Below are 56,762 nucleotides of genomic sequence, written 5' to 3'. Positions count from 1 at the left end.
CGGCGCCATCGTCATGGCGATCTTTCTCGCCGCCTATCCGCTGAAGCACCGTGCTGGCCTCTATATGTTTATCGGCGTTGCGCTGTTCGGCGTCGGAACCATCATCTTCGGCGCCTCGACCAATACCGAAGTCTCGATCGCCGCGCTGGCGCTGATGGGGGCAGCCGACATGGTGTCGGTCTATGTGCGCGAAAGCCTGATTGCGCTCTGGACGCCGGATCAGCTGCGCGGCCGGGTCAATGCGGTCAACATGGTCTTTGTCGGCGCTTCGAACGAACTCGGGGAATTCCGGGCGGGCACGATGGCATCGGTTTTCGGCGCCGTGCCGGCTGTTATCATCGGCGGGGTCGGAACGCTTGCGGTCGCGGCGATCTGGGCTTCGAGTTTCCCGAAGCTGCGCAGCATCGATACGCTCGACGCGCCGGCGACATAGCCTGATCCGGCATTCGCGCGATTCTACGCAGGAAGCGTGATAGGGTGCGCCGCTTTCAGGCTCCTGCCCTCGAAGACGATATCGAGGAATTCGGTCAGCCAGGCTTTCAGCGGCGCATCGAACAGCATGCGGCCTTCCAGGTGCTCGCGGCCTTGCTGGGCATTCGGCAGAATGAAGCGATGCGCGCCGTGCACCACCCAGCGATGCATCATCACCCGGGTGAGCTCGGCATGGAACTGCAGGCCCCAGGCGTTGCCATCGTAGTGGAAGGCCTGGTTCGGATAGGCATCGCCTTCGGCCAGGAGATCGGCGCCGTGTGGCAGCTCGAAGCCTTCGCGGTGGAAATGATAGACCATCTTCGGCCAGTGCATCAGCAGGCGGCCCCGCTCTGTCGGTCTCAACGGATACCAGCCGATCTCCGTCGAGCCGTCGACATTCGGCTGCACCTTGCCGCCGAGATGACGTACCAGCATCTGGGCGCCGAGGCAGATGCCGAGAAAAGGGCGTTTTTCCCGCAGTGGAACCTCGATCCAGTCGATCTCCTTCTTGATGAAGTCATCGGGATCGTTGGCGCTCATCGGCCCGCCGAAGACGACGGCGCCGGCATGATCTTCGAGTGTTCCGGGAAGAGGCTCACCGAGAACCGGGCGACGGATATCGAGGCGGTAGCCTTTTTCGACCAGTAGCTGGCCGACACGACCGGGGCTCGACCGTTCCTGATGCAGGACGATGAGGATCGGGCGCCTGTCGCGGTTCGGATTTTGCTCAATCGGAATCATCTTGTGCAACCTGGACATCGGTGACCCTAGCGGCGGCCTCCTGCCGTTTCTGGATGCGTTCGCGCGCGGAAACCCCGAGCAGATCGGCAATACGCCAGATGACATGGTCTTCCATCTCGCTGCGTTCGCCATCGGCATAGACGATGTCCCAGAGGACGCCGATCAGCTCCAGCCGTTGCTCGGTATTGAGATGGCGCTTTAGGTCGGAGGTGAAGCGGTAATAATCGACCGCCGAGCTTTCAGCTTCCAGCCCGGCGGCCATCAGGGCGTCAAGCTGTTTACCGTCGAGTGCATACTGCTCTTTCAACAGCTTGCGCAGCCGCTTCTTCTCGCTGGCCTTGATCTGCCCGTCGGCCTCCATGACCTGCATGCAGAGCGCCGCCACCGCGATGCGTGGATCATCCGGAGCGAAACCATTCCTGGAGTGATCGGTGGTGAGCTTCTGGAAGAATGCCTGAAAGCGTTCGAACATGCGGGTTTCGTTCCATTTCAGAAAAGGCGGAGCCGTGTCTTGGGTTCCGGTTCCACCTTGGGATCGCGAACGCCGGGATCATCCGGCAGCCCGCCGAAGAACGGCTTTGCTTCATTCGGTGCTGCCGCCTTATCGCTGACGGAGGGCTCCACGGTTTTTGGTTTCGCCGGCGTTCGTGTCGGCGCCGGGGCAGGGCGCACAGCTTCGGCAATCGTTGCCGCGCGTTCAAGTTCGATAATGCGATGGTCGTTGACCGGGCTTTCCGGCCTGACGTCACGTAGCGGCGGCAAGGTCTTCAAGGCGGTTTCGATCGCAGCCGGCGCCGAACCGTCTTCGAGCGGTCCCTCGATCTGGCCGAAAGGCGCCTTCCATTCGAAGGCGTCGAGACGGCCGGTAACGGGCGACACCGGCAGCCATTTGTCGGAGACGAAACCGTCGGCCACCCAGGCGGGATCGCGCGGCGCCTTCAGCGCCTGGGCCAACCAGTGGCGCACGCGGCCCTGGTCGCCGGTCTCGGCTTCCTCGATGTCGGCCAGAAGCAGGAAGGCGGCTTCACGCGGCTCGATGCGTGCCGCCGCTTCCGCCTTGGCGCGCGCCTTGGCGAATTCCTGCGCGTCGAGCGCCGCCTGGGCAACGACCAGAAGGGATTCGACATTGTTCGGCCGCATCGCTTCCAGCCGCTCGGCGCGCTTCAGCCGGTCGAGCGTGGAATCGCCGCTGCGGGCTCTGACATAGGCCTGGCCGATCTCGGGATGAGGTCCGGATTTCCATGCCTGTTCGAGGATGGAAGCCGCCTTGCGCAGGCCGCCTTCGCGGAACAATGCCTTCGCGGCAACGAGGGTGGCCGGAATGAAATCGGCGGCAAGCTTCAGTGCCTGCAGGGCATCGTCGCGGGCGCCGGCCGGATTGCTTTCCAACTTCTCGGCGGCGCGCGCCGTCAGGAGCACGGCGTGCAGGCGGTTGGCCTCGGCCTTTTCGACGACGCGAGCGGCCTTCTGCTGTTCGAGCAGACGGATTGCATCGTCCCAGCGGCCGGCCTGGCTGCGATATTCGAGCGTCGCCTGTGCGGCCCACGGCAGGTAGGGCGCGTTGTCGGCAGCCTTCTCGGCATATTGGCGGGCGGCCTCGTTGGCGCCAAGGCGGCGGGCTTCCAGATAGAGGCCGCGCAAGCCGAGCTCACGCGTCTCGGGATCGTTGGCCATGGCTTCGAACTTGGCGCGCGCCTCGTCATGCCGGCCTTCGATCAGGGCAGCCTGGGCCTCGAGCAGGTTGATCAGCGGCTCCTGATCGGCGCGGATGAGGCCGCGCGAGCGGGCCGCCATCTTGCGCGCGAGCAACGCATTGCCGGCGCCGGCGGCAATCAGGCCGGTCGACAGCGCCTGATAGCCGCGGTCGCGCTTGCGGGCGCGGAAATAGCGGGTCACCGAATGCGGCGAGGTCCAGACCAGCCGGACGAACCACCAGGCGATCATGACGGCGGCGATGAGGGCGATGATCGCGCTCACGGCAACGATCAGCTTCGTCTGATAGATCTGGCCTTCCCAGACCAAGGAGAGATCGCCGGGACGATCGGCGAACCAGGAGAAGCCGTAGGCGAGAAGCAACACGAGAACGGCGAAGACGACAAGCCTGATCATGGTCTCACCCTTCCTTGCCGGTGCCGGTGACTGCCTTCGACAATGCCCCGCCGACCAACTCTTCGACGCGGATGCGCGCCTCCAGCGACTGCTTGAAGGCGGCGGAGACCTGCTTGCCGGGAGCGGGCAGGTTGTTCCATTCGGAGGAAGCACCGGGCAGATCGCCGTTCTTCACCTTGTCCTCCATGCGGGCGGCGATCGCTTCGATGTTTTCGCCTTCGATGTTGCCGACGGGGCGGACGGTGACCAGCGATTTCGCGCTCGCCATCAGCCGGTCCGACCAGCTCTGGTTCGGGTCCGGCTGGTTGACGGCTTCGACGATGGCGGTCGCAACGTCGGGAACCTGACGGATCAGCTCGGCACGGGAGGGAACGCCGGTCTCGGCAAAAGCGCGCAGGTCGGCAACGGCGGGATCGTCGGGTGCGACGCCGGCGAAAGTGTCGAGCTCGGCCAGGAACGGACCGCCGCGATCGATCGCCGCCTTGAGGGCAGCAGCCGCGATCGCGCGGGCAACGGCGACATCTTCGCGCGGCTCGTTCAGCTTCCTCTCGGCCTCGTCGAGGCGCTTGGCGATATCGGCGCCACTGGTCGTCTGCTGCTCGGAAGACTGAGCGAGCGTCGCGCGCAGCTGGTCGAGCTGGCTGCTCAGCTCCGCAATCTTCTGGTTGAGTGCCTCGACGTTTGCCGAATCGCCCGGCGCGCCGGCTGCCGGCGCCGCTGTTTCCAGCGCGGCGATGCGCTTTTCAAGCGCGGCGTCGTCGCCGCTCGCCGGGCTGGCGGCAAGATTGGCGACGGTCTGTTTCAGGCCGTCGATCTCGCCGGAAAGGTCGGCGATCTCGGGCGAGGACGTTTGTTGCGAGGAGGAACCCGGGAGGTAACCGGCATATTGAATGGCGCCTGCGCCAAGCAGGGCGACGAGGCCGCCGAAGATGCCGGCCGCGATAAGGCTTGAGGTAGCGGCGCCTCTTGGCGCTGCCTGTTCGGGGGCAGGCGTAAAGGCAGGCTCAGGCGACCGTTCTTCCCGGGCCTCGGCCACCGGATCGTCTTCCTGTTCGGAGGGCGGCGCAATATCCGTTTCAGGCGGCGTGCCGCCATCGTCGGCGATGCCGGGATCATTCTCCGCTGGCTTTTCGGTATAGGCTGCAGAAGCGAATTCCTGTGAATTGAGGTCGATCGTGACCGGCTCGTCGGCGCTCTTGGAATGGCGTGGCGGATTTCCCGATACCATGAGATCCTCTTTATTCTGCATTGCAACGAAACTAGACAGTGATGCCAGTTAAGGGAAGAGGTTAGATCAAATTTGGGCCGCTAAAGCCTTCAAAGCAGCGACAAAAGACTTTTCTCATCCGGCATCGACGAAATCGCGACGTTTTTTCTCAGGGCCGCCGGAATCGCCTGCGCCACTGCCTCGCTGAGGCAGAGAAGGCGGATTGCGTCCTGCTTCCGCAGGGTTGCTCGCAACTGCGGCAGGCGAAAGAAATCGTCGGCTGTCTGCCTGGAATAGAAGAGAATGACGTCCGGTTGGCCGCCCAAAAAAATCGCCGCGATCTCGGCCGGGCCGGGCGCTGCCGGCTGCATACGATAACACTCGGCGACAGAAAAGCGGATGCCGCTTTCGCGCAGCCCTTGCTCGAAAGTCTCGGCGCGCGGCATGCCGGTAAGATAGAGCAAACCGTCCGCACCTTGTGCTGCGACAAGATCGGCAAGATCACGTCCATTGCCGGAAGATACGAAAACCGATTGGAAGCCGAGGCTTTCCGCTTCTTTCGCCGTCGTTTCCCCGACCGCAAAAAGCGGGCGGTCAAGATGCGGGCGAAGGTTCTCGCCAAGTCCTGAAACGACCCGGAGAGCTTCAGCGCTGGTCACCGCGATCGCGCCGCCGGTGGCGGCAAGCGCCTTTGCGGCAGCGGCGGCGTCATGCAGCGGCTGTCGCAGCGGCAGCAGCAGCGGCTCATGACCCATTTCGCGCAGACGTTGTGCGGTTCGCTCGGCTGAATGCGCGGGGCGGGTGACGAGCACGCGCATGTCGGCTTCAGCGCCAGTCGTCGAAGAAAGCGCTGCCGGCTCTGGCGCGCACGTCCTGGCCGGCGCGGGTCCCGAGGGCCGCGGCATCGCGGCGGTGGCCGTCGGTCGTCACCGCATGCTGGCTGCGGCCATCGGGCGTGATGATGAGGCCGGAGAAACGGATCAGGTCGCCTTCACAGACGGCATAACCGCCGATCGGCGTGCGGCAGGAGCCATCAAGAGCCGCGAGAAAGGCGCGTTCGCAGGAGACCGTGTCGAAGGTCGAAGCATCGTTGACGGCCGCCAGCAGATCGTCGACCCTCACATCGCCGATGCGGCTTTCAATACAGATCGCACCCTGGGCCGGCGCCGGCGGGAAGGTGTCGGGTTCGAGAATATCGGTGATCACCTCGACCTTGCCAAGGCGCTTGAGGCCGGCAAGCGCCAGCAGGGTGGCGTCGGCCTGGCCCTCTTCCAGCTTGCGTAGGCGCGTCTCGACCAGGCCGCGGAAGGTGATGACATTGATGTCCGGCCGCATGCGGCGGATAAGCGCCTGCCGGCGGAGCGATGAAGAGCCGACGGTCGCGCCATGCGGCAGGTCGATCAGTTTGCGGGCGGTGCGGCCGACGACGGCGTCGCGGATATCCTCGCGCGGCAGATAGGCGGAGAGATGAAGGCCGTCCGGCAGGTGCGTCGGCATGTCCTTGGCGGAATGCACGGCGAAATCCAGCTCGCCCGCGGCAAGCTTCTGTTCGAGTTCCTCGGTGAAGAGGCCCTTGCCGCCGATCTCGGCCAGCGAGCGGTCGGTGATGCGATCGCCCTTGGTCGTCAGCACGACGATCTCGAACATCTCTTCAGGCAGATTGTGCGCCGCCATCAGCCTGTCACGGGCCTCATGCGCCTGGGCAAGCGCCAGCGGGCTGCCTCGCGTGCCGATCCGGAAAGGTTTTGTTTGCATCCGCTCTGTTCCGTTGTTACCGGAGTTCTCGTAAACGGGTTTCCGTTCTATCGCAATCAACGAACAGGCTCATGGTTCCCTATCTGCGTATCCTTGGCATTGAAACGAGCTGCGACGAGACCGCCGCCGCCGTTGTCGAGCGCGATGCAAAAGGGCATTCCAATGTTCTCTCCGATGTCGTGCTTTCCCAGCTCGACGAGCATAGCGCCTATGGCGGCGTGGTGCCGGAGATTGCCGCACGCGCCCATGTCGAGGCGCTGGACGAGCTCATCGAGGAGGCGCTGAAGCGCGCCAATGTGTCGCTGGCCGATATCGACGCCGTCGCCGCCACTTCGGGGCCGGGGCTGATCGGCGGACTGCTTGTGGGGCTGATGACCGGCAAGGCAATCGCCAGGGCCGCCGGCAAACCGCTTTACGCGGTCAACCATCTCGAGGGCCACGCGCTGACGGCACGGCTGACGGACGGGCTTTCATTTCCCTATCTGATGCTGCTCGTCTCCGGCGGCCATACCCAGCTCATCCTGGTGCGCGGCGTCGGAGAATATGAGCGCTGGGGCACGACGATCGACGATGCGCTCGGCGAAGCCTTCGACAAGACGGCGAAGCTGCTTGGGCTTCCCTATCCCGGCGGGCCGGCCGTCGAGCGGATGGCGCGGGATGGGAATGCCGATCGTTTCGATTTTCCGCGCCCGCTCGTCGGCGAGGCACGGCTCGACTTTTCCTTCTCCGGCCTGAAGACGGCGGTGCGGCAAGCCGCACAAGAGATCGCGCCGCTCAGCGATCAGGACGTTGCTGATATCTGCGCCTCGTTCCAGAAGGCGATTTCGCGCACGCTGAAGGACCGCATCGGTCGTGGCCTGCGGCGGTTCAAGACGGAATTTGCGGCGACGTTCCCGGCTGCCGGCGAGAAACCGGCGCTCGTCGTTGCCGGCGGTGTCGCCGCCAATCTCGAACTGCGCGGCACATTGCAGGCACTTTGCGACAAGAATGGCTTCCGTTTCATTGCACCGCCGCTGCATCTCTGCACCGACAATGCCGTGATGATCGCCTGGGCGGGACTGGAGCGCATGGCCACAGGTGCTCAGCCCGACGCGCTCGACGTGCAGCCGCGTTCGCGCTGGCCGCTCGATTCCAAGGCGGAAACGCTGATCGGTTTTGGAAAACGAGGGGCCAAGGCATGAGCGAAACGATCGCCGTCGTCGGATCGGGTGCTTTCGGCACGGCGCTTGCCACCGTCATCGCCCTTGCCGGCCGCAGTGCGGTAACGCTCGTCGGGCGCGATCCATCGTTGATCGCCGACCTGAAGAGCGAACGGTTGCATGATGCGGTGCTGCCCGGCATTACCCTGCCCGACACCCTGGAATTTTCCGCCGAGGCTGAGGCGGTCGCCAGCGCCTCGATCGTGCTTTTTGCGATGCCGTCGCAGGCCCAGGCCGATGCGGCGCGGCAATACGGCCCCTATCTTGCGAAGGATGCCATCCTCGTCACCTGCGCCAAGGGCATCGAACGGGCGACCGGAAATCTTTTGACCGACATGCTGGAGCGGGAACTGCCGGGCCACAGCATCGCCGTGCTCTCCGGTCCGGGCTTTGCCGCCGACATCGCCAAAGGCCTGCCGACGGCAATGGCGATCGCAGCGGCGGATATGGAGACCGCGGAGCGGCTCGCGCAGGCGATATCAGGCCGGACCTTCCGGCTCTACGCCTCCGACGATCGGATCGGCGTGCAGCTCGGCGGCGCGCTGAAGAACGTGCTGGCGATCGCCTGCGGCATTGTCGAAGGCCGGGGCATCGGTGATTCCGCACGCGCGGCGCTGATTGCGCGCGGGCTTGCGGAAATGTCGCGTTTCGTGGTGGCCAAGGGCGGGAAGGCGGATACGGTGCGCGGGCTTTCCGGTCTCGGCGATCTGGTGCTGACGGCAACGAGCCATCAATCGCGTAACCTGCGCTTCGGCATTGCGCTCGGACGCGGCGAAAAAGCCGATCCCTTGCAAGGCCCGTTGGTCGAAGGCGCGCTCGCCGCCTCGATCGCTTCCCGGCTTGCGGCGGAATTGGCGATCAGCATGCCGATAACCGACGCCGTCTCTGCCATCATCGACGGCAGGCTCGAGATATCAGACGCCATCGAGCAGTTGATGACGCGTCCCATCACCACCGAATAGGAGAACAGACTTGCTTTTCGCCCTTCTCTGCAAAGACAAGCCGGGACATCTGAACATCCGCCTGGAGACGCGGCCGACGCATCTCGACTATCTCAACAAGCTCAATGCCGAAGGCAAGCTCGCCATGGCCGGTCCCTTCCTCGACGACGAAGGCAAGGCCTGCGGCAGCCTGGTCATGGTGACGGCTGAGACGGCGGAAGAAGCTAAGGCGCTCGGCGATGCCGACCCCTACGCCAAGGCAGGGTTGTTTGAAAGCGTCGAGGTCAAACCCTTCAACTGGGTCTTCAACAAACCGGAGGCATAAGCATGGCGCACTGGCTCTATAAATCCGAGCCGGCCTCCTGGTCGTGGGAGCAGCAGAAGGCTGCCGGCGACAAGGGCACGGAATGGACGGGCGTGCGCAATTATCTGGCGCGCAACAATATGCGGGCGATGCAGATCGGCGACAAGGGCTTCTTCTACCATTCCAATGACGGGCTGGAGATCGTTGGCATTGTCGAGGTCTGCGCGCTGTCACATCCCGATTCCACCGCCAAAGGCGATCCGAAGTGGGATTGCGTCGATATTCGCGCCGTCATGGACATGCCGAAGCCGGTGACACTGAAGGACGTGAAGGCGAGCGACAAGCTCGCCAAGATGTCGCTCGTCACCTCAATGCGGCTTTCGGTGCAGCCGGTGACCGAGGACGAATATCTCGAAATCTGCCGCATGGGCGGGCTGGACAACCCGCCGCGTTGAAAACCGATCCGGAAGCCTTCATCCGTGCCAATACCAGCGTGATGGCGCCGCCGCACGTACCGGAGATTTCGCTGCATCTCGCAAGCGAGGCGCATGAACTCTGGCTGAAGACGGAGGAGGAGCTGGAGGCGATCGGCCTGCCGCCGCCCTTCTGGGCTTTCGCCTGGGCGGGCGGGCAGGGGCTGGCGCGCTATGTTCTCGATCATCCGGAGACGGTGCGCGGGAAGCGCGTGCTGGATTTCGCCAGCGGTTCCGGCCTCGTTGGCATTGCGGCGGTCATTGCTGGCGCCCTCGAGGTTACCGCCAGCGATATCGATCCCTGGGCGGAAACGGCGATCCGGCTGAATGCGGCGGTCAATAGGGTTTCACTCGGATTTGCCGGCGCCGATCTCATCGGACAGGCAGTCGATGCGGATATCGTGCTTGCCGGCGATGTTTTCTACGAGCGGGCTTTTGCCGATGCGCTCGTGCCTTGGTTTGACCGGCTGGTCGCCGAAGGCAAGCCGGTGCTCGTCGGCGATCCCGGGCGCAGCTACCTGCCTCGGGATCGATTGGAGTTTTGCGCGGTCTATCAGGTTCCGGTGACGCGGGCGCTGGAGGACAGCGAAATCAAGAAGACGACCGTTTGGCGCTTTGCCTCAAATATTTAAGGCCGGATGACGCAGACATTGGCCTCATAGGCGCAAGGATCGTCCTGGACGGCGACGTCGATGACTTTCGCCTTCGGCGCCAGCGGCTCAGGCCGGACGGGGGAGGAGAAGCCGTAGCCATAACCGCCGACATAGGTGCCGCCGTCGACCTGATAGGCATAGGAAGAGCCGGAATAGGTGTCGCCGCTGTCGGCCGGCGCCTGGGGCACGACGACAATGAGATTGCTGCGGACCACGCGATTTGTCGCTGCTGACGAATAGCGGGTCAGCATCGGCATCCGGTTTCGGCCGTGGCGATGCGCATAGAAATCGTTGAAGCGGATGCCGCGATTGCGCCAGCTCACCTGTTTGCCGAGAAGCAATCCGCCGTGGAAAGCGTGGCGATGCCCGAAAAATCGATCATCATGACGACGTTCGCCCGCTGTGGCGGGAAGTGCGGCAAGTGCTGCGAGCGCGAGCAGGGTGACTGCGGACAGACTACGAGACATGGCGCCGGTCTCCGGAAATCCAATCGTTAACAAATCTTTAACGCGAGATTGCGCCAAAACCGGCAGCTTGTCCATTATCGCCGGAAGAGCGGCAGGAATATTGAGTGCAAAAGACGAGTTTGAATGAGCCGCAGACTTCGCGGTAACCCGAATCGATTAAATTAAATGCAGACAGCGATTGTGCTTGTCGTCCGGCTTTTCCGTGAGTAAACGTCGCAATTGATGCAACGCACACAGAAAATTTCGTCATTCGTGTGGTTGACTGAGCATGCTCCGGAAAACGGGAGCGCAGAGAAGCCGCCGCGAGGTTCTGATGGCGAACGTGACAAATAACCGGCCCCTGTCGCCGCATTTGCAAGTCTACAAGCTTATTCCCACCATGGTCATGTCCATCGTCCACCGCATCACCGGTGGTGCGCTTTACGTTGGCACGCTGCTCGTCGCCTGGTGGCTGATCGCGGCCGCAAGCGGCCAGGGCTCTTACGACTGGGCCAACTGGGTGCTCGGCAGTCTTCTCGGCAAGCTCGTGCTTCTCGGTTATACCTGGGCATTGCTGCACCACATGCTCGGCGGGTTCCGCCATCTCATGTGGGACCTCGGCTACGGTTTCGAGAAGGAAGTCTCGACCAAGCTTGCCATCGCCAACATTGTCGGGTCGCTCTGTCTGACCGTTCTGGTCTGGGTGATCGGTTTCCTCATTCGCTTCTGAAGGTCCTCTCATGGATATGCGCACCCCCCTCGGCAAAGTTCGCGGGCTCGGCTCCGCCAAGGAAGGCACGAGCCATTTCTGGCGTCAGCGGCTGACGGCCGTCTCCAATATTCCGCTCATCCTCTTCTTCGTCATCTTCATGATCGCCTATGCCGGCGCGCCCTATGCGGACGTGGTTCGCGCGCTGTCCAACCCCTTTGTCGCCGTCGTCATGGGATTGATGGTGATCTCCGGCGTCGTCCATATGAAGCTCGGCATGCAGGTGATCATTGAGGATTACGTGCACGGCGAATTCGGCAAGATCGCCCTTTTGATGCTGAACACGTTCTTTGCGATCGTGATCGCCGGCCTCTGTCTCTTCGCCATTCTGAAAATCGCATTCGTAGGATAAGCTCGACATGGCACCGACTTCACCCGCCCAGAACGGCAAGGCCTACAAATATGTCGATCACTCCTACGACGTGATCGTCGTCGGCGCCGGCGGCGCGGGCTTGCGCGCCACGCTCGGCATGGCCGAGCAGGGTTTCCGCACCGCCTGCATCACCAAGGTGTTCCCGACCCGCTCGCACACGGTTGCAGCCCAGGGCGGCATCGCCGCTTCGCTGCGCAACATGACGCCCGACAGCTGGCAGTGGCACCTTTACGACACCGTCAAGGGTTCCGACTGGCTCGGCGACGTCGACGCCATGCAGTATCTCACTATGGAAGCGCCGAAGGCGGTCTATGAGCTCGAGCATTATGGCGTGCCGTTCTCGCGCAACGAAGAAGGCAAGATCTACCAGCGCCCGTTCGGCGGCCACATGCAGAATTACGGCGAGGGCCCGCCGGTGCAGCGCACCTGCGCCGTCGCCGACCGCACCGGCCACGCCATCCTGCACACGCTTTACGGCCAGTCGCTGCGCCACAACGCAGAATTCTTCATCGAGTATTTCGCGCTCGATCTGATCATGTCGGAAGACGGCAGCCGCTGCACCGGCGTCGTCGCCTGGTGCCTCGATGACGGCACAATTCATCGCTTCGCCGCCAAGATGGTGGTGCTGGCGACCGGCGGCTACGGCCGCGCCTATTTTTCGGCGACATCAGCCCATACCTGCACCGGAGACGGCGGCGGCATGGTGGCGCGCGCCGGCCTGCCGCTGCAGGACATGGAATTCGTGCAGTTCCATCCGACCGGCATCTATGGTTCGGGCTGTCTGATTACCGAGGGAGCCCGCGGCGAAGGCGGCTACCTCGTCAATTCCGAGGGCGAACGCTTCATGGAGCGTTACGCGCCGTCGGCCAAGGACCTTGCGTCGCGCGACGTCGTCTCGCGCTGCATGACGCTCGAGATCCGCGAAGGCCGCGGCGTCGGCAAAAACAAGGATCACATCTTCCTGCATCTCGACCATCTCGATCCGGCCGTGCTGCATGAGCGGCTGCCGGGCATTTCCGAGAGCGCCAAGATTTTTGCCGGCGTCGACGTCACGCGAGAGCCGATCCCGGTTCTGCCGACCGTTCATTACAATATGGGTGGCATTCCGACCAACTATTGGGGCGAAGTGCTGAATGCCGACGGCGCCAATCCGGAACGGATCATCCCCGGCCTGATGGCCGTCGGCGAAGCAGGCTGCGCCTCGGTGCACGGCGCCAACCGCCTCGGTTCCAACTCGCTGATCGACCTCGTGGTCTTCGGCCGTGCCGCCGCAATCCGCGCCGGCGAGGTCATCGACCGCGCAGCCCCGGTTCCCCATCTCAATGTCGCGGCCTGCGACAAGATCATGGACCGCTTCGACGGCCTGCGTCACGCCAGCGGCGGCACGCCGACGGCTGCGCTTCGCGAGAAGATGCAGCGCGCCATGCAGGAAGACGCCGCGGTGTTCCGCACCCAGGAATCGCTGGAATCCGGTTGCCGGCGCATTTCGGCGATCTGGCAGGAAATGGCCGATCTCAAGGTCACCGACCGTTCGATGGTCTGGAACTCCGACCTCGTGGAAACGCTCGAACTGCAGAACCTGATGGCCAACGCCATCACGACGATCTACGGCGCCGAAGCCCGCAAGGAAAGCCGCGGTTCGCATGCCCGCGAGGACTATACCGAGGGGGCATTCTCCGGCCGTGACGACGTCAACTGGCGCAAGCATACGCTTGCCTGGGTGAACGAGGCGGGCGATGTGAAGCTCGATTACCGGCCGGTCCACACCGAACTGATCGCCGACGGCATCGATCCGCACAAGATCGAGCCGAAAGCGCGCGTCTACTGATTTCAAGAGGAACCTGGCATGGTTGAACTCGCTCTCCCCAAGAATTCTCAGATGCGCGAAGGCAAGGTCTGGCCGAAGCCGGCGGGTGCGACGAACACCCGCGAGTTCCGCGTCTACCGCTGGAGCCCGGATGACGGTCAGAACCCGTCGATCGACACCTTCTATATCGATGTCGACGATTGCGGCCCGATGGTGCTCGACGGCCTGCTCTACGTCAAGAACAAGATCGACCCGACGCTGACGCTGCGCCGCTCCTGTCGCGAGGGCATCTGCGGCTCCTGCGCGATGAATATCGACGGCACGAACACGCTTGCCTGCACCAAGGGCCTCGACGACATCAAGGGCGCTGTGAAGGTCTATCCGCTGCCGCATATGCCCGTCGTCAAGGACCTGGTTCCCGACCTCACCAACTTCTATGCCCAGCATCGTTCGATCGAGCCCTGGCTGAAAACCGTGTCGCCGGCGCCGGCCACGGAATGGAAGCAGAGCCACGAGGACCGACAAAAGCTCGACGGTCTCTACGAATGCATCCTCTGCGCCTGCTGCTCGACTTCCTGTCCGAGCTACTGGTGGAACGGCGACCGCTACCTCGGCCCGGCCGTTCTGCTGCAGGCCTATCGCTGGCTTATCGATTCCAGAGACGAGGCGACCGGCGAGCGTCTGGACAATCTCGAGGATCCGTTCCGACTCTACCGCTGCCACACGATCATGAACTGTGCGCAGACCTGCCCGAAGGGCCTCAACCCGGCCAAGGCGATCGCCGAAATCAAGAAGATGATGGTCGAGCGCCGGGTTTAGTCGGCGTTGTAGCCGATGACGGAATAGATGGCTTCGATCCCGAAGCCGTCGCGGGTTGAGGTCGAGGCGCTGGCGGGGCGGTCGGCCCGGGATCCTGTCAGAGATGAACGGGCGCAACACCTTGCTGACAAATTCTACGTGCAGGAAGTTTTGCAGCGGGGCAGTTGAACCGTATCGTTTTTCGGTTAGTTGTTGTCACGGGCAATTTATGCAGCCCGACTTGATTAACCAAAGCGAATTACGATAATCGGATCTTGTCTCACGTCCGTTTCTCTGCGGTGACAGCCGAATTTCAGGAGTATGATGATGCAGTTGCGATATGCGATGACAGGTCTGGGGGTGGCTCTCGCGCTAGCCGGTTGTCAGCGTACGGCATATGATTACAGCTCCAACTCTCCTAGCGCCGCACCGGCGCCGTTGACGGCGCAGCCGGTTCCCTCAGTGCAGGGCGGGCAGCTTCCGCCGCCAACGGGCGGCTCGCAGTTTCCGGCGGCGCCGACAGCGACGGCGCCGATGCCGGGTGCGCAAGCCGGCGCGGTTGCCGCGAATGCGCTCGATGTCACCAAGGAATCGATGGTCGGAAACTGGCGCGTCAATGGCAGCTGCGACATGTTCCTGACGCTCACCAATCTCGGCAGTGGGTCGCGTGGCGGCACGCGCGGCTGCGTCGGTGAGTTGACGGCGATGGGCTCCTGGGAAGTCGCGGGCAAGCAGGTGCTGCTCAAGGACCGTTCGGGCAACCAGATCGGCAGCGTCTACAAGACGGCCGACAATCGCTTCCAAGGCCAGACGAGTACGGGTCAGCAGATCAGCCTCAGCCGGTAAACCAACGGCGCGGGAAACGATCCGGCGGTTTCCGCCGATGACTGACAGGCGGACATGCCCTCATGCAGCCAATACCAGATTATGCGCTCAGCGTTTGCGAACAGCTTAAATCGCTGACGCTTTCCGGTGCGCTGCAGGTCGATTCCGCCCAGATGAGCGTGGCGAAAAACCTCGATAGGGTGCTTGCCGGGCTGAAGCAGCGGCGGCCGGCGGCAAAATCGAGCGCGCTTGGCTGGCTGTTCGCCGGCAAGAAGAAGCCTGCTGACGGTATCAAGGGGCTCTATATTCACGGCAGCGTCGGACGCGGCAAGACCATGCTGATGGATATGTTCTTCTCGATGGCGCCCTGCCGGAAGAAGCGGCGGGCGCATTTCCACGAATTCATGGCGGATGTGCACAACCGCATTGCGGCGCACCGGCTGAAGCTCAAGAACGGCGAGACGAAGCAGGCCGACCCGATGCCGCCGGTCGCCGCTGCCCTCTACGAGGAAGCGGAGCTCCTCTGCTTCGACGAATTCACGGTCACAGACATTGCCGACGCGATGATCCTGTCGCGGCTGTTCTCCGAGCTCTTCGCGCGGGGATGCGTGCTCGTCGCCACCTCGAATGTCGAGCCTGACAATCTCTATAAGGACGGCCTTAACCGCGGTCTCTTTCTGCCTTTCGTCGCCCTGCTCAAGCAGCATGTCGATGTCGTCACCCTGGATTCGCCGACCGACTATCGGATGGAGAAGCTGAACAGCCAGCCGGTCTATCTGGTGCCGATCAACGAGCACAACGATATGGCGATGGAGGCGTCCTGGACGCAGGCGCTGCATGGGCGCAAGGCGCAGCCCCTCGATATTCCCATGAAAGGGCGCTCCATCCATGTGCCGCTTGCCGTCGACCGCATGGCGCGGTTTTCTTTCGCCGATCTCTGCGACAAGCCACTCGGGGCAACTGATTTTCTTGCCATTGCCGAACGCTTCGACACGGTCTTCATCGAGCGCATTCCTCTGCTCGGCCCGGAAAAGCGGAACCAGATCAAGCGGTTCATCATTCTGGTCGATGCGCTCTATGATCACGCCGTGCGGCTTTACATTTCCGCCGCGGCCATGCCCGAGGAACTGCTCGTGGAACGGCGCGGCACCGAGGGCTTCGAATTCGACCGCACGACATCACGACTTTTCGAAATGAGGAGCGCTGAATATCTTGCGCTGCACCATGAAAAGCGGGCCGCAGAGTAACAATCTGGTGACAAAATATCTTACGTTTACGTAAGAATTTTCCTATCTAAACGATTGAAAATGCTGCATCAAAATTAATGGATTGCCATTTTTAGCCTTTGGGTCTATGCGATTGCGTCATTGAGCGGTGCCTTGCAGCCTCGTTCGACGAATTTGATCGCAAAGGAAACAGCGAAATGGCGCGTAACAAGATCGCACTCATTGGTTCTGGCATGATTGGTGGCACGCTGGCGCATCTCGCCGGCCTGAAGGAGCTGGGCGACATCGTCCTCTTCGACATCGCGGACGGCATTCCCCAGGGCAAGGGCCTAGACATCGCGCAGTCCTCGCCCGTCGAAGGCTTCGACGCCAACCTGACCGGCGCCAGCGACTATTCGGCGATCGAAGGCGCTGATGTCTGCATCGTCACCGCCGGCGTTCCGCGCAAGCCGGGCATGAGCCGCGACGATCTTCTCGGCATCAACCTCAAGGTCATGGAGCAGGTCGGCGCCGGCATCAAGAAGTACGCGCCCAACGCCTTCGTGATCTGCATCACCAACCCGCTCGACGCCATGGTCTGGGCGCTGCAGAAGTTTTCCGGCCTTCCGGCCAACAAGGTCGTCGGCATGGCCGGCGTTCTCGACTCCTCGCGCTTCCGCCTCTTCCTCGCCAAGGAATTCAACGTTTCCGTCCAGGACGTAACGGCCTTCGTTCTCGGCGGCCATGGCGACACGATGGTGCCGCTCGCCCGCTACTCGACCGTCGGCGGCATTCCGCTCACCGACCTCGTTACCATGGGCTGGGTCACCAAGGAGCGCCTCGAAGAAATCATCCAGCGCACCCGTGACGGCGGCGCCGAAATCGTCGGCCTGCTGAAGACGGGCTCGGCCTACTATGCACCGGCTGCCTCGGCGATTGAAATGGCTGAATCCTACCTCAAGGACAAGAAGCGCGTACTGCCCTGCGCTGCCCACCTGACCGGTCAGTACGGCGTCAAGGACATGTATGTCGGCGTTCCCACGGTCATCGGCGCCGGCGGCGTCGAGCGCGTCATCGAGATCGATCTCAACAAGACCGAGAAGGAGGCCTTCGACAAGTCGGTGGCTGCCGTCGCCGGTCTCTGCGAAGCCTGCATCAACATCGCGCCTGCCCTCAAGTAATTGGCGCTGAAGTAATCGAAACAGGGATAGACCCATGAACATTCATGAATATCAGGCCAAGGCTCTGCTGAAGGGCTATGGCGCTCCGGTTGCCGAGGGCGTGGCAATTCTCAAGGTCGAAGAGGCCGAGGCTGCCGCCAAGTCGCTTCCCGGTCCGCTTTACGTGGTCAAGAGCCAGATCCATGCCGGCGGTCGCGGCAAGGGCAAGTTCAAGGAACTGTCGCCGGAAGCCAAGGGCGGCGTGCGTCTCGCCAGGTCGATCGAGGACGTGGTCGCCAACGCCAAGGAAATGCTCGGCAACACGCTGGTGACCGCGCAGACCGGCGAAGCCGGCAAGCAGGTCAACCGCCTCTACATCGAGGACGGCGCCGACATCGAACGCGAACTCTATTGCTCGCTGCTGGTCGACCGCTCGGTCGGCAAGGTCGCCTTCGTTGTCTCCACCGAAGGCGGCATGGACATCGAGGCTGTCGCCCACGACACGCCTGAGAAGATCCAGACGATCGCCATCGACCCGGAAGCCGGCGTAACGGCCGCCGACGTGGCCAAGATCTCCGCCGCGCTCAAGCTCGAAGGTGCTGCCGCGGAAGACGCCAAGTCGCTCTTCCCGCTGCTTTACAGGGCGTTCAACGAGAAGGACATGTCGCTTCTCGAAATCAATCCGCTGATCGTCATGAAGAATGGCCATCTGCGCGTTCTCGACGCGAAGATGTCCTTCGACGGCAACGCGCTCTTCCGTCACGACGACGTCAGGACGCTGCGCGACGAAACCGAAGAGGACGCCAAGGAAATCGAGGCTTCCAAGTGGGACCTCGCCTATGTCGCGCTCGACGGCAATATCGGCTGCATGGTCAACGGCGCGGGCCTTGCCATGGCGACGATGGACATCATCAAGCTCTACGGCAAGGAGCCGGCCAATTTCTGCGACGTCGGCGGTGGCGCCGGCAAGGAGAAGGTCGCTGCGGCCTTCAAGATCATCACCGCCGACCCCAAGGTCGAAGGCATTCTCGTCAACATCTTCGGCGGCATCATGAAGTGCGACGTTATCGCCGAGGGCGTCATTGCCGCAGTCAAGGAAGTCGGCCTGAAGGTTCCGCTCGTCGTGCGCCTTGAAGGCACCAATGTCGAGCTTGGCAAGAAGATCCTGAACGAGTCGGGTCTCGCGATCACGGCGGCCGACGACTTGGACGATGCCGCCAAGAAGATCGTCGCGGCGATCAACGGCTAATTTGAGGGATCGAAAGAATGTCTATTCTCGTCAACAAAGACACCAAGGTCCTCGTTCAGGGTCTGACCGGCAAGACCGGCACGTTCCACACCGAACAGGCGCTCGCCTATTACGGCACCCAGATGGTCGGCGGTATCCACCCGAAGAAGGGCGGCGAAACCTGGACCGGCGCCAAGGGCGAAAGCCTGCCGATCTTTGCGACCGTGGCCGAAGGCAAGGAAAAGACCGGCGCCGACGCGACCGTCATCTACGTTCCGCCGGCAGGCGCCGCCGACGCCATCATCGAGGCGATCGACGCCGAGATCCCGTTCATCACCTGCATCACCGAAGGCATCCCGGTCATGGACATGGTGCGCGTCAAGGCTCGCCTCGACCGCTCCAGCTCGCGTCTGCTCGGGCCCAACTGCCCGGGCATCCTGACGCCGGAAGAATGCAAGATCGGCATCATGCCGGGCTCGATCTTCCGCAAGGGTTCGGTCGGTATCGTTTCCCGCTCGGGCACGCTGACCTACGAAGCCGTCTTCCAGACCTCCAATGAAGGGCTCGGCCAGACGACGGCCGTCGGCATCGGCGGCGACCCGGTCAAGGGCACCGAGTTCATCGACGTGCTCGAGATGTTCCTGGCCGACGAAGCCACGCAGTCGATCATCATGATCGGCGAAATCGGCGGCTCGGCTGAAGAAGATGCGGCTCAGTTCCTCAAGGACGAAGCCAAGAAGGGCCGCAAGAAGCCGATGGCCGGCTTCATCGCCGGCCGTACCGCACCGAAGGGCCGCACCATGGGCCATGCCGGCGCTGTCGTCTCCGGCGGCAAGGGCGACGCGGAATCGAAGATCGCGGCGATGGAATCGGCAGGCATCAAGGTGTCGCCGTCGCCGGCCCGCCTCGGCAAGACGCTGGTTGAAGTCCTCAAGGGCTGAAGCCACTTTACAGGCCGGGCGGAGGAACGGCATCTGCGCCTTCCGCCCGGTTCGAAAACATCAGACCAGCAGATGCGCCGCGGACAGGCGGCGAACGGAATGCGGCAGCCGGCGATCAATCCGGCAAAATCATCACAGTCAGGAGGCGGACGGAAGCGTTCGCATATCACCATGGCACGGCAAGAAGCCAACGAGCAGTTTCAGATCACCTCGTTTCTGGATGGCGCCAACGCGGCCTATATCGAGCAGCTCTATGCGCGCTACGAAGAGGATCCGGCGTCGGTGGATGATCAGTGGCGCACTTTCTTCAAGGCGCTGGAAGACGATCCTGCCGATGTGAAGAAGGCGGCCAAGGGTGCTTCCTGGCGCAAGAAGAACTGGCCGCTGCAGGCCGGCGGCGATCTGGTGTCGGCGCTCGACGGTGACTGGGGCATCGTCGAGAAGGTGATCGAGACCAAGGTGAAGGCGAAGGCCGCCGCCGAGGGCAAGCCCGCCGATGGCACCGACGTGCTGCAGGCGACGCGCGATTCCGTTCGCGCCATCATGATGATCCGCGCCTACCGCATGCGCGGCCATCTGCATGCCAAGCTCGATCCGCTCGGCATCGCCGCGGCCGTCGACGACTATCGCGAGCTTTCGCCGGAAAATTACGGCTTCACATCAGCCGATTACGATCGCAAAATCTTCATCGACAACGTGCTCGGCCTGGAATACGCGACCCTCAGGGAAATGATCGAGATCCTCGAGCGCACCTACTGTTCGACGCTCGGCGTTGAATTCATGCACATCTCCAATCCTGAGGAGAAGGCCTGGATCCAGGAGCGCATTGAAGGCCCTGACAAGGGCGTGGCGTTCTCCGCTGAAGGTAAGAAGGCGATCCTTGCGAAGCTCGTCGAAGCCGAAGGTTACGAGCAGTTCCTCGACGTCAAGTTCAAGGGCACCAAGCGCTTCGGCCTCGATGGCGGTGAATCGCTGATCCCGGCGCTCGAACAGATCCTGAAGCGCGGCGGCCATCTCGGCCTCAAGGAAGCCGTGTTCGGCATGGCCCATCGCGGCCGCCTGAACGTGCTCTCCCAGGTCATGGGCAAGCCGCACCGCGCCATCTTCCACGAATTCAAGGGCGGCTCCTACGCACCCGATGAAGTCGAAGGCTCCGGCGACGTCAAGTACCATCTCGGTGCATCCTCCGACCGTGAATTCGATGGCAACAAGGTGCACGTTTCGCTGACCGCGAACCCCTCGCATCTCGAAATCGTCGATCCCGTCGTCATGGGCAAGGCCCGCGCCAAGCAGGATATGAGCGCCACCGTCTGGGACGGCGACATCATTCCGCTCTCCGAACGCGCAAAGGTTCTGCCGCTCCTGATCCACGGCGACGCGGCCTTTGCCGGCCAGGGCGTCATTGCTGAAATACTCGGCCTGTCCGGTCTGCGCGGCCACCGTGTTGCCGGCACCATGCACGTCATCATCAACAACCAGATCGGCTTTACGACGAACCCTGCCTTTTCGCGCTCGTCGCCCTATCCGTCCGACGTCGCCAAGATGATCGAAGCCCCGATCCTGCACGTCAACGGCGACGATCCGGAAGCCGTGGTTTATGCGGCCAAGATCGCCACCGAATTCCGCATGAAGTTCCACAAGCCTGTGGTGCTCGACATGTTCTGCTATCGCCGCTACGGCCACAATGAAGGCGACGAGCCGTCCTTCACGCAGCCGAAGATGTACAAGGTCATTCGCGGCCACAAGACGGTGCTGCAGCTCTATGCCGAGCGCCTCGTTGCCGAAGGCCTGCTCACCGACGGCGAAGTCGAGAAGATGAAGGCCGATTGGCGCGCGCATCTCGAGCAGGAGTTCGATGCGGGCCAGCACTACAAGCCGAACAAGGCCGACTGGCTTGATGGTGAATGGTCGGGCCTGCGCACCGCCGACAATGCCGACGAGCAGCGCCGCGGCAAGACCGCTATGCCGATGAAGACGCTGAAGGAGATCGGCCGCAAACTCTCGGAGATCCCGGCTGGCTTCAATGCGCACCGCACGATCCAGCGTTTCATGGAAAACCGCGCCAACATGATCGCCAGCGGCGAGGGCATCGACTGGGCGATGGCCGAAGCGCTGGCTTTCGGTTCGCTCGTCGTCGAAGGCCACAAGATCCGCCTGTCCGGTCAGGACTGCGAACGCGGCACCTTCTCGCAGCGTCATTCGGTCCTCTACGATCAGGAAACCGAAGAGCGCTACATTCCGCTCGCCAATCTTGCGCCGACGCAGGCCCGTTACGAAGTCATCAACTCGATGCTTTCGGAAGAAGCCGTTCTCGGCTTCGAATACGGCTATTCGCTGGCCCGCCCGAACGCGCTGACGCTCTGGGAGGCGCAGTTCGGCGATTTCGCCAACGGCGCGCAGGTGGTGTTCGACCAGTTCATCTCGTCGGGCGAACGCAAGTGGCTGCGCATGTCCGGCCTCGTCTGCCTGCTGCCGCACGGTTATGAGGGTCAGGGGCCGGAGCACTCCTCGGCTCGCCTGGAACGTTTCCTGCAGCTCTGTGCGGAAGACAACATGCAGGTCGCCAACGTCACGACGCCGGCGAACTACTTCCACATCCTGCGCCGGCAGCTGAAGCGCGACTTCCGCAAGCCGCTGATCCTGATGACGCCGAAGTCGCTGCTGCGCCACAAGCGGGCCGTCTCCACGCTTGCCGAACTGGCCGGCGAATCGGCTTTCCATCGCCTGCTGTGGGACGATGCCGAGGTGATCAAGGACGGCCCGATCAAGCTGCAGAAGGACAACAAGATCCGCCGCGTCGTCATGTGCTCCGGCAAGGTCTATTACGATCTTCTCGAAGAGCGCGAAAAGCGCGGTATCGACGACATCTATCTCCTGCGCGTCGAACAGCTCTATCCGTTCCCGGCAAAGGCGCTCATCAACGAGCTGTCGCGATTCCGCAATGCCGAGATGGTCTGGTGCCAGGAAGAGCCGAAGAACATGGGCGCATGGTCGTTCATCGACCCGTTCCTCGAATGGGTGCTTGCCCATATCGATGCGAAATACCAGCGCGTCCGTTACACCGGCCGCCCGGCTGCCGCTTCGCCGGCGACGGGCCTGATGTCGAAACATCTGTCGCAGCTCGCCGCGTTCCTCGAGGATGCACTGGGCGGTTAAGGCAAGGGGGGCGCAATGGCTTATTTCTTTCTGAGACTGCTGCCGCCGCGCCCAACTTTTCCGCATGACGGAACGGGGGAGGAAATGGCGGCGATGAAACGCCATGTCGAATACTGGCATCGGCACGCCCTTGCGGGATCGGCAATCATCGTCGGCCCCGTATTCGAGGGTGAAGGCGCCTTCGGCATGGCAGTCGTCGAGGTCGAGGATCGGGCGGCGGCGCAGGCTCTTGCCGACGGCGATCCGATCGTCACTTCCGGCTTCGGTTTCCGCTTCGATGTCTTGCCGATGCCCTCGATCATTTTGCGGCCGCCCGCCGTCTGAAACGCATAAACGAAAACACACGAAATCAGGATTTGAATAATGGCCACAGAAATCCGCGTTCCAACTCTCGGTGAATCCGTCAGCGAGGCAACCGTCGGCACCTGGTTCAAGAAGGTCGGCGACGCCATCAAGGCCGATGAGCCAATTCTGGAGCTCGAAACCGACAAGGTGACCATCGAAGTTCCCGCCCCCACCTCCGGCACGCTCTCGGAAATCGTCGCTGCCGCCGGTGAAACAGTCGGCCTCGGCGCATTGCTCGGCCAGATCGCCGAAGGTGCAGCCGCCGCCGCCGCTCCGGCTGCCGCTGCACCGGCCGCCGCTCCCGCCCAGCCGGCTCCGGCCGCTGCCGCCCAGCCGGCTGCCGTCGCTGCTGCGTCGTCGAGCGCCTCCGTCTCCACTATGCCGCCGGCCCCGGCGGCCTCGAAGATGCTTGCCGAAAACAACCTTTCCGCCGATCAGGTCGACGGCAGCGGCAAGCGCGGGCAGGTGCTGAAGGGCGATGTCATTGCCGCCGTCGCCAGGGGTATTTCCGCTCCGGCAGCCGCACCCGCTGCAGCGCCTGTGGCTGCACGCGGCCCGTCGACGGTCGAGGACGCCTCCCGCGAAGAGCGCGTGAAGATGACGCGCCTGCGCCAGACGATTGCCAAGCGCCTCAAGGACGCGCAGAACACTGCCGCCATGCTGACCACCTATAACGAGGTGGACATGAAGGCGGTCATGGACCTGCGCAACAAGTACAAGGACGTTTTCGAGAAGAAGCACGGCGTCAAGCTCGGCTTCATGGGCTTCTTCACCAAGGCCGTGACGCATGCCCTCAAGGAACTTCCGGCTGTTAATGCCGAGATCGACGGCACCGACATCATCTACAAGAACTACTGCCATATCGGCGTCGCCGTCGGTACCGACAAGGGCCTGGTGGTTCCGATCGTGCGTGACGCCGACCAGATGTCGATCGCCGAGATCGAAAAGGAAATCGGCCGCCTCGGCAAGGCAGCCCGCGACGGCCAGCTTTCGATGGCCGACATGCAGGGCGGCACCTTCACCATCTCGAATGGCGGCGTCTACGGCTCGCTGATGTCGTCGCCCATCCTCAACGCCCCGCAGTCCGGCATCCTCGGCATGCACAAGATCCAGGAGCGGCCGGTCGCGATCGGCGGCCAGGTGGTCATCCGCCCGATGATGTATCTGGCACTGTCCTACGATCACCGCATCGTCGACGGCAAGGAAGCGGTCACCTTCCTCGTGCGCGTCAAGGAGAGCCTCGAGGATCCGGAACGTCTGGTTCTCGATCTCTAAGGGAGCTTTCGATGCGGAACCGGATCATGCAAGCGGCGCGCCTCCTTCTTTGCGCTGCCGCAGCGCATGCCCCGGTCTCCGTCGCGGCCGCCGGCTGGGATGTCAGCAAAGCGAGCAGTAATTTCGAGCTGGTCGCGCTCGGCGACACCGAGCTCTCGGGACGGTCGATCGGCGTGATCCACATGGGCAAGGTGGAACTGACCTCGGGTCGCATCGTCGCGGCCGATCCGCTCGCCCAGCCGGATCGTCCGGCCCTCGCAAAGACGGTCGCACCGGGGGAATACCCGGTCACGCTCTACCAGGCCTTCGGGCGCATTGCCGCCGCCGGCATGCGCTTTGCCGAGGGTAAGCCGGATCACTGGGAGCTTGCCGTCCTGCCCGGCCAGGATCCGGCGACGCTGAAGGACGGCGAGATCTTCGGCTATCCCGTCGATGCCGGCGTCGGCTGCTACATGGATGCCGATACGCTGGCGCGGATCGACGAGCGTCAAGCGCAGGTCCAGGCGCAGAAACCGGATGCCGACATCAATTATTACGACGACGTGCTGGCTTCGGACCTCGATGCCAACAAGGGCCACTATGCGCTGCACCGGCCGGTCGCCGGCAAGAAGGGCAATGTTGCGGTGTTCTGGAGCGGCTGGGGCGATGGGTTCTATCCGGTCTTCTGGGGGCTCGACAAGGATGGCAGGCCGCTGGTGCTGCTGACGGATTTCGGCGTGGTCAAGAATGCCGACGGGCGGAGAGAGCCGACGGGACAATGAGCACAGGAATCGGCATCGTGACAGGACGGAAGGGCGTGGCCGCAATCGCAATCGCGACGTTTTTCGCCATGCCTGCTGTCACCTTCGGCGCCGAGTGCAAGCAGGAACGGGCCGTCTACGTCGACCGCGACGGCGCCTACGAACTGCGCTTCGCGCCGCTGAATTCTCCCTCGGCTGCCGCCAGCAACCAGTTCAAGATCAGCGCGCTCAAGACATCCGTCATCATGGAAGGTTATGTCATGCCATCGGAAGATCCGGTGCGCGCGATCGGCATCCTGATGTTCAACTGCCCCGAGGGCGACGCGACCGGTGCCGATCTCGACGCCTGCACGGTGTGGCAGGGCGCCGTCTATGGCATGAATGCCAAAGGCGAGATCGACAATCTGCAGCCGGAAGGCGCAGAGGCCGCCGAAAAGCTCATGCTTCCCGGCCTCGGTCCCGCCATTCGCGAATCGAGCGCCTGGGGCAATGGCAAGGCTTCCGTGGCGCCCTGGGATGTGTTGACCTTGAAGGAGTGCGCGACATGAGTGATGCACCTGTTCTTCTCGTGACCGGCGGAAGCCGGGGCATCGGCGCCGCCGTCGCGCGGCTCGCCGCGCGCCAGGGCTGGCGCGTCGCGGTAAATTACGCTTCGAGCCGAAAGGCGGCGGAGGCCGTCGTCACGGCGATCACCGAGGCCGGCGGCGAAGCGGTGGCGATCGAGGGAGACGTCGGCAAGGCTTCCGATATCATCTCGATGTTTGCTGCCGTCGATCGCCATTTCGGCCGGCTGGACGGGCTCGTCAACAACGCTGGTGTCGTCGACTTTCCGCAGCGGGTCGACGAGATGTCGGCGGAGCGGATCGAACGAATGCTGCGCATCAATGTGACCGGCTCTATCCTTTGTGCGGGAGAAGCCGTGCGTCGCATGTCGAGCCGACATGGCGGGCGGGGCGGGGCGATCGTCAATGTCTCTTCGATGGCGGCGGTTCTGGGTTCAGCGGCGCAGTATGTCGACTATGCCGCCTCGAAGGCGGCCATCGATACGCTGACGATCGGACTTGCGCGCGAGGTCGCTGCCGAGGGCATCCGCGTCAATGCCATCCGCCCCGGCATCATCGAAACCGACCTGCATGCCTCGGGCGGGCTGCCGGACCGGGCGCGCGAGATGGCATCATCGATCCCGATGCAGCGCGCGGGGACTGCCGAGGAGGTGGCGGACGCGATCCTCTATCTCCTGTCTTCTTCCGCCTCTTATGTCACGGGAACAATCCTCAACGTGAGCGGCGGCCGCTAGAGCGACAGGACGAAACACAGCAATGTCTTACATGTTCGAATTTCTCGGCCTGATGGCCGTCTTCTCGATCTTCATTGTCGCGCCGGGCGCCGATTTTGCTGTCATTCTGCGCCAGAGCATCGTTCATGGGCGCCGTGCCGCCATTATGCCCGGGCTCGGCATGGGCATCTCGCTGCTCTTCCATGTCAGCTATACGATCCTCGGCCTCGGACTCATCGTGTCGCAATCACTGATGCTGTTTGCGACGATCAAATGGGCGGGCGTCGCCTATCTCGTTTATCTCGGCATCAACTCGTTCCGCGAGCCGGGCTTCAAAGTGCGCGAGATCGAGGTGGCGGCCGAAAGGCGCCAGCCGGTCTCGGTGCTGAAATGCCTTGGCATGGGCTTCATCACCAATGCGCTGAACCCGAAGCCGGTGCTGTTCTTCCTGTCCCTGTTTTCGACGCTGGTGCATCACGACACCCCGGCGCTGATCCAATTCTCCTACGGCATCGGCATGGCGACGGCGCTCGTCGCCTGGTTTGCCGGCGTCTCCTATTTCTTCACGGTCAAGGCGATCCGTGACCGCTTCATCGCCAGCGGCAAATGGTTCAACCGCATCACCGGCGCCGCACTTGTTGGCTTCGGCTTCCGCCTCGCGCTCGCACGCGCGGCCGATTAAACGAAAATCCAAAGGGAAAAAAGCAATGTCTTACGATGTGATCATTATCGGAACCGGCCCGGGCGGCTACGTTTGCGCCGTCAAGGCGGCCCAGCTCGGCCTCAAGGTCGCCGTCGTCGAAAAGCGGGCGACCTATGGCGGCACCTGCCTCAACGTCGGCTGCATTCCGTCGAAGGCGCTGCTGCATGCTTCCGAAATGTTCCATCAGGCCGGTCACGGACTGGGCGCGCTCGGGATCGATGTTCCGGCCCCGACGCTCAACCTTGGCAATATGATGGCGCACAAGGATGCGACGGTGAAGGCAAATGTCGACGGCGTCGCCTTCCTCTTCAAGAAGAACAAGATCGATGCCATCAAGGGCACCGGCAAGATCGTCTCGGCCGGCAAGGTTTCCGTCACTGCCGAGGACGGCACAGTGCAGGAGATCGAGGGCAAGAATATCGTGATCGCCACCGGTTCCGACGTCGCCGGCATTCCCGGTGTGCACGTCGAGATCGATGAGAAAACCATCATTTCCTCCACCGGCGGCATTGCGCTGGAGAAGGTGCCGGAAACGCTGATCGTCGTCGGCGGCGGCGTCATCGGCCTCGAACTCGGCTCGGTCTGGTCGCGCCTCGGCGCCAAGGTCACCGTCGTCGAATATCTCGACACCATCCTCGGCGGCATGGACGGCGAAGTCTCCAAGCAGTTCCAGCGCATGCTCGCCAAGCAGGGCATCGATTTCAATCTCAGCGCCAAGGTGACCGGCGTCGAAAAGGGCGACAAGGGCGCCAAGGTCACCTTCGAGCCGGTCAAGGGCGGCGAGAAGATGACGCTCGAGGCCGAAGTCGTGCTGATCGCCACCGGCCGCAAGCCCTACACATCGGGCCTCGGGCTAGAAGAAGCCGGTGTGGCGCTCGACAATCGCGGCCGCGTCGAGATCGACGACCACTTCAAGACCAATGTCGCCGGCATCTATGCGATCGGCGACGTGGTCAAGGGCCCGATGCTGGCGCACAAGGCGGAAGACGAGGGTGTGGCGCTCGCTGAAATCCTCGCCGGCCAGCATGGCCATGTGAACTACGAGGTCGTTCCGAGCGTCGTTTACACACAGCCGGAAATCGCTTCGGTCGGCAAGACCGAGGAAGAGCTGAAGGCGGCAGGCGTCGCCTACAAGGTCGGAAAGTTTCCATTCACCGCAAACGGCCGCGCTCGTGCGATGCTCGCGACCGACGGCTTCGTCAAGATCCTCGCCGATAAGGAGACCGACCGGGTGCTCGGCGGCCATATCGTCGGCTTCGGCGCCGGCGAGATGATCCACGAGATCGCCGTGCTGATGGAATTCGGCGGCTCTTCCGAAGATCTCGGCCGCACCTGCCACGCCCATCCGACGATGTCGGAAGCCGTAAAGGAGGCCGCGCTCGCGACCTTCTTCAAGCCGATCCATATGTAAAACTTGCATTTTTCGTAATGAAGCGCGCAGCCGCTTGCCGGAAGGCAAGCGGCTGTTCTACTTGGTATCGCCGAGTCCGGGATGCCACGGAGATCAGGAATTCAGCAGCCGTCCGTCATGCGTTACAGTCTCAGTCTGTTGGAAAAGCGATGTGTTGCGCCGCATGTCGCTTGGCTGATTGCCGACAGGTTCAGTTCACCGCGTTGACGGTAAAGCCCTGCTTGCGCAGCAGTTCGATAACGCCGTCCTTACCGGGCAGATGCAGGGCGCCGACGGCCATGAAGACGTTGCCGCCGTCGAGAATGGGCGCCGCGCGCTCGGCCATCAGCTTGTTGCGGTCGAGGATGACACGTTGTTCGAAGGCGGCGTAGTCGCTGGTTTCGCCTTCGCCTTCCGGCGTTAGGGTCTTCAGCATCGGCATGGTCATGGCGATATCGCCGGAGAGATAGAGATCGGTCATCGTTTCGACGACGTCGTTCATCTTGTCGCCGAGTTCCAGCGTTTCGATCAGCGACTTTAGATGGAATTCGATCGGCAGGTCGGCCATGGCCTGGATTTGCTCGGCAAGGGTTTCCAGTCCCTTGACTGTTTTGCCTTCGGCAGCAGCATCGGCCGCGATCTTCTGGTCGAGGAATTTCACGCCTTTCGCCTTGCGGGCGATCTCGCAAGCCGGGAGGGCAACGGCGCTCGAGATCATCCAGGGCCGCATGCGGGAGACGGCGCCGAGCGGAATGCCGCGCTGCTTGAGGCCGGCTTCGAGGCGCTTGTAATCCTCGGGCGAGAGCAGCTTGTCGATCGTCGTGCCGTCGGTGAACATCGTCAGTTCGGGCCTTGCGAGCAGGGCGGCGGTGGCTTTGCGCTCATCGAGGATCTCGTCGGATTCGATGATGATCGTATCGGCGCCGTCGTGGGCGGCCTGGGCGCGCGGCGGCAGGGCCAGCACGCGTGGATCGGTGACATGCATGCTGCCGAGCAGCCAGGAGGGGGCAAGTCCCGACTTTTCGATCTTCCAGAAAATGCCCTGGCCGTTCGGCGTCGCCTCGGCTTCCTTGACCGCCGCGGCATAGCGGGTTGGGTCGTTCTGCTGCAGCTCGACCACCAGGTTGCGGCCGGTGCAGGACTCGTCGGCGGCCATTGCCGGTCGAGCAGTCAAAAGGGCGGCAAACAGGGCCGCGAGAAGCAGCATGTGAAAGGCTGCGATCAGCCAGAGCAGCAGATTGCCCGGCGCCATGAGATGAAACGTCCGGCGGCCGATTGATATCGTCATGATGCGTGTTCCCATCACAGGCCTTGTAAGCTTCATGCTCTACCCCCGGCTTGCGCATATTCGCTTAAGAGAATGCGTTAACGAAAGATTGAAGCTGTCGTACCGCTTGTCGTCGCCTCAAAACCGTTGCGCACCTTTGGGCGAGATGCATTACGCGCGCGGATGCGCCCTATCATACACCTCAAGCAAGCGCGACGCATCGACGCCGGTATAGACCTGCGTTGTGGAAAGGCTGGCATGGCCGAGCAATTCCTGAATCGTCCGCAGATCGCCACCGCCGGCAAGCAGGTGCGTGGCGAAGGAGTGGCGCAATGCATGTGGCGTTGCCGTCTCCGGCAGGCCGAGGGCGCTCCGCATCTTCTGCATGCTGCGCTGGATGATCGCCGGCTGCAGCTTGCCGCCGCGGGCGCCGCGAAACAGCGGCTCGCTGCTTTCAAGATCGTAGGGGCAGAGCGCGCGGTATTTTTCGACCGCGTCGAGAACCACTGAGAGCAGCGGCACCAACCGTGTCTTGTTGCCCTTGCCGGTGATGCGCAGCGTCGTCGCGCCGTTCGGCAGGTCGGAAGGAATGAGATCGAGGGCTTCGGAGATGCGTAGGCCACAGCCGTAGAGCAGCGTCAAGACCGCAGCATCGCGCGCGGCGATCCACGGTTCGTCATGGAGCTGAGCCTCGTTGCTGACGACGGTGATCGCCTGCGTGTCCGACAGCGGCTTGGGCAGCGATTTCGGCTGCTTCGGCGAGCGTATGGCGCCGGCGCCGGCGGCATTGACCAGGCCCTTCTTTTCAAGATGACGCAGCAGCGAGCGCAGGCCCGCAAGATTGCGGCCGAGCGAGCGGGCGCCGGAGCCCTGTTTGCGCCGGGCCGCGAGAAAGGCGCGGAAATCGGCAGGGCGCAATTCCCGGATATCGCCGAGCGTCGCGGGCCCGGCGAGGTGGCCGGTGAGGAAGGTCAGGAACTGGCGGGTGTCACGCTCATAGGCATCGAGCGTGTGCTCGGAAAGGCGACGCTCGCGAGCGAGGTTTTCGAGCCACGCGGCGCGTTCCGCCATCAGGCGCGGATCGGCGATAACCAATAGTTCGTTCACGTCACGGCCTTGAATTTGCCCCTAAGGTCGCCAATCTTGAAACGGGAACGGTTATGGAATTGCTAATGCCGGCCAAGGCTTTGTCATCCTTCGATCATATTGTACTGCGATAGCTTCTAGCCCATAGACAGGATCTTTCATGGCACGGCGCGACTCCATGACGGCTTTCGGACAGCTCGCGGAAGCGATCGCTCTCGTTTCACAGGGAAAGCCAGGTCATATCGTCGATACGCTGATTGCCGAACGCGGCCGGAGGATCGTCAAGAATCCGCTTTGGCCGGTCATGCGACCTTTCCTCTATACGCTTTTGCGCTACAACAAGGCGATCGAATTCGCCAACGCGGTTGCCAATATGCCGGGCTTCCAATCGTTCGAATATCTGAGTGACGTGCTCAAACTCGACATCGGCATAACCCATGGCGAACGCATTCCCGATACAGGCGGCTTCATCCTCGTCAGCAACCACCCGACCGGCATTGCCGACGGTGTTGCCGTCTTCGATCTCCTGAAAGCGCGCCGGCCGGATATGATGTTCTTTGCCAATCGCGATGCGATCCGTGTCAATCCGCGCTTTGCGGAGATGATCATTCCTGTCGAATGGCGGGAGGAGCACAAGAGCAAGCTCAAGGCGCGCGAGACGCTGCAACTGACAAATCATGCGGTGAGGGAAGGCAAGGCGACGGTGCTTTTTCCCTCGGGCCGCATCGCCTATTGGGCGAACGGCCGGCTGAACGAACGCCCCTGGAAGACCTCGGCCGTCGGGCTGGCGCGCAAATATAATCTGCCGATCCTGCCCGTGCATATGACGGCGCGCAATTCCGGCCTGTTCTATTGGCTGGCGAAATGGTCGACGGAGCTTCGCGACATGACCGTGTTTCACGAGCTCTTGAACAAACGCGGCGACCGCTTCGATTTCGTCATCGGCAATCTCATCCCCGCCGAACATCTGGACGGCGACCTAAACGAGGTGACGAAGGCGCTGGAGAAACATACGGTGCACGACATGGCAGCCGATGGCGACGCGACCTTCGTGCCGGCCGGTCTACCGGCTGCGGTCGTGCGTCCCGAGATTCCGGTTGTCGCCGTTTAGACATCTTCGTCAGCTTGACCGGTGATCTGCGGCGATCATGCTCGCGGCCTTCGATCCGATCGCCATGGCCGGGGCGTTGGTGTTGCCCGACGGAATGAAAGGGATGATCGAGCAATCGATCACCCTCAGCCCATCCACGCCGCGCACGCGCAACCTGCCGTCGACGACCGACATCGGATCACTCTGCGGCCCCATCCTCAAGCTGCCGGAAGGATGGTAGTTGGTCTTGACCGTCTGCCCGGCGAATTTCGCCAGCGACTGCTCATCCTGAAGCGACCGTCCCGGCAGAATCTCCTCGGCGATCTTGCCCTTGAAGGGTTCGGTTTCCAGAAGCCGGCGCGCCGTCTTCAACGAGGCGAGGGTCAGGCGCAGATCCTCGGGATCGCCGAAGAAATTGCAATCGACCAGTGGCTGGTCGGCCGGATTGGCCGAGCGTAGCCTGACACTGCCGCGCGCCTTCGGCCTCAGCAGGCAGGAGGTGAACGTCACCCCGTACGTCGGCTTTGCCGATGAGACGTCGCGGTCGAGATAGACGATCGGCGCGCAATAGAGCTGGATCGTCGGACGCTCGCCGCCATCGGGGTCGTAGAACAGGCAGGCTTCGATGCCGGTCGTGGTGACAGGGCCGGAATTGAACAGCAGATATTGCAGGCCGTTGCGGATCATCGGCCAGCCACGGTCCTCGCCGAAATAGCCGGATTTCGACTTCGTCGAGGCGATGACCGGCACCTCGTGATGGTCCTGGAGATTGGCGCCGACGCCGGGAAGATCGGCGACAACGGCAATGCCGTGCTCGCGAAGATGGTCGGCCGCGCCGATGCCTGAAAGCATCATCAGCTTGGCGCTGTTGTAAGTGCCGGCCGCGACAAGCACCTCGCGGTTGGCCGACGCCCTCTGGCTCTCGCCATTGCTGGTGTAGGCGACGCCGACGGCGCGGCCGTTTTCGACAAGAATACGATCGACCCGCGCCTGCGTGACGATCGTAAGCCTGGTGTCGCCCGCGAGCGGATCGAGAAACGCCTTCTTGGCGTCCGATCGCGCGATCCGCCTGCCCCACTGCGCGAAAGTATGCTGCATAATGCCGACGCCGTTCTGCCGGACGCCGTTGAAGTCAGGATTGTAGGGATGGCCGAGCCCTTGCGCCGCCAGGATGAAATCCTCGGTCGTATCGGAGATATGGCGCGGCTCGGAAACTCTGAGATCGCCGGAAATGCCGTGATACCGGTCGTTGAAACGGCTGTTGGCTTCAATATCCTTGAAGTGTGGGAGCATGTCCCCGTAGGACCATTCCCTTTCGTTGCCGAGATAGGCGGCCCAGCCGTCGTAATCCTCTTTCTGGCCGCGCATATAGACCATGGCGTTGACGGCGCTGCCACCACCAAGTGCTTTTGCGACGGGGACGATGGGGCCGCGTCCTCCGAGCAGGGGCTGCGGTGCCGTATGGTGCATTTCGAGAAAATCGTCGCGGGCGAGATATTTCATGTAGCCGGCGGGAAAGGACATCAGCCGCGCGGTATCACGCGGTCCGCGCTCGATGATCAGCACCGAAAAACCGAAATCGCGCACCAGGCGCATGGCCGCAACGCATGCGGCGGATCCACCGCCGGCGATGATGAAATCGTAACTCTTGCCGGCCGTCATGCGCCGATCTCCTTGAGGCGGATGGCCTGGCGCGCCAGCAGCCGCTCGACATCGCCAATATCGAGCGTGGAAAGTTTGGCGCCCGGCTTGCGCAGCGCGGCGGATTTGATCACGCCGCGTTTGGCAAGGACATATTTGCGGCAGGCGAGGCCGATGCCCTGCTGCTGTTCATAGCGGGCGAGCGGCAGGTATGCGTCGAAGATCTCATGGGCGCGATCTGGATTGCCGGCAGCATGGGCCTCGACGACGTCGACCATCATCTCCGGATAGCAGAAGCCGGTCATGGCGCCGTCTGCGCCGCGCCCCATCTCTTCGGGCAGGAAGAGTCCGCCATTGCCGCAGAGGATCGAGATGCGCCGCATGGCGCCCTTGTCGCTGGCGGCGCGAAGCGCTGTGATTTTTGCAAGACCAGGCCAATCCTCGTGCTTCAGCATGACGCAATTGGGAACAGCGTTGACGATGCGCTCGATGACACCAAGCGCGATCGTCACATTGGTGGTGAGCGGATAGTCCTGCAGCACGAAGGGGGTGTCATCAAGCGCCTCGCCGACCGTCTGGTAGAAGGCGAAGGCCTGGTCATCGGTCCTGACGGTCCAGGGCGGCGCGACCATGACGCCGGCGGCCCCCGCGCCCATGACGGCTTCGGCGAGTTCGCGCATCGGCGCAAGCCCCGGCGCCGATACGCCGACGACAACCGGAAGGCGCCCGTCGAGGCGCTTCAGCACGCGCTCGACCACCAGGCGCGATTCCTCGGCGGTCAGTTTCGGCGCTTCGCCGAGCTGGCCGAGCACCGTCAGGCCGGTGACGCCGGCGCCCTCGTAGAAATCGACCATGCTGTCGATGCTGGCAAGATCGAGCGCACCGTCGTCGGTAAAGGGTGTTACGGCAATCACATAGACGCCCTTGGCATCTTCGGTTAGTCGGGCCATTTCGTATCTCTCCGATCCAGCGATCGATTAAATCGTCCGGCAATCTATGCGCTCGACCGCTCGCCCAGCAACCCTTTCGTCAGCGTGCGGCCAATCTTGGCAAACCTTCGTCATCCACGTCCGCCGCCAGGCGCGCATCTGCGTGTTTGCGGTTCCAATTCCAATGATTTGCGGGCATGGTCTGCCGCGATGAGCACAGATTCGTCCGATCTTTTTGGCGCGCTTTTCGAGGCGCCGCCCGCGAACCGAACGGTTCCGGTGCTGGTGCCGATGCCGGCGCCGAAGCCTTATTCTTATTCCGTGCCGGAGGGTATGGCGGTCGCGCCGGGCTCGGTCGTGCAGGTGCCGCTCGGGCCGCGGCAGGTGATCGGCGTCGTCTGGGACGGCGGCGAGGATGGCGTCGATCCGAAGAAGCTCAGGCCGATCAGCCATGTGTTCGACTGCCCACCGCTTACCAAGGAAATGCGGGATTTCATCGACTGGGTGGCGGCCTATACGCTCTCGCCGCCCGGCCTCGTCGCCCGCATGGCACTGAGGGCGCCGAACGCTTTCGAGCCGGAGCCGATGGTGGAAGGGCTGAAACTCGTCGGCGGCCGACCGGAGCGGATGACGCCGGCGCGCGCCCGGGTGCTCGATGCCGCCTCCAACGGCTTGTCCTGGACGCGCAGCGGTCTGGCGCATGCGGCAGGGGTGTCGACGAGCGTCGTCGACGGGCTGATCACGCTCGGTATCTTCGAGACGGTGTTCCTGCCGCCTCCGCCGGTCGTGGCGCTGCCGGATCCCGAATTTGCCGCTGCCCGTCTCGAAGGGCCGCAGAAAGACGCTGCCGAAGAGATTCTCGGCGACGTGCGCAAGGGCGAATTCTCGGTGTCGCTGATCGACGGGGTGACCGGATCTGGCAAGACGGAGGTGTATTTCGAGGCGATCGCCGAGACGCTGAGGCGCGGCAGGCAGGTGCTTATCCTGCTGCCGGAGATTGCGCTGACGGCAAGTTTCCTGGATCGCTTTCAGGATCGCTTCGGCGCGAAGCCGGCCGAATGGCATTCCGACCTCGCGCCGCGCATGCGCGAGAAAGTCTGGCGCCAGGCGGTGACCGGCGAGGTGCGCGTCGTGGCGGGTGCGCGCTCGGCGCTCTTCCTGCCCTTCGAGGATCTCGGCCTCATCATCGTCGACGAGGAGCACGATCCTGCCTACAAACAGGAGGACCGCGTCTTCTACAATGCCCGTGACATGGCAGTGGTGCGCGGCCGCATCGGCGATTTTCCCGTCATCCTGGTTTCGGCGACGCCATCGGTCGAAAGCCAGGTCAATGGACAGAGCGGACGCTACACTACGGTGCATCTGCCGACGCGGTTCGGTGACGCCGCGCTGCCGGACCTGCATCTCGTCGATATGCGCAGGCACGCGCCGGAGCGGGGCGGCTTCCTGTCGCCGGTCTTGATCAGGGCGGTTGGCAAGACGGTGGAAAGGCGCGAACAGGCGCTGCTCTTTCTCAACCGGCGTGGTTATGCGCCGCTGACGCTCTGCCGGGTGTGCGGCCACCGTTTCCAGTGCCCGCAATGTTCGAGCTGGCTGGTGGAGCACCGCTTCCGCAAGCAGCTGCAATGCCACCAATGCGGCCATGCCGAACGCACCCCGGAGGCCTGCCCGGAATGCGGCACGCTCGACCATCTCGTCGCCTGCGGACCGGGTGTCGAACGCATCGCCGAAGAGGTGGAACGGCATTTCCCCGAGGCGCGGACCATCGTTCTCTCTTCGGATATCATGGGCGGGGTGAAACGGCTGCGGCTGGAACTGGAAGCGATCGCCAAGGGCGAGGCGGATATCGTCATCGGCACCCAGCTCGTCGCCAAGGGGCACAATTTTCCGCTGATGACGCTGGTCGGCATCGTCGACGCCGACCTCGGCCTTGCCAATGGCGATCCGCGCGCGGCGGAGCGCACCTTCCAGCTTCTGTCGCAGGTGACCGGCCGCGCCGGACGCACCGGCCTCAAGAGCCACGGGCTGCTGCAGACATACCAGCCGCAGCATCCCGTCATGCAAGCCATCGTATCAGGCGATTCCGACGCCTTCTACGAGCGCGAGATTACTGAACGCGAACGCGCGGCACTTCCCCCCTTCGGCAGACTCGCCTCGATCATCGTTTCGGCCGAAACCCGCCATGACGCTGAAAACCATGCGCGCGGCATGCGCAATGCCGCGCCGCAGGTGTCAGGCATCTCCGTGCTCGGCCCAGCGGAAGCGCCGCTCGCACTGGTGCGCGGCCGCCACCGCTTCCGCCTTCTGGTGCACGGGCGGCGGAACTCGGACATGCAGGGTTTCCTGCGGGCGATGCTGTCGCAATCGCCGAAGGAGCGCGGATCGGTGCAGGTGCAGCTCGACATCGATCCGCAGAGTTTTCTCTAGCTACCAGCCGGCTATGGATTGCCAGCGGCCCGCTTTTCTGGCCACTCCGCCATTTCCTCCCTTTTCGACCCGTGCCATAAAACAGCGATTCACGAGTGATTTGGGGGCGGTGCATGGAGTTCTATTTTCCGACCGAGTTTGGCGAGCAGCTGGCGTTCTGCTCTGCAGCCTTCACGGCGCTGGCGGGCTTCCTCATGATGTTCGCACCGGGCCACGCCCTGCGCCTTCTCGGCCTGCAGGCGCGGGAGGGACGGCCGGAAGGTTTTGGAGAAGCGCGCTCGATGGGCGGTTTCTATCTCGGCTTCGGCGCTTCGGCCATCATGCTCGCCCAGAACTGGATCTACATGGCGCTCGGCGCTTCCTTTGTCATGGCCGCCTTTGCTCGTGTCATCTCGATCCTGTCCGATAAGGGGAGTAACATCGTCAACTATTTACTCCTGGTTGTGCACATCGCCCTGGCGGCATTGCCGCTGCTATATGTTTTCGGCTTCTTCCAGGCGTGAATTTCGCTGCCGGCGGGCGGCCTCTCCGGCCTGCTTCCAAGTCATTGCGCAATTTTGCGGACAGAAATTCATGTGAAAGGCGTATTCGGGCATTACGCGTGTTGCGAGTCCGAACATCCTATGTTAGACGGACCCCGAATTTCGGAAGAAGCAAGAGGCTTCTCTTGTGATTTCTGGGGGAAATCAAAACGAATTCAAGGTCATAGGTTCGGCGCCCGCCGAGAGCCGGATTTTGGATTGAAATCAGGGAAATTTGTGCCAGTGGCAGACACGTCCCAGCTTACTTCTGGTGTTGCAGAGCGCTATGCCTCGTCGCTTTTCGAGCTGGCGCTCGAAGAGGGTGCCGTCGCTACCGTAACTGCAGACCTTGACCGTTTCCAGGCGATGCTGGATGAGAGCGATGATTTGAAGCGTTTCATCCTGAGCCCCGTTTTCTCTGCCGAGGACCAGCTGAAGGCGATCGTCGCCATCAGTGAAAAGGCCGGTATCTCGGGCTTCTTCGCCAACTTCCTGAAGGTCGTGGCGCGCAACCGCCGCCTCTTCGCCCTGCCGGGCATGATCAAGGCCTTCCGCCTGATCGCCGCCAATCATCGCGGCGAAATTTCTGCCGAGGTCACCTCGGCCCATGCTCTCTCCGCAGAGCAGGAAAATGAATTGAAGGCGGCGCTGAAGGGCGTCACCGGCAAAGACGTGGCAATTGCTGTCACGGTTGATCCGTCAATTCTTGGTGGTCTGATCGTCAAGGTCGGGTCCCGTCAGATTGATACGTCTCTTCGTACCAAACTCTCTACCCTTAAGCTTGCATTGAAAGAGGTCGGCTGATGGATATCCGCGCCGCGGAAATTTCCGCAATTCTCAAAGACCAGATCAAAAATTTCGGCAAAGAGGCAGAAGTCTCGGAAGTCGGCCAGGTTCTCTCCGTCGGTGACGGTATCGCTCGCGTTTACGGTCTGGACAATGTTCAGGCTGGTGAAATGGTCGAGTTCCCCGGCGGCATCCGCGGCATGGCCCTGAACCTTGAATCTGACAACGTTGGTGTCGTTATTTTCGGCTCCGACCGCGACATCAAGGAAGGTGACACCGTCAAGCGCACCGGCGCCATCGTCGACGTGCCGGTCGGTCCGGAGCTGCTTGGCCGCGTCGTCGACGCTCTCGGCAACCCGATCGACGGCAAGGGCCCGATCAACGCGACCCGCCGTGCGCGCGTCGACGTCAAGGCCCCGGGCATCATTCCGCGCAAGTCGGTTCATGAGCCGATGTCGACCGGCCTCAAGGCCATCGACGCCCTGATCCCGGTCGGTCGCGGCCAGCGCGAGCTCGTTATCGGCGACCGCCAGACTGGCAAGACCGCGATCCTGCTCGACACCTTCCTGAACCAGAAGCCGATTCATGACAACGGTCCCGACAACGATAAGCTCTACTGCGTTTACGTCGCCGTCGGCCAGAAGCGTTCCACGGTTGCCCAGTTCGTCAAGGTTCTCGAAGAGCGCGGCGCCCTGAAGTACTCGATCATCGTCGCCGCTACGGCCTCCGATCCGGCTCCGATGCAGTTCCTCGCTCCGTTCGCAGGCTGCGCAATGGGCGAATATTTCCGCGACAACGCTCAGCATGCCCTGATCGGCTATGACGACCTGTCCAAGCAGGCTGTCGCCTATCGTCAGATGTCGCTGCTGCTGCGCCGCCCGCCGGGCCGCGAAGCCTATCCGGGCGACGTTTTCTACCTGCACTCGCGTCTCCTCGAGCGCGCTGCAAAGATGAACGACGACAAGGGCGCCGGTTCGCTGACCGCTCTGCCGGTTATCGAAACGCAGGGCAACGACGTTTCGGCCTTCATTCCGACTAACGTGATCTCGATCACCGACGGCCAGATCTTCCTTGAAACCGACCTGTTCTATCAGGGTATCCGCCCGGCTGTTAACGTCGGTCTGTCGGTTTCCCGCGTCGGCTCCTCGGCCCAGATCAAGGCCATGAAGCAGGTTGCCGGTTCGATCAAGGGTGAGCTTGCCCAGTATCGTGAAATGGCCGCCTTCGCCCAGTTCGGTTCGGACCTCGACGCTGCGACGCAGCGCCTCTTGAACCGCGGCGCACGCCTGACTGAGCTCCTGAAGCAGCCGCAGTTCTCGCCGCTGAAGACGGAAGAGCAGGTCGCTGTGATCTTCGCTGGCGTCAACGGCTATCTCGACAAGCTTCCGGTCGCTCAGGTCGGCAAGTTCGAGCAGGGCCTGTTGTCCTATCTGCGTTCGGAAGGCTCTGCCATCCTCGACGCGATCCGCACGGAAAAGGCTATCAGCGACGATACCAGGGGCAAGCTCACCGCTGCTCTCGATAGCTTCGCCAAGTCTTTCCAGTAATCGGGCCTAGTTAGGACGGATAACGGATGCCTTCACTTAAGGATCTGAAAAACCGGATCGCCTCCGTCAAGGCGACGCAGAAGATCACCAAGGCGATGAAGATGGTCGCCGCGGCGAAGCTTCGGCGTGCGCAGGAGGCGGCCGAGGCTGCCCGGCCCTATTCGCAGCGCATGGGTGCGGTTCTGGCGAACATCGCCAAGGCCGTCACCGATGCGGATGGCGCGCCGGCGCTGATGACCGGCACCGGCAAGGACCAGGTCCATCTGCTGGTGGTCTGCACGGCCGAACGCGGTCTTTGCGGCGGCTTCAACTCGCAGATTGCGCGCTTTGCGCGTGACCATGTCCGGAAGCTGCTTGCCGAGGGCAAGACGGTGAAGATCTTCACCGTCGGCAAGAAGGGCTACGACATCCTGCGGCGTGAATACGCGTCGCTGATCATCGAGCGCAAGGAACTGCGCGAAGTCAAGAAGATCGGTTTCGAGAATGCCGACCAGATCGGCAAGCGCGTCATCGAGATGTTCGCTGCCGGCGAGTTCGACGTCTGCACGCTGTTCTACTCCGAATTCAAGTCTGTGATCAGCCAGGTTCCGACCGCGCAGCAGCTCATTCCGGCCAAGGCTCCGGAAGCTGTGGCCGAGGATGCGGAACATGCAGGCGCCGTCTACGAATACGAGCCGGATCCGGCGTCGATCCTCGATGACCTGATCCCGCGCAATATCTCCGTCCAGATCTTCCGCGCTCTCCTGGAGAACGTCGCGGGCGAGATGGGCGCCAAGATGAGCGCGATGGACAATGCGACGCGCAATGCCGGTGAGATGATCAACAAGCTGACGCTGAGCTACAACCGTCAGCGTCAGGCTCAGATCACCAAGGAACTGATTGAAATCATTTCGGGCGCGGAAGCGCTCTGAGTTAGGGAAAGAGGGTAAGAAAATGGCTGAGGCAGCTACCCGCTCTGTCGGCAAAGTCACCCAGGTTATCGGCGCTGTCGTCGACGTTGCTTTCGAAGGCGAACTGCCGGCGATTTTGAACGCGCTTGAAACCGACAACAACGGCAACCGTCTGGTTCTCGAAGTCGCTCAACATCTGGGCGAAAACGAAGTCCGCACGATCGCGATGGACTCGAGCGAAGGTCTCGTTCGCGGCCAGCAGGTCGTCGATACCGGCGCTCCGATCTCGGTTCCGGTCGGCGATGAAACGCTCGGCCGCATCATGAACGTCATCGGCGAGCCGGTCGACGAAGCAGGCCCGCTGAATACCACCCACAAGCGCGCCATCCACCAGGACGCTCCGGCCTATGTCGAGCAGTCCACGGAAGCACAGATCCTCGTCACCGGCATCAAGGTCGTCGACCTTCTCGCTCCCTACGCAAAGGGCGGCAAGATCGGCCTGTTCGGCGGCGCCGGCGTCGGCAAGACCGTTCTCATCATGGAACTGATCAACAACGTCGCCAAGGCGCACGGTGGTTACTCGGTCTTCGCAGGCGTGGGCGAGCGTACCCGCGAAGGCAACGACCTCTATCACGAAATGATCGAATCGGGCGTCAACAAGCATGGCGGCGGCGAAGGCTCCAAAGCAGCGCTCGTTTACGGCCAGATGAACGAACCGCCGGGCGCACGCGCTCGCGTCGCTCTGACCGGTCTGACGGTTGCTGAACACTTCCGCGACCAGGGCCAGGACGTTCTGTTCTTCGTCGACAACATCTTCCGCTTCACCCAGGCAGGTTCGGAAGTGTCGGCTCTGCTCGGCCGTATTCCTTCGGCCGTGGGTTATCAGCCGACGCTCGCAACCGACATGGGTTCGATGCAGGAGCGTATCACCACGACGACGACCGGCTCGATCACCTCGGTCCAGGCCATTTACGTTCCGGCCGACGACTTGACCGACCCGGCGCCGGCAACCTCGTTCGCCCACCTGGACGCAACGACCGTTCTGTCGCGCTCGATCGCCGAAAAGGGCATCTACCCGGCGGTCGACCCGCTCGACTCCACTTCGCGCATGCTCGACCCGATGGTCGTCGGCGAAGAGCACTACGAAGTTGCTCGTAAGGTTCAGTCGACGCTGCAGCGCTACAAGGCCCTGCAGGACATCATCGCCATCCTGGGCATGGACGAACTGTCCGAAGAGGACAAGCTCGCTGTCGCCCGCGCCCGTAAGATCGAGCGCTTCCTGTCGCAGCCGTTCTTTGTTGCCGAGGTCTTCACCGGTTCGCCCGGCAAGCTAGTTGCGCTCGAAGACACGATCAAGGGCTTCAAGGGCCTCGTCAACGGCGAATATGACAACCTGCCGGAAGCTGCCTTCTACATGGTCGGCTCCATCGATGAAGCCATCGAAAAGGCCAAGAAGCTCGCTGCCGCTTGATGGGCGACGCTCAGGACGAGATATTCTGCTGCGCCTCCCTGAAGGGGGTCGTGGCGGAACTTCCGGAGCCGGCCGCGCCGACTGTCTACCGTGCCGATAATGGCGTGATCATGATGGTTGTGGGGCTGGTTCAGACCGAGGAAGGGCTCGGATATCTCGATCAGGCGATACTGCACTGCCCGTTCTGCGGGACCAAATTGCAAGATGCAAAAGCCATAGCCGAGAAGGTAAGTCACTGATGGCTGACAATTTCAACTTTGAGCTCGTTTCGCCGGAGCGCCTGCTCCTGTCGGAGATGGTGACTGAGGTCGTTATTCCCGCGACTGAGGGCGAGATGACCGTCATGGCACATCATGCGCCGACAATGACGACGATCAAGCCCGGCGTCGTGAGCGTGCGGTCGGCTTCCGGCAAGAAGCAGGACTATGTCGTCTTCGGCGGTTTTGCCGATATCCTGCCGACGGGCTGCACGTTGCTGGCCGAGTCTGCCGTACCGGTCGAGGAACTCCATAAGGACGAGCTGACCCGCCGCATTGAGGCTGCTCGCAAGGAACTCGAACATGCCGAGTTGCACGAGCACAAGTCGAAGCTCGAGTATTTCATCATGGAACTGACGCATCTTCGCGGCATCGTCCAGCAGGATTGACCGCGACGAAATGTGATAATGAAGGCGGCCTCGTTAGCCGCCTTTTTTATTTCCGCTGAGTGTTTGAGAAGAGATTAGCGGCTGCAATGGGTCGCGTCGTTGGGTCTCTTGGAGCAGCCGTCTCAGAAACCCGTGCCGCCGCGCAGTTCGATGACGAGTGTCTTGAACAAGATCCGCAGGTCGAGCAATAGGTTGAAATTCTTTACATAATGTATATCGCAGGCAATGCGGGCCCGCGCCTGCAGCGGTCGCGTCGTCGGGCCGCGCCAGCCGCGTATTTGCGCGAGGCCGGTGATGCCTGGCCGCATGATGTGGCGATGATGGTAATCCGGCACGAGCTCTTCATACAGCCTGCCGGCCGCGCGCATATTGATGGCGTGGCAGCGCGGGCCGACCAATGACATGTCGCCCTTGAGGACATTGAAAAGCTGCGGCAGTTCATCGATATTGGTCTTGCGGAGCACGGCGCCGATTGCCGTCATCCGGCTGTCGCCCTTGACGGTCTGTTGGATGCCGCTGGGATCGCAGGCTTCCGCCCGCATCGACCGAAACTTGAAGACGGTAATTTTGCGGCCGTTCAGTCCCCACCGAAGCTGCCGGAAAAAAACCGGGCCGCCATCGTCGGATTTAATGAAAAGCGCGATTGCCAGAAAAAGCGGGGCCAGCACGATCAGTGCGCTGGTGGACACCACGATGTCGATCAGGCGCTTCACCCCCAGACGAACAGCCATCCTTCCCTGGGCATGCGAAAAGCTCTCCGGCCGGCGGATGTTGGAATTCGCAATGACCAGCGACCTGATTTTGTCCTGACGCTGAGACGAATCGAAGCGCGCGTTTCTCTTCGAAGTAAAAGCATTCATTACGCAAAATCCACAAGTTTAAGTGTGAAGCTGAGCCGCAGCGAGACAAATACATGGAGCGATATCGTTTGTCATCAATATCATTAGGAAATTAGTAATCATAAAGACGCCAAAAATGGGAGTAATTCCTGTTAACCTTAATGCCTCTAGTTGAGGTGTGGAAGGATTTATACTTTGAAAGGAGTAGCTCGATTGGGCTGGTGGCTCGTGAGACGGTGCCCGATGTCGATCGCCGGCCTCTCCAGCAGGTAATAGCTGAGGCTTGCGACCAGAAAGACGAGCGCCACGGCCAACCCGCTCGACTGCAGCCATCCGGTGACGACGTTTTGTGTGGAAACGCCGAACGATCCTGGATCGAGCCTCTGGATCAGGATCAGGATGATCTCCTGCCAGATATAGATGCCGAAAGACATTTTTGCGATATAGCGGATTGGCCTGCTATCAAGCAGTCTTCCCACGTGCTGCGAATGGCTTAGTGAAACGAGCGCCGTCGCGACCGCCAGCGGAAAGACCGGAAAGCCATAGGGGATATCGAGCCAGCCGTAGGCTTCGGGGGTGCCGCCAGGCGATGCGACGAGGCGGTAGCCTGCTGCCGCAAGGGCTAGGAGGGCCGTGGCATCAAACCAGGAAGAGCGTCTTGCAGGCAGCATGACTTCGATGCCGGCGGCAAGCGCGCCGAGCGCGAAGACGGCGAAGAAGCCGATCGGATTATATTTGGGCATCCATTCCTTCGCGCCACCCTGCAGGCCATACGCCCAGCCGCGCTCGACGTCGTCGAGCGCAAAGAGGTTCAGGATCGCCATATGGGCAAGAAGCACGACGGCAATGACGCAGATCCAGACGGAGCGGGCAAGGAATGGGCGCTGCCGCAGCGGGGGTAAGCGAAACAGCAGGAGAAAGCATACCGGCAGGAGCACGTAGCTGGTGACCTCGAAGGGAATGGACCAGAGCGGCCCGTCGGCTTCGACAGGAAAGAGCGTGCGCCAATGCCACTGGCTCATGAACAGCAGTCCGGACAGGTAGCGCAGCGCAAGCTCCGGCGTCAGCGGCAGGGCAAGCAACGTCAGGCTGAGAATGAAGCCGACGCTCGCGGCGACCCAGAAGCCTGGAGCGATGCGTGCCGCCCTGCGGATGGCGTAGTTGCCAAGGCTTGGCATGCCGTCGCCGGCGTCGAGCGCGCGCCAGAAGGGGCGGGCAAGAAGGAAGCCACTGAGCACGAAGAAGATTGCGACGCCGAAATTGCCGAAGCGGAGGATGTTTGCGGTCGGCGCCAATTCGTCGGGAATTCTGCGCATGTCGAGCCGGAGCGCGAGATGGTGAGCGAGCACCAGCAGGCAGGCCATCGCGCGCAGAAAGTCGGCTCCGGCGAGTCTGTCCTGTGGTCGCATTTGTTGCCCGCCTTGCCCCATCCGGCTGAAACCGCTCCGACTCAAAACCTTGCCGCGGAAAGCCGCAGCGGGCAAGGCCGGGGCAAATTCAGCCGAGGAGTTCGTTGGTATAATAGGTGGAAAAGTCCGGCTTCTCCTTAAGCACGGCGCCATTCGCATCGACCAAAATGCCGTTCTGGAACAGAAAGCTGCCGATGGCATCGGCCTTTGCCGGGTCAAGCGTGCCGATCACGCCAGCCTCGGATTTCAGGAAATGCCCTTCGATCAACGCCTTCTGAGATGCTTTTACCAGTTGCGTGTTCATCAGCGCGCCGTTGCTTCCCGATATCAGCAGTTCGCAGGCTTCGTCGGGATGGTCGACGGAATAGGCATAACCCTGGCGCGTCGCCTGGATAAAAGCGCGGGCATTTTCCCGGTTTGCCGAGAGATAGGCGTCGCTGGAAACGATCACCGTCGTCTGCTCGTCCGGAATGCCATAGTCGGAATAGTGGAAGCGGCCGATCTTCCGGTTTTCCAGCTCGGCGGCGATGCCTTCCCAGGTGTAGATTTCCAGTGTGAAGTCAATCGAGCCATTGTCCAGCGCCTCATAAGCGGAGGTGCCGAGGGTGACGGTCTTGACGTCGCCCTTGCCGCCGTCATTGCGGATCATCGCCGAGACCAACGCGCTCTCCCAGGTGCCACCGAAGCCGCCATAGGTCTTGCCGTCGAGATCTCGAGGCCTCTTGATGTCGTCGCGCCCGCCCTTGAAGATCAGGCGTGCGGTTTCCGTCTGGACGACGCCGTAGACCATCTTCACGTCACCGCCGCCGGCACGCTGCGTTAGGGCCTCGATCTCGCTGCTGATGCCGAAGTCGGCAACTCCGTTCGACACCAGCGTGCCGGCGCTGGTGTCGGTAAAGGGTAGAATCTCGACATCGAGGCCGGCGGCCGCATAAAAGCCCTTCTCCTTGGCGACGTAAATGCCGATATGGTTCGTGTTGGGCGTCCAGTCGAGCGCGATGCGAACCTTTGCCGGCGCCGATTGAGCAAAGGCGGCGCGGCCGGCGAGGCTTGTTGCGATAGCGGCGAGAATCGTCTGTCGACGGGTGAGCAGCAGCATGGTGACCTCCTCAGGTCTCTAGAGATGATGCCGAAAATTGTGAGCGGTTTTCGGACGACATCAGGCTCTAACTCTTTAAATCAGAACAGGATTCAGATTTTAGGCCGACGGCCTAAAATCATCCTGTTCTAGCGGATGAAGCAGGGTTTGCAGGATTTCGGTCTCTATCGCCTGGGCCGCCGGCGAGCCGAGGTCGGCGATGCTTCTCGGGCGGGGCAGGGGAACGCGGAATTCGCGGATGACGCGCGCCGGACGGGCAGACAGCACGTAGATCCGATCGGAGAGAAAAACGGCCTCACGGACATCGTGGGTGATCAGCAGCGCCGTCCAGCGATGTTCGGTCCACATGCCTTGCAGCCACTCCTGGATCTGCGTGCGGGTCAGCGCATCGAGCGCGCCGAAGGGCTCGTCGAGCAGAAGCATGTCCTGTTTCTGGATGACGGTGCGCAGCAGCGCAGCACGCTGGCGCATGCCGCCGGAAAGGGAGGCGGGGTAGTGATGTTCGAAGCCGGCGAGGCCGAACCGATCGAAGAGCGGCGCAACAGCGGCGCGGGCGGCCCGCCGGCTCATGCCCTTCACTTCCAGCCCGAGGGCGGCATTGTCGATGATCCGGCGCCAGGGCATCAGCGCATCGCGTTGCGGCATGAAGGCAAAGGAATGTGGCGTCTCTTCCAATGCCGCACCATTAAAAAACATGTTGCCGGAATCGGGCCGCAGCGCCTGCGTCAGCAGTCTCAGAACGGTCGATTTTCCGGAACCGGATGGGCCGACGATCGAGACGAACTCGCCGTTTGCGACAGCGAGCGAAATGTCGCCCAAAACCTTCATGCCGTCGAAGGACTTCGAGATGTTGCGCAGCTCAAGCATCTGACCGGTCATCGGCGTCGTTCCTGGGATGGCTGCCAGGGCATGACGAAACGCTGGATCAGCAACGTCAGCGCGAAGAGGCAGAGCGTCAACAGAGCGCTGACGATAACGGCGGCAAGCACCAGATCGGGACGGAAATTGTTCTTGGCGTTGAGGATATAGATGCCGAGGCCGCGCGCGGCACCGGCATATTCGGCGAAAATTGCGCCGACGACGGCATAGGTGATCGAGATCCTGAGGCCGGCGAAGAAATAGGGCAGCGAGGAGGGAAGCCGCGCCAGGCGGAAAATGCGCCAGCGGCTCGCTTTCATCGAGTTCAAGAGCTCGGCAATGTCACGGTCGGTCGCCTCATAGCCCTGAAGCAGAGCGACGAGCAGCGGGAAGAAGGTGACGAGCGCCACCAGCAATATTTTCGGCAAGAGGCCGAAACCGAACCACAGAACGACAAGAGGTGCGATCGCCACCAGCGGCAAGGTCTGGCTGGCGATGAAGATCGGCAGCAATGCGCGGCGCATGAAGGGCATGAAGTCCATCAGGATGGAAGAGACGAAGGCGAAGGCGAGTGACAGCGCGAAACCGCCGAGCGTGGCACCGAGCGTCGGCCAAGTGTTTGATATCAGTGCCTCTCGGTTCAGCCAGCCTTGGATAAGGATGCGCGAAGGTGCCGGCAGGATGGAAGGTTTTATGCCGGAAAGATCGACGTAAAGTTCCCATGCCGCGAGAAAGGCAAAGCCTGCGAGCAAGGCGGGCATCGCGCGATAGATGGCGAGGCGGAGCGTCGCAAGACGCGAATCCGATGGTCGTGGCGATGTCATCGGCGTTCGATTTCGGGCTTTCGTCGGGCCGTTCGTGGCAACTTGTCGACGGCATCGGTCTCGATGCGCGGCCGCACCCGCTTGAGGGCGATTGCCATGACGGTAGCGATAATGATGCAGGCGGAACTGCCGGACGTGGGGTAAAGTGACACTTGCGCGCCGGAAAACATTTGGACCTCGCTCCGCTGGCATTACCCAGATCAGCTTAGAAGGGTCCGGAGACTTGCACCTCGCATCTCAGCCCCGGCGACACGGAGCTCCCCTGTTATTGCAGCGAAAACTATCATTCGGGTCTTCCTGCCGCAACCGCAAAATTGCAAAGCAGTCCGTCTGGCCGGATGGGACCGCAGATAAAAAACACCCGGACGGAGGTCCTGTCCGGGTGTTTTCCGAGGTTCCGTACCTGCCGGGAACGGAACCCGAGCGCTCACCTCTCAGGCGGCTATTCGGCAGGGGTGATCGGTATGGCGGCAAGCGTCGATGTCGTCATTTCACCTGTATCGATCGACGGTCTCACCGTCGCTCTTGCCTGCGCCGCGGCTTCACGGCCGAGGGAGGAGGGGTTATAAAACCTCAACCAATGTTGAGGTCAATAGGAATGAATACGGTTTCTGCAACGCCGCTCGGAAGGCTTCTGACGGTCGGAGAAGTGGCGCAACGCAGTGGTCTTGCCGTATCGGCGCTGCATTTCTATGAGGCCAAGGGGCTGATCTCGAGTATCCGCACGCGCGGCAACCAGCGGCGCTACGGACGCGATGTGCTTCGCCGGCTCGGCATCATCAAGGTGGCGCAACGTGTCGGCATTCCGCTTTCGGAAATCCAGACGGCATTTGCCTCCCTGCCGCAGGGACGCACGCCGACAGTCGCCGACTGGCAGACGCTGTCGGCGCGCTGGAAGAATGAACTCGATGCGCGAATCAGGCAGCTCAGCCTGCTGCGAGACCGCCTGACCGGCTGCATCGGCTGCGGCTGCCTGTCGATCGAAAGCTGCCCTTTGCGCAATCCCTTCGATCGACTCGGCGAGGAAGGGCCGGGCGCGCGGCTGCTGGAGGCCGAAAACGAAGTATGAGCTTTCAGGGGAGAGCCCTAGCCTCTCGCGGAAAGATGATGCCTGCCTTTCTTTCGGCGGGCGCGCTCATATGTTAAGGGCGAATGGCGCAACAGGCGGCATTGTCCGCGAGGAGGACGGCTTCGTGTTCCATCCGAGACTATTCGAAAATCGCAATGTCGTCGTGACCGGCGCCGGGCGGGGCATCGGCCTCGAAGTGGCGCGGCAGTTTCTGGACTGCGGCGCGAAAGTGATCGTCCATACCGGTCGCAAACCCGAACGGGACCTGCCGGATTTTCTGCTGACGGCTGAATCGGAAAGGCGGGCGCTGCTGTTGCACGCCGATTTCACCGCCGTCGGCGGTGCTGCGCAATTTGCTGAAAATGCGCTCGCCTTTTTCGACAAGGTGCATGTGCTGGTCAACAACGCCGGCACCATGCTCGGCCGTTTTCCGGCTGCGACACTGACTGACGCAGATTATGAAACGATCGTCCGCTTGAACCAGACGTCGGTGGTGGCGCTGACGCGTGCGTTGCTGCCGGCATTGAAAGCCGCGCAAGGCGCTGCCATCGTCAACACCGTTTCAATTTCCGCGCTCACCGGCGGCAGTCCCGGTTCTTCGATTTATTCTGCCTCGAAAGCCTTCGTTTCAACCTATTCCAAGGCGCTTGCCCGCGAACTTGCGCCGGATGGCATCCGCGTCAATTGCGTCTCGCCCGGAACGATCGAGACGGATTTCCATGAGCGCTATTCCTCCCGCGAGAAGCTGGAGCAGACGAGAAAGTCCATTCCCTTGCAGCGGCTGGGCACAGCGGAGGATTGCGCTCCGGCCTATCTGTTCCTGGCGGCACCCTCCCTCTCCGGGTACATTACCGGCCAGGTCCTCGAGATCAACGGCGGCCAGCTTATCTGCTGATTTAGTTAGACCTTTTTTGACATTTCATCACTTTTGGCAAATTCGCGTGTGCGAATATGCTATTGTGCTGATCCGCCTTTTCGCTTCCCTTCCGAGATGTCGAATGCCATTGCCCAAACCCGTGCCGGGAATGTCCGGTCAGGAACTGCACAAACTCGCTGGAAGCGCCCGTGAGGCGAGCGATCTGCTGAAGGCGCTGGCACACCAGACCCGGCTTCTGATCCTCTGCATACTCGCCACCGAGGAGCGGACGGTCGGAGAAATCGAAAACATTCTCGGCATTCAGCAGGCGATGGTCTCGCAGCAGCTCGCGCGTTTGAGGCTCGAAGGCCTCGTCAATACGCGCCGTCAGGGCAGGCTGGTCTATTACAGTATCGGCAATGCCAGCGTGGCTGTCTTCCTAGAATCACTGTTCGATCTTTTTCCGGCTGCTGAAAACAATTAGTACGCGCTCTTGCGGAGCACGGTTGCTGCGTCGAAGATAGGCTGATCCGGATGGTTCCACGCCGGATCGGGAGACCGGATGATCGACAAGCTGGAATTTTTCATCGCCCTTGCCAACGAAAAGCACTTCGGCCGAGCCGCGGAGGAATGCGGGATATCCCAACCGACGCTCTCGGCCGCCATCAGGCAGCTTGAAGATCAGCTTGGTGTAATGCTGGTGCAGCGCGGCTCACGATTTCAAGGGCTGACGCCGGAGGGGCAGCGCGTGCTTGAATGGGCGCGGCGCATCGTCGGCGATGCCCGCACCATGCGCGAGGAGATGCGCGCAGCGCGTCGCGGTCTTTCCGGCCACATTCGCCTCGCCGCCATTCCGACCGCGCTCGCCATGCTTTCGCGCATCACCACGCCCTTTCAGGAACGACATCCGGGAGTGACCTTCTCGATCGTCTCGCGAAACTCGCTGCAGGTGCTCAGCATGCTCGAAAATCTCGAAATCGACGCCGGCATCACCTATCTCGAAAACGAACCGCTTGGCCGCGTGACGACCGTGCCCCTTTATGCCGAGCGTTATAACCTCATCACGGCCGCAGGGAGCCCGCTGTCCGATCGCGACAAAGTGACCTGGCGGGAGGTCGGCGATCTTCGGCTTTGTCTATTGACTGCCGATATGCAAAACCGGCGCATCATCAATCGGCACCTGACGGAAGCAGGCGCCACTGTCCATCCGACTCTCGAATCCAATTCGATGATCGTGCTGTTCTCACATGTCAGGACCGGACGCTGGGCGAGCATCATGCCGCGGAATGTCGCCAAATCCTTTGGTTTTCCGGTTGAAATCCGGATGATTCCAATTGTCGAGCCGGAGGCCCACCATCTGGTCGGCCTCGTCGCACCCTATCGCGAGCCCTTCACCCCGCTCGTATCGGCCTTGTTGCACGAAGCGAGAGTGCTCGTGCAGGATGAGGAACTCTGATAGGAAAAACCTATTAATCCACAAGACAGCTTTATTGATCGTCATTGGCTTCCCTGAGATGCTGTCTCGGTGATGGCACTCGGCTGGGGGAGGTCGGCCATCCCGAAAGAGCAAGCCACTGGGAGGGCTGCCTGATGACCATTCATATCGCCGGAGGCGATATCGCAGCGCGTACGCGTACCATCGTCGCGGACCTTCGCTTCCTTGAGGGGCCGCTGCTTCCCATTCTGCACGAGGTTCAACGAGAATTCGGTTATGTGCCGCAGGAAGCTGTGCCTGTGATCGCGGAGGAGCTGAACCTCTCACGCGCCGAAGTGCACGGGGTGATGACATTCTATCACGACTATCGCGACCATCCCGCCGGCCGGCATGTGCTGAAGCTGTGTCGCGCCGAGGCTTGTCAGTCGATGGGCGGCGACGCGCTGGCTGAACGCGTCAAGACGTTGCTCGGGATCGATTTTCATCAGACGACCCCCGACGGCGCCGTAACGCTGGAGCCGGTCTACTGTCTCGGCCTCTGCGCCTGCGCCCCGTCGGCGATGCTCGACGGCGAGGTTTATGGCCGGGTAGACGGTCAGATGGCGGCGGAGCTCGTTGCGGAGGCACGTCGATGACAGTCAAGATTTATGTTCCGCGCGATGCCGCTGCGCTGGCGCTCGGAGCCGAAAAGGTGGCAAAGGCGATTGCCCAGGAGATCGCCGCCCGCGGCCTCGATGCAGAGATCGTGCGCAACGGCTCGCGCGGAATGTTCTGGCTGGAACCACTTGTCGAAGTTGAAGTCGCCGGCAAGCGCATCGGCTACGGGCCGGTGAAGGCAAGAGATGTGCCTGCCCTGCTTGATGCGGAAATGCTGAACGGGGGCGATCATCCGCTCTGTCTCGGGGAGGTTGAGGACCTCCCGTTCCTCAAGGAACAGACCCGCCTGACCTTCGCCCGTTGTGGCATCATCGATCCCCTTTCGCTCGGCGATTACGAGGCGCATGGCGGCCTTGCCGGCCTCCGCCGCGCCGTTTCGATGAGATCGGTCGATATTGTCAAGGAAGTCACAGATTCCGGCCTGCGCGGACGCGGCGGTGCGGGCTTTCCTACAGGCATCAAGTGGAAAACCGTTCTCGATGCCGCCGGCGAGCGCAAATATATTGTTTGCAACGCCGATGAGGGCGATAGCGGCACCTTTGCCGATCGCATGATCATGGAGGGCGATCCCTTCGTGCTGATCGAAGGCATGGCGATTTCAGGCCTTGCCACCGGAGCCACGAAGGGCGTCATCTATACGCGTTCGGAATATCCGCACGCGATCGCGGTGATGAGCGAGGCCATCGGCATTGCCCGGCAGGCAGGGATTCTCGGCCCGTCTGTGCTTGGCTCGAGCCGCGGCTTCGATATTGAGGTGCGTACCGGGGCCGGCGCCTATGTCTGCGGTGAAGAGACCGCTTTGCTGAACAGTCTCGAAGGCAAGCGCGGTGTCGTGCGCGCCAAGCCGCCGCTGCCGGCGCATAAGGGGCTGTTTGACTGTCCGACCGTCATCAACAATGTGATTTCGCTCGCCTCCGTGCCTGTGATCATGGAGAAGGGTGCTGCCTTCTACCGCGATTTCGGCATGGGGCGCTCGCGCGGCACCATTCCGCTTCAAATCGCCGGCAATGTCCGATACGCCGGACTCTATGAAACCGCCTTCGGTCTTTCGCTCGGCGATATCGTCGACAGGATAGGCGGCGGCACGAGGACCGGCCGACCGGTCAAGGCGGTTCAGGTCGGCGGGCCGCTCGGAGCCTATTTCCCGCGGGCGCTGTTCGACACGCCGTTCGATTACGAAGCCTTCGCCGCCAAGGACGGACTTATCGGCCATGCCGGCATCGTCGTCTTCGACGATACGGCTGATATGCTGAAACAGGCGCGTTTCGCCATGGAATTCTGCGCGGTCGAAAGCTGCGGCAAGTGCACGCCCTGCCGCATCGGCTCGACACGCGGCGTGGAGACGGTAGACAAGATTGCGCACGGTATCGAGCCGGAGAAGAACCGGGTGTTGCTTGCCGACCTTTGCAACACGATGAAATTCGGCTCGCTCTGCGCGCTCGGCGGCTTCACACCCTATCCCGTCATGAGCGCCATGACGCATTTCCCGGAGGATTTTTCGCCGGCGCCGATAGTGGAGGCGGCCGAGTGATGACCTTCCAAGTTACATCTGCACGCCCTGACTTGCTCAATTCCGTTTCCGTACAGGAGGCCGACCATGTCTCTCATCCATGAAATCGACTACGGCACTCCCGCTTCGAAATCCGAAACCATGGTGACGCTCACCATTGATGGGCAGCAGATCAGCGTGCCGGAGGGCACCTCGATCATGCGCGCATCGATGGAAGCCGGCATCGAGGTGCCGAAGCTCTGCGCCACCGACATGGTCGATGCCTTCGGCTCCTGCCGGCTCTGCCTCGTCGAGATCGAGGGCCGCGCCGGCACTCCAGCCTCCTGCACGACGCCGGTGGCGGCAAACATGGTAGTGCACACGCAGACGGGGCGATTGAAGGACATTCGCCGCGGTGTAATGGAACTCTATATCTCCGACCATCCGCTCGACTGTCTCACCTGCGCCGCCAATGGCGACTGCCAATTGCAGGACATGGCGGGTGCCGTCGGGTTGCGCGACGTACGCTACGGCTATGAGGGTGACAACCACGTCAAAGCGCGCAACAACGGCGATATCAATCTGAAATGGATGCCGAAGGACGCGTCCAACCCCTATTTCACTTACGATCCCTCCAAATGCATCGTCTGTTCGCTTTGCGTGCGCGCCTGCGAGGAAGTGCAGGGCACCTTCGCGCTGACAATCGAAGGGCGGGGTTTCGGCTCCCGCGTTTCACCCGGCATGCATGAGAGTTTCATGGATTCCGAATGCGTCTCCTGCGGCGCCTGCGTTCAGGCCTGTCCGACGGCGACGCTCACGGAGAAATCGGTGATCGAGATCGGCCAGCCAGAGCACTCGGCCGTCACCACCTGCGCCTATTGCGGCGTCGGCTGCTCCTTCAAGGCGGAGATGCGCGGCGAGGAACTGGTGCGCATGGTGCCGTGGAAGGACGGACAGGCCAATCGCGGGCATTCCTGCGTCAAAGGCCGCTTCGCCTACGGCTATTCCACGCATAAGGACCGTGTTCTCAACCCGATGATCCGTGAAAAGGTCAGCGATCCCTGGCGGGAGGTAAGCTGGGACGAGGCCTTCGCGCATGTGGCGTCGGAGTTCCGCCGCATCCAGTATCAATATGGCCGCGACTCGATCGGCGGCATCACCTCCTCACGCTGCACCAATGAGGAAACCTATCTGGTGCAGAAGCTGGTCCGCGCCGGTTTCGGCAACAACAATGTCGATACATGCGCCCGCGTCTGCCATTCGCCGACCGGTTACGGTCTCGGCCAGACATTCGGGACCTCGGCCGGCACACAGGATTTCGACAGCGTCGAACATTCGGATGTTGTCGTAATCATCGGCGCAAACCCGACCGATGGCCATCCGGTGTTTGCCTCGCGACTGAAGAAGCGGCTACGCCAGGGGGCGAAGCTCATCGTCATTGATCCCCGCCGTACAGATATCGTCCAGTCGCCACATGTCGAAGCTTCCTACCACCTGCCGCTGAAACCGGGCACCAATGTCGCGGTCATGACGGCGCTGGCCCATGTAATCGTCAGCGAAGGGCTCTATGACGAGACATTCATCCGCGAGCGCTGCGACTGGTCGGAGTTCGAGGATTGGGCGGCTTTCGTCGCCGAACCGCAGCATAGTCCGGAAGAGACGGAGATTTTCACCGGCGTGCCGGCCGCGGATCTGCGCGGTGCAGCAAGGCTCTATGCCACGGGCGGCAACGGCGCGATCTACTACGGCCTCGGTGTCACCGAACACAGCCAGGGTTCGACCACCGTCATCGCGATCGCCAACCTGGCGATGGCAACAGGCAATATCGGCCGTCCCGGTGTCGGCGTGAACCCGTTGCGTGGCCAGAACAATGTGCAGGGCTCCTGTGACATGGGCTCGTTCCCGCACGAGCTGCCAGGTTACCGGCATATTTCCGACGATGCGACGCGCGACATTTTCGAGAAGCTCTGGGGCGTGAAGCTCAGCAACGAACCGGGCTTGCGTATACCGAACATGCTGGACGCAGCGATCGACGGTTCGTTCAAGGGAATCTATATTCAGGGCGAGGATATCCTCCAATCCGATCCCGATACGAAACACGTCGCGGCGGGCCTTGCGGCAATGGAATGCGTCGTCGTGCAGGAGCTGTTCCTCAACGAGACCGCCAACTACGCCCATGTCTTCCTGCCGGGCTCGACCTTCCTCGAAAAGGACGGCACATTCACCAATGCCGAGCGGCGCATCAACCGCGTGCGCAAGGTGATGACGCCGCGCAACGGCTATGCCGACTGGGAGGTGACGCAGAAGCTTGCCCAGACCATGGGACTCGACTGGAACTATGCCCATCCGTCGGAGATCATGGACGAGATCGCCGCGACAACGCCGAGTTTCGCGCTTGTTTCCTACGATTACCTGGAGAAGATGGGCTCGGTGCAGTGGCCCTGCAACGAGAAGAACCCACTCGGCTCGCCGATCATGCATGTCAACGGTTTCGTCCGCGGCAAGGGCAAGTTCATCCGCACTGAATATGTGGCGACCGACGAGCGCACCGGCCCGCGCTTCCCGCTGCTGCTCACCACCGGCCGCATTCTCAGCCAGTATAATGTCGGAGCGCAGACACGCCGGACCGAGAACCTCGTCTGGCACGCGGAAGACCGGCTGGAGATCCATCCGCACGATGCCGAACAGCGCGGCATCCGCGATGGCGATTTAGTGAAGCTCGCCAGCCGCTCCGGCGACACCACGCTCCGGGCGCTGATCACCGAGCGCGTCGCGCCGGGCGTCGTCTATACGACCTTCCATCACCCGAATACGCAGGCCAACGTCATCACCACCGACTTTTCCGACTGGGCGACCAACTGCCCGGAATACAAGGTGACGGCGGTGCAGGTCTCGCCCTCCAACGGGCCGAGCGAGTGGCAACTCGAATACGACGAGCAGGCACGGCAATCACGCCGCATCGCCGGCAAGCTGGAAGCGGCGGAGTGAGGATGGGGGGGCGATCCAGCGTTGTCGGCAAGGCTCGCATTTCACCCTTTGGGGAGAAGAGAGAGCATGCGGCTCACGTTCACGTCGCTGCACACCGAACTGCGGAGGAGGGTGCCTCTCATCCTGTTGTCGCATGGTGAAATTCACGACCACCGCCCATGCTCCCGAAACCGCCCGCCGTAACGGTATCGTGCAGGCGGGTTCGCGGATCGTGCCGGAAGAAGTGCCGGTCGCCTTTTCCTATGGCGGCAGCACGCATGCGGTGATGATGGCGACGCCTGATGACCTTGAGGATTTTGCCGTTGGCTTCAGCCTGACCGAAGGGATTATCGCCTCGCGGGCGGAGATATCCGCCATCGAGGTCGTCGAGGGCGAGCAGGGGATCGATCTGCAGGTGAGCCTCGTCGACGATGTCGCCGACCGGTTGCGGGCGCGCCGGCGCAGCATGGCGGGGCCGGTCGGCTGCGGGCTCTGCGGCGTCGAATCGATCGAGCAGGCGGTGCGGCCGGTGCCTGACGTTTCGGCATCGCCGCTCTCACTGTCGCATTCGGATATCGTCCGCGCCGTTTCGCTTCTGAACGAGGCGCAGCCGCTGCACCGCGAGACGCGGGCTGTGCACGGCGCTGGGTTCTACCTTCCCGGCAGAGG

At 62.2% G+C, this 56,762-nt stretch carries 55 protein-coding genes, 1 pseudogene and 1 riboswitch (2 of these 57 running past the window's edge); of the genes and pseudogenes, 40 read left to right on the top strand and 16 right to left on the bottom strand.

Features of this window, described 5'->3' with window-relative positions:
- On the top strand, positions 1-433 hold the 3' portion of the coding sequence (locus J0663_RS07520; RefSeq protein ID WP_207243800.1) for an MFS transporter. 803 nt of this gene lie to the left of the window's left edge; 433 of the gene's 1,236 nt are visible here — the last part of the coding sequence; its start codon lies beyond the left edge, outside the window; it ends in the stop codon at positions 431-433.
- Positions 434-456: 23 nt separating this feature from the next.
- Here J0663_RS07520 and J0663_RS07515 read toward each other — a convergent pair whose 3' ends face one another.
- The 6 genes from J0663_RS07515 to hemC all read right to left on the bottom strand — a co-directional run bounded on the left by J0663_RS07515 (position 457) and on the right by hemC (position 6,283).
- Complete coding sequence (locus J0663_RS07515; RefSeq protein WP_375337056.1) at positions 457-1,230, bottom strand: glutamine amidotransferase; 774 nt, start codon at positions 1,228-1,230, stop codon at positions 457-459.
- Positions 1,199-1,684, bottom strand: a complete 486-nt coding sequence (locus J0663_RS07510; RefSeq protein ID WP_207243798.1) for a tellurite resistance TerB family protein — start codon at positions 1,682-1,684, stop codon at positions 1,199-1,201. The genes J0663_RS07515 and J0663_RS07510 overlap by 32 nt, the downstream gene beginning before the upstream one ends.
- Positions 1,685-1,701: 17 nt before the next feature.
- Positions 1,702-3,321, bottom strand: a complete 1,620-nt coding sequence (locus J0663_RS07505; protein WP_207243797.1) for a heme biosynthesis protein HemY — start codon at positions 3,319-3,321, stop codon at positions 1,702-1,704.
- A 4-nt stretch (positions 3,322-3,325) separates the two neighbouring features.
- A complete protein-coding gene (locus tag J0663_RS07500) occupies positions 3,326-4,570 on the bottom strand; it encodes a COG4223 family protein (protein ID WP_207243796.1) in 1,245 nt (414 codons plus the stop codon).
- 68 nt (positions 4,571-4,638) lie between these two features.
- Positions 4,639-5,346, bottom strand: a complete 708-nt coding sequence (locus J0663_RS07495) for a uroporphyrinogen-III synthase (protein ID WP_207243795.1) — start codon at positions 5,344-5,346, stop codon at positions 4,639-4,641.
- A 7-nt stretch (positions 5,347-5,353) separates the two neighbouring features.
- Positions 5,354-6,283: a hydroxymethylbilane synthase gene (gene hemC / locus J0663_RS07490; RefSeq protein ID WP_207243794.1), complete on the bottom strand. Its 930-nt coding sequence runs from the start codon at positions 6,281-6,283 to the stop codon at positions 5,354-5,356.
- Between the two features lie 71 nt (positions 6,284-6,354).
- On the opposite strand from hemC, the gene tsaD reads away from it, so the two are divergent.
- From tsaD to J0663_RS07465, 5 genes are read left to right on the top strand one after another with little or no spacing between them, the layout of a single operon-like run.
- Positions 6,355-7,464, top strand: a complete 1,110-nt coding sequence (tsaD, locus tag J0663_RS07485) for a tRNA (adenosine(37)-N6)-threonylcarbamoyltransferase complex transferase subunit TsaD (RefSeq protein WP_207243793.1) — start codon at positions 6,355-6,357, stop codon at positions 7,462-7,464.
- On the top strand, positions 7,461-8,444 hold the full coding sequence (locus J0663_RS07480) for an NAD(P)H-dependent glycerol-3-phosphate dehydrogenase (protein ID WP_207243792.1): 984 nt from the start codon (positions 7,461-7,463) through the stop codon (positions 8,442-8,444). The genes tsaD and J0663_RS07480 overlap by 4 nt, the downstream gene beginning before the upstream one ends.
- A 10-nt stretch (positions 8,445-8,454) precedes the next feature.
- The gene (locus tag J0663_RS07475; RefSeq protein WP_207243791.1) at positions 8,455-8,748 is read left to right on the top strand and encodes a YciI-like protein; all 294 of its coding nucleotides are present in this window, start codon (positions 8,455-8,457) and stop codon (positions 8,746-8,748) included.
- A gap of 2 nt (positions 8,749-8,750) precedes the next feature.
- Positions 8,751-9,182: an EVE domain-containing protein gene (locus tag J0663_RS07470; RefSeq protein WP_207243790.1), complete on the top strand. Its 432-nt coding sequence runs from the start codon at positions 8,751-8,753 to the stop codon at positions 9,180-9,182.
- Positions 9,179-9,832 carry a class I SAM-dependent methyltransferase gene (locus tag J0663_RS07465; RefSeq protein WP_207243789.1) on the top strand — a complete coding sequence of 218 codons (654 nt, stop codon included), beginning with the start codon at positions 9,179-9,181 and terminating at the stop codon, positions 9,830-9,832. Before J0663_RS07470 ends, J0663_RS07465 begins: the two co-directional genes overlap by 4 nt.
- Here J0663_RS07465 and J0663_RS07460 read toward each other — a convergent pair.
- Positions 9,829-10,320: a hypothetical protein gene (locus tag J0663_RS07460; protein WP_207243788.1), complete on the bottom strand. Its 492-nt coding sequence runs from the start codon at positions 10,318-10,320 to the stop codon at positions 9,829-9,831. The two genes, J0663_RS07465 and J0663_RS07460, sit on opposite strands and share 4 nt — an antisense overlap.
- Before the next feature lie 313 nt (positions 10,321-10,633).
- Between J0663_RS07460 and sdhC the strand changes: the two genes are divergently transcribed.
- From sdhC to lpdA, 17 genes are all read left to right on the top strand, one after another.
- Positions 10,634-11,029 carry a succinate dehydrogenase, cytochrome b556 subunit gene (gene sdhC / locus J0663_RS07455; protein ID WP_207243787.1) on the top strand — a complete coding sequence of 132 codons (396 nt, stop codon included), beginning with the start codon at positions 10,634-10,636 and terminating at the stop codon, positions 11,027-11,029.
- A gap of 10 nt (positions 11,030-11,039) precedes the next feature.
- Positions 11,040-11,420 (top strand): succinate dehydrogenase, hydrophobic membrane anchor protein, encoded by a 381-nt coding sequence (sdhD, locus tag J0663_RS07450; RefSeq protein WP_037142070.1) that lies wholly within the window; start codon positions 11,040-11,042, stop codon positions 11,418-11,420.
- A 7-nt stretch (positions 11,421-11,427) separates the two neighbouring features.
- On the top strand, positions 11,428-13,269 hold the full coding sequence (gene sdhA, locus J0663_RS07445; protein ID WP_207243786.1) for a succinate dehydrogenase flavoprotein subunit: 1,842 nt from the start codon (positions 11,428-11,430) through the stop codon (positions 13,267-13,269).
- 18 nt (positions 13,270-13,287) lie between these two features.
- Complete coding sequence (locus J0663_RS07440; RefSeq protein ID WP_207243785.1) at positions 13,288-14,067, top strand: succinate dehydrogenase iron-sulfur subunit; 780 nt, start codon at positions 13,288-13,290, stop codon at positions 14,065-14,067.
- Between the two features lie 306 nt (positions 14,068-14,373).
- Complete coding sequence (locus J0663_RS07435; RefSeq protein ID WP_207243784.1) at positions 14,374-14,892, top strand: protease inhibitor Inh/omp19 family protein; 519 nt, start codon at positions 14,374-14,376, stop codon at positions 14,890-14,892.
- Between the two features lie 62 nt (positions 14,893-14,954).
- Positions 14,955-16,118, top strand: a complete 1,164-nt coding sequence (gene zapE, locus J0663_RS07430) for a cell division protein ZapE (RefSeq protein ID WP_207243783.1) — start codon at positions 14,955-14,957, stop codon at positions 16,116-16,118.
- A gap of 176 nt (positions 16,119-16,294) precedes the next feature.
- On the top strand, positions 16,295-17,257 hold the full coding sequence (gene mdh, locus J0663_RS07425) for a malate dehydrogenase (protein WP_004679265.1): 963 nt from the start codon (positions 16,295-16,297) through the stop codon (positions 17,255-17,257).
- A 34-nt stretch (positions 17,258-17,291) separates the two neighbouring features.
- Positions 17,292-18,485: an ADP-forming succinate--CoA ligase subunit beta gene (sucC, locus tag J0663_RS07420; protein ID WP_207243782.1), complete on the top strand. Its 1,194-nt coding sequence runs from the start codon at positions 17,292-17,294 to the stop codon at positions 18,483-18,485.
- A gap of 17 nt (positions 18,486-18,502) precedes the next feature.
- The gene (gene sucD, locus J0663_RS07415; RefSeq protein WP_207243781.1) at positions 18,503-19,405 is read left to right on the top strand and encodes a succinate--CoA ligase subunit alpha; all 903 of its coding nucleotides are present in this window, start codon (positions 18,503-18,505) and stop codon (positions 19,403-19,405) included.
- A gap of 171 nt (positions 19,406-19,576) precedes the next feature.
- The gene (locus J0663_RS07410) at positions 19,577-22,561 is read left to right on the top strand and encodes a 2-oxoglutarate dehydrogenase E1 component (RefSeq protein ID WP_207243780.1); all 2,985 of its coding nucleotides are present in this window, start codon (positions 19,577-19,579) and stop codon (positions 22,559-22,561) included.
- Between the two features lie 15 nt (positions 22,562-22,576).
- Positions 22,577-22,885: a YciI family protein gene (locus tag J0663_RS07405; RefSeq protein ID WP_207243779.1), complete on the top strand. Its 309-nt coding sequence runs from the start codon at positions 22,577-22,579 to the stop codon at positions 22,883-22,885.
- Positions 22,886-22,924: 39 nt separating this feature from the next.
- Positions 22,925-24,181 carry a 2-oxoglutarate dehydrogenase complex dihydrolipoyllysine-residue succinyltransferase gene (odhB, locus tag J0663_RS07400; RefSeq protein WP_207243778.1) on the top strand — a complete coding sequence of 419 codons (1,257 nt, stop codon included), beginning with the start codon at positions 22,925-22,927 and terminating at the stop codon, positions 24,179-24,181.
- A gap of 11 nt (positions 24,182-24,192) precedes the next feature.
- Positions 24,193-24,942 (top strand): DUF4241 domain-containing protein, encoded by a 750-nt coding sequence (locus J0663_RS07395; protein WP_207243777.1) that lies wholly within the window; start codon positions 24,193-24,195, stop codon positions 24,940-24,942.
- Entirely contained in the window at positions 24,939-25,469 is a 531-nt protein-coding gene (locus J0663_RS07390; RefSeq protein WP_207243776.1) for a hypothetical protein, read from the top strand. Before J0663_RS07395 ends, J0663_RS07390 begins: the two co-directional genes overlap by 4 nt.
- The gene (locus J0663_RS07385; protein ID WP_207243775.1) at positions 25,466-26,218 is read left to right on the top strand and encodes an SDR family oxidoreductase; all 753 of its coding nucleotides are present in this window, start codon (positions 25,466-25,468) and stop codon (positions 26,216-26,218) included. The genes J0663_RS07390 and J0663_RS07385 overlap by 4 nt, the downstream gene beginning before the upstream one ends.
- Positions 26,219-26,240: 22 nt before the next feature.
- Positions 26,241-26,879 (top strand): LysE family transporter, encoded by a 639-nt coding sequence (locus J0663_RS07380; protein ID WP_207243774.1) that lies wholly within the window; start codon positions 26,241-26,243, stop codon positions 26,877-26,879.
- Positions 26,880-26,904: 25 nt separating this feature from the next.
- The gene (gene lpdA, locus J0663_RS07375) at positions 26,905-28,311 is read left to right on the top strand and encodes a dihydrolipoyl dehydrogenase (RefSeq protein ID WP_207243773.1); all 1,407 of its coding nucleotides are present in this window, start codon (positions 26,905-26,907) and stop codon (positions 28,309-28,311) included.
- A 190-nt stretch (positions 28,312-28,501) separates the two neighbouring features.
- On the opposite strand, the gene J0663_RS07370 is transcribed toward lpdA, so the two are convergent.
- Both J0663_RS07370 and J0663_RS07365 read right to left on the bottom strand, forming a co-directional pair.
- Positions 28,502-29,578, bottom strand: a complete 1,077-nt coding sequence (locus tag J0663_RS07370) for a TraB/GumN family protein (RefSeq protein ID WP_207243772.1) — start codon at positions 29,576-29,578, stop codon at positions 28,502-28,504.
- Between the two features lie 150 nt (positions 29,579-29,728).
- Positions 29,729-30,664, bottom strand: coding sequence for a tyrosine recombinase XerC (locus tag J0663_RS07365; protein WP_207243771.1), 936 nt, complete (start codon positions 30,662-30,664; stop codon positions 29,729-29,731).
- Positions 30,665-30,803: 139 nt separating this feature from the next.
- Between J0663_RS07365 and J0663_RS07360 the strand changes: the two genes are divergently transcribed.
- The gene (locus J0663_RS07360) at positions 30,804-31,754 is read left to right on the top strand and encodes a GNAT family N-acetyltransferase (RefSeq protein ID WP_207243770.1); all 951 of its coding nucleotides are present in this window, start codon (positions 30,804-30,806) and stop codon (positions 31,752-31,754) included.
- A gap of 9 nt (positions 31,755-31,763) precedes the next feature.
- On the opposite strand, the gene J0663_RS07355 is transcribed toward J0663_RS07360, so the two are convergent.
- Entirely contained in the window at positions 31,764-33,395 is a 1,632-nt protein-coding gene (locus J0663_RS07355; protein WP_207243769.1) for a GMC family oxidoreductase, read from the bottom strand.
- Entirely contained in the window at positions 33,392-34,324 is a 933-nt protein-coding gene (locus tag J0663_RS07350; RefSeq protein WP_207243768.1) for a dihydrodipicolinate synthase family protein, read from the bottom strand. The genes J0663_RS07355 and J0663_RS07350 overlap by 4 nt, the downstream gene beginning before the upstream one ends.
- Before the next feature lie 189 nt (positions 34,325-34,513).
- On the opposite strand from J0663_RS07350, the gene J0663_RS07345 reads away from it, so the two are divergent.
- From J0663_RS07345 to J0663_RS07310, 8 genes are all read left to right on the top strand, one after another.
- Positions 34,514-36,730, top strand: a complete 2,217-nt coding sequence (locus J0663_RS07345; RefSeq protein WP_207243767.1) for a primosomal protein N' — start codon at positions 34,514-34,516, stop codon at positions 36,728-36,730.
- 113 nt (positions 36,731-36,843) lie between these two features.
- Complete coding sequence (locus J0663_RS07340) at positions 36,844-37,233, top strand: AGROH133_08824 family phage infection protein (protein WP_207243766.1); 390 nt, start codon at positions 36,844-36,846, stop codon at positions 37,231-37,233.
- 255 nt (positions 37,234-37,488) lie between these two features.
- Positions 37,489-38,055: a F0F1 ATP synthase subunit delta gene (locus J0663_RS07335; protein WP_085779690.1), complete on the top strand. Its 567-nt coding sequence runs from the start codon at positions 37,489-37,491 to the stop codon at positions 38,053-38,055.
- Positions 38,055-39,584 (top strand): F0F1 ATP synthase subunit alpha, encoded by a 1,530-nt coding sequence (gene atpA, locus J0663_RS07330; RefSeq protein ID WP_008527976.1) that lies wholly within the window; start codon positions 38,055-38,057, stop codon positions 39,582-39,584. The genes J0663_RS07335 and atpA overlap by 1 nt, the downstream gene beginning before the upstream one ends.
- Before the next feature lie 26 nt (positions 39,585-39,610).
- On the top strand, positions 39,611-40,495 hold the full coding sequence (locus J0663_RS07325; protein WP_207243765.1) for a F0F1 ATP synthase subunit gamma: 885 nt from the start codon (positions 39,611-39,613) through the stop codon (positions 40,493-40,495).
- 22 nt (positions 40,496-40,517) lie between these two features.
- Entirely contained in the window at positions 40,518-41,945 is a 1,428-nt protein-coding gene (gene atpD, locus J0663_RS07320; RefSeq protein ID WP_207243764.1) for a F0F1 ATP synthase subunit beta, read from the top strand.
- Positions 41,945-42,184: a hypothetical protein gene (locus J0663_RS07315; protein ID WP_207243763.1), complete on the top strand. Its 240-nt coding sequence runs from the start codon at positions 41,945-41,947 to the stop codon at positions 42,182-42,184. Before atpD ends, J0663_RS07315 begins: the two co-directional genes overlap by 1 nt.
- Entirely contained in the window at positions 42,184-42,591 is a 408-nt protein-coding gene (locus J0663_RS07310; protein WP_207243762.1) for a F0F1 ATP synthase subunit epsilon, read from the top strand. The genes J0663_RS07315 and J0663_RS07310 overlap by 1 nt, the downstream gene beginning before the upstream one ends.
- A gap of 122 nt (positions 42,592-42,713) precedes the next feature.
- On the opposite strand, the gene J0663_RS07305 is transcribed toward J0663_RS07310, so the two are convergent.
- The 5 genes and pseudogenes from J0663_RS07305 to J0663_RS07285 all read right to left on the bottom strand — a co-directional run bounded on the left by J0663_RS07305 (position 42,714) and on the right by J0663_RS07285 (position 47,620).
- A complete protein-coding gene (locus J0663_RS07305; RefSeq protein ID WP_207243761.1) occupies positions 42,714-43,451 on the bottom strand; it encodes a sugar transferase in 738 nt (245 codons plus the stop codon).
- Positions 43,452-43,618: 167 nt separating this feature from the next.
- The gene (locus J0663_RS07300; RefSeq protein WP_207243760.1) at positions 43,619-44,839 is read right to left on the bottom strand and encodes an acyltransferase family protein; all 1,221 of its coding nucleotides are present in this window, start codon (positions 44,837-44,839) and stop codon (positions 43,619-43,621) included.
- An 88-nt stretch (positions 44,840-44,927) separates the two neighbouring features.
- The gene (locus J0663_RS07295) at positions 44,928-45,938 is read right to left on the bottom strand and encodes an ABC transporter substrate-binding protein (RefSeq protein ID WP_207243759.1); all 1,011 of its coding nucleotides are present in this window, start codon (positions 45,936-45,938) and stop codon (positions 44,928-44,930) included.
- A 67-nt stretch (positions 45,939-46,005) separates the two neighbouring features.
- Positions 46,006-46,817: pseudogene (locus tag J0663_RS07290) on the bottom strand (ABC transporter ATP-binding protein).
- Positions 46,814-47,620, bottom strand: a complete 807-nt coding sequence (locus J0663_RS07285; RefSeq protein ID WP_138396327.1) for an ABC transporter permease — start codon at positions 47,618-47,620, stop codon at positions 46,814-46,816. The pseudogene J0663_RS07290 and the gene J0663_RS07285 overlap by 4 nt, the downstream one beginning before the upstream one ends.
- A gap of 160 nt (positions 47,621-47,780) precedes the next feature.
- Positions 47,781-47,894: riboswitch (TPP riboswitch) on the bottom strand.
- Between the two features lie 324 nt (positions 47,895-48,218).
- Between J0663_RS07285 and soxR the strand changes: the two genes are divergently transcribed.
- The 8 genes from soxR to fdhD form a co-directional block, all read left to right on the top strand.
- Entirely contained in the window at positions 48,219-48,689 is a 471-nt protein-coding gene (soxR, locus tag J0663_RS07280) for a redox-sensitive transcriptional activator SoxR (protein WP_064707949.1), read from the top strand.
- A gap of 124 nt (positions 48,690-48,813) precedes the next feature.
- Positions 48,814-49,584, top strand: coding sequence for an SDR family NAD(P)-dependent oxidoreductase (locus J0663_RS07275; RefSeq protein ID WP_138396413.1), 771 nt, complete (start codon positions 48,814-48,816; stop codon positions 49,582-49,584).
- A 103-nt stretch (positions 49,585-49,687) separates the two neighbouring features.
- Positions 49,688-50,029, top strand: coding sequence for an ArsR/SmtB family transcription factor (locus J0663_RS07270; RefSeq protein ID WP_207243758.1), 342 nt, complete (start codon positions 49,688-49,690; stop codon positions 50,027-50,029).
- A 78-nt stretch (positions 50,030-50,107) separates the two neighbouring features.
- Positions 50,108-51,001, top strand: coding sequence for a LysR family transcriptional regulator (locus tag J0663_RS07265; RefSeq protein WP_064707947.1), 894 nt, complete (start codon positions 50,108-50,110; stop codon positions 50,999-51,001).
- Between the two features lie 134 nt (positions 51,002-51,135).
- Complete coding sequence (locus tag J0663_RS07260) at positions 51,136-51,615, top strand: formate dehydrogenase subunit gamma (protein WP_064707946.1); 480 nt, start codon at positions 51,136-51,138, stop codon at positions 51,613-51,615.
- Positions 51,612-53,168 carry a formate dehydrogenase beta subunit gene (locus J0663_RS07255; protein WP_207243757.1) on the top strand — a complete coding sequence of 519 codons (1,557 nt, stop codon included), beginning with the start codon at positions 51,612-51,614 and terminating at the stop codon, positions 53,166-53,168. Before J0663_RS07260 ends, J0663_RS07255 begins: the two co-directional genes overlap by 4 nt.
- Positions 53,169-53,234: 66 nt before the next feature.
- The gene (gene fdhF / locus J0663_RS07250; protein ID WP_207243756.1) at positions 53,235-56,114 is read left to right on the top strand and encodes a formate dehydrogenase subunit alpha; all 2,880 of its coding nucleotides are present in this window, start codon (positions 53,235-53,237) and stop codon (positions 56,112-56,114) included.
- Positions 56,115-56,250: 136 nt separating this feature from the next.
- Positions 56,251-56,762, top strand: the 5' portion of a protein-coding gene (fdhD, locus tag J0663_RS07245; RefSeq protein ID WP_207244456.1) for a formate dehydrogenase accessory sulfurtransferase FdhD. It continues 313 nt past the right edge of the window; only the first 512 of its 825 coding nucleotides appear in the window; the start codon lies at positions 56,251-56,253; its stop codon lies beyond the right edge, outside the window.

This window comes from Rhizobium lentis (genome assembly GCF_017352135.1).
GTDB lineage: Bacteria > Pseudomonadota > Alphaproteobacteria > Rhizobiales > Rhizobiaceae > Rhizobium > Rhizobium lentis.
The sequence above is the reverse complement of the archived record's forward strand: the minus strand, read 5'-3'. Positions and strand labels throughout refer to the sequence as shown.

Bases quoted from the DNA above. Each gene is read 5' to 3' on its own strand.
- J0663_RS07255 (WP_207243757.1), top strand. From the start codon at position 51,612: ATGACAGTCAAGATTTATGTTCCGCGCGATGCCGCTGCGCTGGCGCTC.
- hemC (WP_207243794.1), bottom strand. From the start codon at position 6,283: ATGCAAACAAAACCTTTCCGGATCGGCACGCGAGGCAGCCCGCTGGCG.
- J0663_RS07300 (WP_207243760.1), bottom strand. From the start codon at position 44,839: ATGCGACCACAGGACAGACTCGCCGGAGCCGACTTTCTGCGCGCGATG.
- J0663_RS07505 (WP_207243797.1), bottom strand. From the start codon at position 3,321: ATGATCAGGCTTGTCGTCTTCGCCGTTCTCGTGTTGCTTCTCGCCTAC.
- J0663_RS07410 (WP_207243780.1), top strand. From the start codon at position 19,577: ATGGCACGGCAAGAAGCCAACGAGCAGTTTCAGATCACCTCGTTTCTG.
- J0663_RS07395 (WP_207243777.1), top strand. From the start codon at position 24,193: ATGCGGAACCGGATCATGCAAGCGGCGCGCCTCCTTCTTTGCGCTGCC.
- J0663_RS07310 (WP_207243762.1), top strand. From the start codon at position 42,184: ATGGCTGACAATTTCAACTTTGAGCTCGTTTCGCCGGAGCGCCTGCTC.
- fdhF (WP_207243756.1), top strand. From the start codon at position 53,235: ATGTCTCTCATCCATGAAATCGACTACGGCACTCCCGCTTCGAAATCC.
- J0663_RS07380 (WP_207243774.1), top strand. From the start codon at position 26,241: ATGTCTTACATGTTCGAATTTCTCGGCCTGATGGCCGTCTTCTCGATC.
- J0663_RS07295 (WP_207243759.1), bottom strand. From the start codon at position 45,938: ATGCTGCTGCTCACCCGTCGACAGACGATTCTCGCCGCTATCGCAACA.
- sucC (WP_207243782.1), top strand. From the start codon at position 17,292: ATGAACATTCATGAATATCAGGCCAAGGCTCTGCTGAAGGGCTATGGC.
- J0663_RS07435 (WP_207243784.1), top strand. From the start codon at position 14,374: ATGCAGTTGCGATATGCGATGACAGGTCTGGGGGTGGCTCTCGCGCTA.
- J0663_RS07495 (WP_207243795.1), bottom strand. From the start codon at position 5,346: ATGCGCGTGCTCGTCACCCGCCCCGCGCATTCAGCCGAGCGAACCGCA.
- J0663_RS07390 (WP_207243776.1), top strand. From the start codon at position 24,939: ATGAGCACAGGAATCGGCATCGTGACAGGACGGAAGGGCGTGGCCGCA.
- J0663_RS07515 (WP_375337056.1), bottom strand. From the start codon at position 1,230: ATGTCCAGGTTGCACAAGATGATTCCGATTGAGCAAAATCCGAACCGC.
- J0663_RS07325 (WP_207243765.1), top strand. From the start codon at position 39,611: ATGCCTTCACTTAAGGATCTGAAAAACCGGATCGCCTCCGTCAAGGCG.
- J0663_RS07270 (WP_207243758.1), top strand. From the start codon at position 49,688: ATGCCATTGCCCAAACCCGTGCCGGGAATGTCCGGTCAGGAACTGCAC.
- J0663_RS07360 (WP_207243770.1), top strand. From the start codon at position 30,804: ATGGCACGGCGCGACTCCATGACGGCTTTCGGACAGCTCGCGGAAGCG.
- tsaD (WP_207243793.1), top strand. From the start codon at position 6,355: ATGGTTCCCTATCTGCGTATCCTTGGCATTGAAACGAGCTGCGACGAG.
- J0663_RS07460 (WP_207243788.1), bottom strand. From the start codon at position 10,320: ATGTCTCGTAGTCTGTCCGCAGTCACCCTGCTCGCGCTCGCAGCACTT.
- atpA (WP_008527976.1), top strand. From the start codon at position 38,055: ATGGATATCCGCGCCGCGGAAATTTCCGCAATTCTCAAAGACCAGATC.
- J0663_RS07355 (WP_207243769.1), bottom strand. From the start codon at position 33,395: ATGACGGCCGGCAAGAGTTACGATTTCATCATCGCCGGCGGTGGATCC.
- J0663_RS07340 (WP_207243766.1), top strand. From the start codon at position 36,844: ATGGAGTTCTATTTTCCGACCGAGTTTGGCGAGCAGCTGGCGTTCTGC.
- J0663_RS07510 (WP_207243798.1), bottom strand. From the start codon at position 1,684: ATGTTCGAACGCTTTCAGGCATTCTTCCAGAAGCTCACCACCGATCAC.
- J0663_RS07265 (WP_064707947.1), top strand. From the start codon at position 50,108: ATGATCGACAAGCTGGAATTTTTCATCGCCCTTGCCAACGAAAAGCAC.
- J0663_RS07370 (WP_207243772.1), bottom strand. From the start codon at position 29,578: ATGACGATATCAATCGGCCGCCGGACGTTTCATCTCATGGCGCCGGGC.
- J0663_RS07500 (WP_207243796.1), bottom strand. From the start codon at position 4,570: ATGCAGAATAAAGAGGATCTCATGGTATCGGGAAATCCGCCACGCCAT.
- J0663_RS07440 (WP_207243785.1), top strand. From the start codon at position 13,288: ATGGTTGAACTCGCTCTCCCCAAGAATTCTCAGATGCGCGAAGGCAAG.
- soxR (WP_064707949.1), top strand. From the start codon at position 48,219: ATGAATACGGTTTCTGCAACGCCGCTCGGAAGGCTTCTGACGGTCGGA.
- sucD (WP_207243781.1), top strand. From the start codon at position 18,503: ATGTCTATTCTCGTCAACAAAGACACCAAGGTCCTCGTTCAGGGTCTG.
- zapE (WP_207243783.1), top strand. From the start codon at position 14,955: ATGCAGCCAATACCAGATTATGCGCTCAGCGTTTGCGAACAGCTTAAA.
- J0663_RS07405 (WP_207243779.1), top strand. From the start codon at position 22,577: ATGGCTTATTTCTTTCTGAGACTGCTGCCGCCGCGCCCAACTTTTCCG.
- atpD (WP_207243764.1), top strand. From the start codon at position 40,518: ATGGCTGAGGCAGCTACCCGCTCTGTCGGCAAAGTCACCCAGGTTATC.
- J0663_RS07285 (WP_138396327.1), bottom strand. From the start codon at position 47,620: ATGACATCGCCACGACCATCGGATTCGCGTCTTGCGACGCTCCGCCTC.
- J0663_RS07315 (WP_207243763.1), top strand. From the start codon at position 41,945: ATGGGCGACGCTCAGGACGAGATATTCTGCTGCGCCTCCCTGAAGGGG.
- sdhD (WP_037142070.1), top strand. From the start codon at position 11,040: ATGGATATGCGCACCCCCCTCGGCAAAGTTCGCGGGCTCGGCTCCGCC.
- lpdA (WP_207243773.1), top strand. From the start codon at position 26,905: ATGTCTTACGATGTGATCATTATCGGAACCGGCCCGGGCGGCTACGTT.
- sdhC (WP_207243787.1), top strand. From the start codon at position 10,634: ATGGCGAACGTGACAAATAACCGGCCCCTGTCGCCGCATTTGCAAGTC.
- J0663_RS07260 (WP_064707946.1), top strand. From the start codon at position 51,136: ATGACCATTCATATCGCCGGAGGCGATATCGCAGCGCGTACGCGTACC.
- J0663_RS07350 (WP_207243768.1), bottom strand. From the start codon at position 34,324: ATGGCCCGACTAACCGAAGATGCCAAGGGCGTCTATGTGATTGCCGTA.
- J0663_RS07470 (WP_207243790.1), top strand. From the start codon at position 8,751: ATGGCGCACTGGCTCTATAAATCCGAGCCGGCCTCCTGGTCGTGGGAG.
- odhB (WP_207243778.1), top strand. From the start codon at position 22,925: ATGGCCACAGAAATCCGCGTTCCAACTCTCGGTGAATCCGTCAGCGAG.
- sdhA (WP_207243786.1), top strand. From the start codon at position 11,428: ATGGCACCGACTTCACCCGCCCAGAACGGCAAGGCCTACAAATATGTC.
- J0663_RS07480 (WP_207243792.1), top strand. From the start codon at position 7,461: ATGAGCGAAACGATCGCCGTCGTCGGATCGGGTGCTTTCGGCACGGCG.
- J0663_RS07345 (WP_207243767.1), top strand. From the start codon at position 34,514: ATGAGCACAGATTCGTCCGATCTTTTTGGCGCGCTTTTCGAGGCGCCG.
- J0663_RS07385 (WP_207243775.1), top strand. From the start codon at position 25,466: ATGAGTGATGCACCTGTTCTTCTCGTGACCGGCGGAAGCCGGGGCATC.
- mdh (WP_004679265.1), top strand. From the start codon at position 16,295: ATGGCGCGTAACAAGATCGCACTCATTGGTTCTGGCATGATTGGTGGC.
- J0663_RS07305 (WP_207243761.1), bottom strand. From the start codon at position 43,451: ATGAATGCTTTTACTTCGAAGAGAAACGCGCGCTTCGATTCGTCTCAG.